We start from the raw sequence: 57,123 nt of genomic DNA on the forward strand, positions 1-57,123 counted from the left end.
CCATGAATGCGCCAAATGCTTCGCGTGCCGCCGGCTCGCGCAGCATGCGGCCGAAGCTCTGGCCTTCCTCGTCCATGCGCTCGAGCACCGCGGCCTGCTGCGATTTCTTGAGCAGGCGCTTGGTCTCGATCAGCGCCGTGAGCGGCTTGGCCGCCAGCTTGCGGGCTTGCGCCTGGGCGATGCCGTTGGCTTCGGTCGGCGGCACCACGCGGTTCACCAGGCCGATCTCGAGCGCGGCCTCGGCCATGAAGGGTTCGCCCAGCAGCAGCGCCTCGGCCGCGCGGTGGTAGCCGAACATCTGCGGCACCAGCAGGCTGGAAGCCGCCTCCGGGCACAGGCCCAGATTGACGAAGGGCATCGAGAAGGCCGCATTGTCGCCCGCGTAGACCAGGTCGCAATGGAACAGCATCGTGGTGCCCACGCCCACGGCCGGACCGCAGACGGCGGCGACGAGGGGTTTGGGGAAGGTCGCGATGCCGCGCAGGAAGCGGAACACCGGCGACTCGGTGGTCGCGGGCGGCGCGTTGAGGAAGTCGCCGATGTCGTTGCCGGCGCTGAAGATGGTCGGGTCGCCCTGGATCAGCACGGCGCGCACGGCCGGGTCCTGCTCGGCAAGGGCCAGCGCGTCGGCCAGCTCGCCGTACATCGCGCCGGTGATCGAGTTCTTCTTGTCGACGCGGTTGAAAGTCAGGGTCATCACGCCGGCTTCGGCGTGGACGAGGATGTCGCTCATGGGGTCATTCCTTGAAATAAACGATCTGGTTGGAGGTGGCGAGCAGCACGCCGGCTTCGCTCCAGAGCTGGGCGCTCTGGTCGAAGAAGCCGTTGCGGAACTGTTGCCCGGCCGCACAGGCCAGAAGATAGCCGCTGCCGACCTCGGCCATCTGCGCCGCGTCGGTGTGGAAGTAGGTGGTGATCGAGACCGTGCCGGCCGGTACCGGCTTGGCGCGGCGCAGCCAGACGCGCGGGAAGAACACGTCGCTCATGGCCGCGAGCGAGGGGAAGTCGAGCGCGCGGGCCTGCGCATCGCGCACCCAGAGCCGGGTCTGGCTGTGGTCGCCGCCGCCGTCCCAGGTCGAGGGCGGCGCGCCGCTGACCGGGCGCATGTCGTACTGCGCGAACCAGGCCACGCCGGCGCGCGCGGCTTCCATGCGCGCCAGGGTGTCGGGCCGCGCGACCTCCGGCATCGCCAGGTCGGTGCCGCCCCAGGTGTCGCGGCGCGCGGCCGTGACCACGGTGGCGGTGGTGGTCATCTGCGGCGCGCCGTCGATGCCCGCCTGCGTGATCTGCACGGTCCAGTGCTGGGTCGAGCGGTTGGTGCGCACCGGCGTGGCCTGCACGTCGAAGGCACCGGCCTCGATCGCGGCCGCGAAGTTCACCGTGAGCGCGATCGGCGCGCCCAGCAGGTCGGGATGCTGGAGCACCGCCTGCAGCGCGATCGCCGCGGTCATGCCGCCGAAGGGCCCGACCATGTTCCAGTAGTCCGGACTGGTCATGCCGGTGAAATGCCCGGCGCGGATGTCGCTGTGCTGGAGCGCGAGCGCCTTGTCGAATACGTGTTCTGTTGTCACTGCCTGTCTCCTGTTCGATCGGTGGCGCCGGACCCCGCGGGGATCAGACCCGCTCGAAGATGCCGGCGGCGCCCTGGCCCATGCCCACGCACATCGTGACCATGCCGTACTTCAGATTCTTGCGCCGCAAGGCATGCACGACTGTCGCGGAGCGGATAGCACCCGTCGCACCCAAGGGGTGGCCCAGCGCGATCGCGCCGCCCATGGGATTGACCTTGGACGGGTCGAGGCCCAGCGTGCGGATCACGGCCAGCGACTGCGCCGCGAAGGCCTCGTTGAGCTCGAACCAGTCGATGTCCTCGTGCTTGAGGCCCGCATAGCGCAGCGCGGCCGGGATCGCCTCGATCGGGCCGATGCCCATGATCTCGGGCGGCACGCCCTTGCTCGCGAAGCTCACGAAGCGCGCCAGCGGCGTCAGGCCGAACTGCTTGACCGCCTTCTCGCTGGCGAGAATCAGCGCGCCCGCGCCGTCGGAGGTCTGCGAGCTGTTGCCCGCCGTGACCGTGCCGCGCGCCGCGAACACGGTGCGCAGCCGGGCCAGGCCTTCGATCGAGGTGTCGGGCCGTGCGCCTTCGTCGAGCGACACGGTGCGGCGCTTGGCGATCGCTTCGCCGGTGGCGAGGTCGGGCGTGCGGTCGGTCACCTCGATCGGCGTGATCTCGTCGGCGAACTCGCCGGCCTGCTGTGCCGCGAGCGCCTTCTGGTGCGAGGCGAGCGCGAATTCGTCCTGCGCCTCGCGGCTCACCTTCCACTGCTGCGCGACCTTCTCGGCCGTCAGGCCCATGCCGTAGGCGATGCCCAAGTCGCCCTCGCGCTCGAAGATCGAGGGCGACAGCGAGGGCGCGTTGCCCATCATCGGCACCATGCTCATGCTCTCGACACCGGCCGCGATCATCACGTCGGCCTCGCCCACGCGGATGCGGTCGGCCGCCATCTGCACGGCCGACAGGCCCGAAGCGCAGAAGCGGTTGACCGTGATGCCGCCGATGCTGTTGGGCAGGCCGGCCAGCACCGCGCCGATGCGCGCGATGTTCAGGCCCTGTTGCGATTCGGGGATCGCGCAGCCGCAGATGATGTCCTCGATGGCCTTGGGGTCGAGGCCCGGCACGGCCGCGAGCGCGGCCTTGAGCGTGGTCGCAAGCAGGTCGTCGGGCCGGTAGTTGCGGAAGTAGCCGCGGTGCGACTTGCCGATGGGGGTGCGGGTGGCGGAGACGATGTAGGCGTCTTGGACTTGTTTCATGGAGAGCTCCTGGATGTGGCTCCTTCCCCCTCTGGGGGAAGGTTGGGATGGGGGCAGGCGGCCGTCAATTCGTCGATGCGATTGACGATCACCTGCAACACCCCTTCAAGATTGACAAAGGGATCGTTCGATCCGAAGCGCAGCACCTCGAAGCCCTGCGCACGCAGGAAGGTGTCGCGTCGTGCGTCGTGGTCCTGCTGCGCTTGATGCTGCGAGCCGTCGAGTTCGACGATCAGCTTCGGACCGAGACAGGCGAAGTCGGCGATGTAGTGGCCCAGCGGATGCTGCCGACGAAACTTCACGCCCAACTGCTCGTTGCGCAGGCCGCTCCAGAGCCTGCGCTCGGCGTCGGTCATCCCGCGGCGCAGGACGCGGGCGTTCTGCTGAGCTTTGGAGGTGGATTGGTTTTGCATCGGCTGCATGCCCCCATCCCTGCCTTCCCCCAGAGGGGGAAGGAGAAACGCGGGATCCGCTCAGTTCCGAACCGGCTTCCCCGTGCCCAGCATCCCCATGATCCGTTCCTGCGTCTTCGGATGCACGATGAGCGAGCAGAAGGCCTTGCGTTCCAGCGCCATGACGTATTCCTCGGTCACGAGCGAGCCCGCGTCCACGTCGCCGCCGGTGACCACGTGCGCGATCAGGCTCGCGATGTGGAAGTCGTGCGCGCTGATGAAGCCGCCGTCGCGCATGTTCACGAGTTGCCCCTTGATGGTCGCGGCGCCGCTGCGGCCCGCCACGCGGAACGTGCGGCGCAGCGGGGCGCGGTAGCCGGCGTCGGCCATGGCCCTGGCCTGCTGCAGCGCCACGTAGAGCAGTTCGTCCTTGTTCGGCACGATCACATCGCTGTCGAGCAGGTAGCCCAGCTTCTTCGAATCGAGCGCGCCGGTGCCGACCTTGGCCATCGCCGCGGCGGTGAAGCCTTCGGTGAGGAAGGGCAGCAGGTCGGTGCCCGTCGAAGCCGCGGCGTTCTCGGCCGCGCGGCGTGCGATGTAGGTCAGGCCGCCCGCGCCGGGGATCAGACCCACGCCGACCTCGACCAGGCCGATGTAGCTCTCCATCGCCGCGACACGCTTCGCCGAGTACACCGCCAGCTCGCAACCACCACCCAGCGCCATGCCGCGCACGGCGGAGATCACCGGCACGCTGGCGTAGCGGATCTTGAGCATGGTGTTCTGCAGCTCTTCTTCCGCGCCCTCGACCGCGCCGATGCCCGCCACCACGAAGGCCGGCAACATGGCCTGCAGGTCGGCGCCGACCGAGAACACCTCGTCGGGCGACCAGATCACCAGGCCCTTGTATTCGGCCTCGGCCAGGTCGACCGCGGCGCCCAGCGCCTCGGCCACGTCGGGGCTGATGGCGTGCATCTTCGACTGGATGCTGGCGATCAGCACTTCGCCGTCGAGCGTCCAGACGCGCACGTCGCCCTCGTCGCTGAGCGTCGTGCCGGCCGTGTTGGCATCGGCCGCGTTGGCGCCGCGCACGCTCTCGGGGAACAGCTGGCGGTCATGCACCGGCAGCTTGCGCTGCGCCACGAATTTGTTCTGCGACGCGCTCCACGAGCCTTCGGGCGTGTGCACGCCACCCGCCTCGGCCACCGGGCCTTCGAACACCCACTTCGGCAGCGGTGCCGTGCTGAGCGCCTTGCCGGCGTCGATGTCTTCCTGCACCCACTTCGCGACCTGCGCCCACCCTGCTTCCTGCCAGAGCTCGAACGGGCCCTGCTTCATGCCGAAGCCCCAGCGCATCGCGAAGTCGATGTCGCGCGCGCTCTCGGCGATCTCGGCCAGGTGCACGGCGGCATAGTGGAAGCCGTCGCGCAGGATGGCCCAGAGGAACTGGCCCTGCGGTCCTTCGCTCTCGCGCAACAGCTTCAGGCGTTCGCCCGCGGGTTTCCTGAGCATGCGGCCGTAGACCTCGTCGGCCTTCTCGCCGGCGGGCACGTAGTCGCCGCTCGCCAGGTCGAAGCGCAGGATGTCGCGGCCGACCTTCTTGAAGAAACCGGCCTTGGTCTTCTGGCCCAGGTTGCCGAGTTCGAGCAGCTTGGCGAGCACCGGCGGCGTCGCGAAGTTGGCATAGAAGGGATCGGTCTCGGCGTTCAGGTTGTCCTGCAGCGTCTTCACGACGTGGGCCATGGTGTCCAGGCCGACCACGTCGGCGGTGCGGAAGGTGCCCGAGCTCGCGCGGCCCAGCTTCTTGCCCGTGAGGTCGTCCACCACGTCGGGCGTGAGGTCGAACTTCTCGACTTCCTTCAAGGTCGCCAGCATGCCGGCGATGCCGACGCGGTTGGCGATGAAGTTGGGCGTGTCGTGCGCACGCACCACGCCCTTGCCCAGCGTGCTGGTGACGAAGGCTTCGAGGTCGTCGAGCACCTGCGGCTGCGTGGTGGGCGTGTTGATCAGCTCCACCAGGAACATGTAGCGCGGCGGGTTGAAGAAGTGGATGCCGCAGAAGCGCGGCTTCAGGGCTTCGGGCAGCGCCTCGCTCAACTTGGTGATGGACAGGCCCGAGGTGTTCGAAGCCAGGATCGAATGCTTGGCGACGTGCGGCGCGATCTTCTTGTAGAGATCGAGCTTCCAGTCCATGCGCTCGGCGATGGCCTCGATGATCAGGTCGCACTCGCCGAGCTTGGCCAGGTCGTCCTCGTAGTTGGCGGGCTCGATCAGCACGGCATCGGCCACATCGCCCAGAGGCGCGGGCTTCTGCTTCTTGAGGTTGTCGATGGCGCGCGTGACGATGCCGTTCTTGGGGCCGTCCTTGGCCGCAAGATCGAACAGCACGACGGGGACGCGCACGTTGACGAGGTGGGCCGCGATCTGCGCACCCATCACGCCGGCGCCGAGCACGGCGACTTTCTTCACTTGAAATCGGGACATAGCGGGGTTTCGAAGTTCTGAGTCAGTTCGGGGAACACCGCGGAACCGGCTGTGCCGGGCCGCTGGTGTTGCCCCCTTGAGGGGGAGGCTGCTACACGAAGTGAGCAGCGACGGGAGTGGGTCAAGGAACACGGTTCCAGGTTTGGGTGCGCCAGAAAGGGCCCAGGTAGCCGCGCACCTCGAGCTTCTTGCCGCCCTCGATGGGCGTGAAGCTCGCGCGGTATTCCTTGCCGTTCTCGGGGTCGAGGATCTTGCCCCCTTCCCAGACGTCCTTGCCTTCGGCCTTCTTGCCGCCACGGATGATCTCGAGGCCGGCCATGGGCTGGCCCTTGCGGTCGTCGCTGCATTCCTCGCAGACCGCGTCGGGCTTGCCGTCCTTCTTCAACGACTTCTCGATGCGCCCGAGCAGCGCACCGTTGGTCTCACCGATGCGGATCTCGGCCTTGGCCTCGCCGGTCTTGTCGTCGACGTTGCGCCACAGCCCCACCGGGCTGCTCTGGGCCATGGCCGACGCCGCGATGGCGCCGAACAGAAGGGTCGCGAGTGTTTTTTTCATGCGTGTCTCCCGGTGCGTTGAAGAAGGATGGGAAGGGTTGGCCTCAGGCCAGTGCGGCGTCGGTGTCCATCAACACCTTGCTGCCGGCACGCGCGGTGCGCATCAGCGTCGCGGTCTCGGGGAACAGCTTGGCGAAGTAGAAGCGAGCCGTCTGCAGCTTGGCGACGTAGAAGGGGTCGGTGTTGCCGGCGGCGATCTCGCGCAGCGCGACCTGGGCCATGCGGGCGAACAGGTAGCCGAACACGAAATGGCCAGCCACGCGCAGGTAGTCCACCGCGGCGGCGCCCACTTCGTCGGGGTTCTGGAAGCCCTTGAAGCCGATCTCGGTGGTGAACTTGGTCAGCTGTTCGCCCAGCACCGCGATCGGCGTGATGAACTCGCTCATCTTCTCGTTCACGCCCTCTTCGGCCACCAGTGCGCCGACCAGCTTGCCGAACTTCTTGAGCGTGGCACCGTTGTTGCCCAGGATCTTGCGGCCCAGCAGGTCCAGCGACTGGATGGTGTTGGTGCCTTCGTAGATCATGTTGATGCGGTTGTCCCGCACGAACTGCTCCATGCCCCATTCCTTGATGAAGCCGTGGCCGCCGAAGACCTGCATGCAGGCGTTGGTCGCGGTGTGGCCGTTGTCGGTGATGAAGGCCTTGACGATGGGCGTGAGCAGCGCGACCAGTTCGCCGCTGTCCTTGCGCACCTTCTCGTCGGGATGGTGGTGTTCCTTGTCGAGCAGCAGCGTGCAGAAGATCTGCAGCGCGCGGCCGCCTTCGGCATAGGCCTTGGCCGTGAGCAGCATCTTGCGCACGTCGGGGTGCACGATGATCGGATCGGCTTCCTTGTCCTTGGCCTTCACGCCCGACAGCGAGCGCATCTGCAGCCGGTCCTTGGCATAGGCCAGCGCGTTCTGGTAGGCCACTTCGGTCAGGCCCAGCGACTGGTTGCCCACGCCCAGGCGGGCGGCGTTCATCATCACGAACATGGCGGCCAGGCCCTTGTTGGGCTCGCCCACCAGCGTGCCGGTGGCGCCTTCGATCACGATCTGCGCGGTGGCGTTGCCGTGGATGCCCATCTTGTGCTCGAGGCCGGCGCAGAAGATCGGGTTGCGCTCGCCCAGCGAGCCGTCGGCCTTGACGTGGAACTTGGGCACCACGAACAGGCTGATCCCCTTGCTGCCCTTGGGCGCGTCGGGCAGGCGGGCCAGCACCAGATGGATGATGTTGTCCGTCATGTCGTGCTCACCGGCCGAGATGAAGATCTTGCTGCCGGTGATGCGGTAGCTGCCGTCGGCCTGCGGTTCGGCCTTGGTGCGCAGCAGGCCCAGGTCGGTGCCGCAATGGGGCTCGGTCAGGCACATGGTGCCGGTCCACTCGCCGCTCACCAGCTTGGGCAGGTAGGTCTTCTTCTGCTCGTCGGTGCCGTGCGCCACCAGCGCCTCGTAGGCGCCGTGCGAGAGGCCCGGGTACATGGTCCAGGCCTGGTTGGCGCTGTTGAGCATTTCGTAGAGGCACTGGTTGACCACGAAGGGCAGGCCCTGGCCGCCGAACTTCGGGTCGCAGGACAGCGCGGCCCAGCCACCTTCGACGAACTTGGCGTAGGCGTCCTTGAAGCCCGTGGGCGTCTTGACCTCGTGCGTGGCCTTGTCGAGCACGCAGCCCTCTTCGTCGCCGCCGATGTTCAGCGGGAAGGTGACTTCGGCCGCGAACTTGCCGGCCTCCTCGATGACCGCGTTGACGGTGTCGATGTCGGTCTCGGCATGGACCGGCAGCGCCTTGAACTCGTCGGTGACCTTGAGGACTTCGTGCAGGACGAACTGCATGTCGCGCAGCGGTGGGGTGTAGAGCGGCATCGATGGACTCCGGAAAAGGAAAGAGGAAAGAGAAAGGGAAAAACGCGAAAAGAACGAAGACGGCGGCGCCTCAGCGCACCGTCTTGAGGCGGCGGCCCGCGGGCGCCGGTGTGGGCGCCTCGGCGGTGGCGCTGCGCGCGAGGATGTTGTCGAAGCCGGTGTTGGCGCGGCCGATGGAGCCGGGCACCTGCAGGAAGCGCGCCTCGTAGTGCAGCGCCAGGATCAGCCCGTGTATCTCGAAGCCGATCTGGCGTTCGTCGGCGTCGGCGCGCAGATGGCCTTCGCCCTGGGCCTGCACGATGGCACGCAGCACCGCGGCCTGCCAGATGCTGACCGACTCGACCAGCGCATCGCGCACCGGGCCCGGGCGGTCGTCGAATTCGGAGGCGCCGCTGATGTAGATGCAGCCCGAATCGATCTCGGTCGAGGTGCGTTTCATCCAGTTGGCGAACATGGCGCGCAGCCGCGGCAGGCCGCGCGGCGCCTTCAGCGCCGGGAAGAACACCTCCTGCTCGAAACGTGCGTGGTACTCGCGCACCACCGAGATCTGCAGTTCCTCGCGCGAGCCGAAGTGGGCGAACACGCCCGACTTGCTCATCTTGGTGATCTCGGCCACCGCGCCGATCGACAGGCCTTCGAGCCCGATCTGCGCGGCCAGCGCGAGCGCGGCGTCGACGATGACGGCCTTGGTCTGCTGGCCCTTCTGGGCAACCCTTGCGGGCTTGGCGGGAACAGCGTTGACAGACATGGTGAAAGCCTCGACATAAAAACGAACGATCGTTCTATTTTGTCGTGGCTTTGGCCTTTTGGCTAAAAGAAGCCCTCAACTGTTGAAGGGCTTCGGCAGAAGCAGCCGGCTCAAAACAGGCGAAGGACGCGTCGCGAACGCCCCGAGCCTGCATGGAGGAGCGGGGCCGCACTCACATGCGGTGGGCACCGCGGATGCGGGATCTGGGTGCGCGGCAGCTTCCCTCGCATGTCCGTTCTCAGAAGTCCTGCGACACCGGCCGCACCACCACCTCGTTGATGTCCACGTCGGCCGGCTGCTCCACCGCATAGACCACGGCGCGCGCCACCGCGTCGGCCGGGATCTGGTTGGCCTCGTAGAAGGCCTTGAGGCCGGCGGTGGCGTCGGCATCGGTGCTGCCGAAGCGCAGTTCCGACTCGACCGCGCCGGGCGACACCACCGTCACGCGCACGCCGCTGTTGCCCATCTCGACGCGCAGGCCCTCGGAGATCGCGCGCACGGCGTGCTTGCTCGCGCTGTACACCGTGCCGATGGGCGTGAACACCTTGAAGCCGGCGATCGACGCCACGTTCAGGATGTGGCCGCTGCCCTGCGCCTGCATGCGCGGCAGCACGGCGGCGATGCCGTAGAGCACGCCCTTGATGTTGACGTCGATGGTGCGGTCCCACTCGTCGACCTTGAGGCGCTCGATGGGCGACAGCGGCATCACGCCCGCGTTGTTGACCAGCACGTCGATGCGGCCGAAGGCCTCGATGGTGGCGGTGGCGAGCTTCTCGAGGTCGGCACGCTTGGACACGTCGGTGGCCACCGCGATGGCCTCGCCGCCGGCTTCGCGGATCTCGGCGACCACCTGCTCGAGCCGCTCGGTGCGGCGCGCCGCGAGCACCACCTTGGCGCCGCGTGCCGCCAGGTGGCGGGCCATCGATTCGCCGATGCCGCTGCTCGCGCCGGTGACGATCGCGACCTTGCCGCGGATGTTGTCTTGAACGGATGTCATGGGAATTCCTTTGAAGGGTGTTGAAGAAGTGCATGCAGTGTGGAAAATCCAGGCATTCCCGTAAATGAAGGCTTAGCGCCTTCAGAATTCCCTGAATAGGAACGCCCATGTCCAACCGTCTCGAAGCCCTGCGCGTGTTCTGCACCGCGGCCGACGCCGCCAACTTCCGCGAGGCCGCGGTGCGCCTGTCGGTCTCGCCCCAGGTGGTGACGCGTGCGGTGCGCGAACTGGAGGACGAACTGGGCGAGCCGCTGTTCCATCGCAGCACGCGCGGCGTGCAGCTCACCGACTTCGGTCGCCAGCTCGCGGAGCGCGCACGGGTGGCGGTAGGCGGGGTCGACGAACTCTTCCACCGCATCGACCGGCGCGCGCTGTCGCAGCACAGCGGCACGGTACGCGTCACGGCGCCGCAGGTGTATGCGCACGCGATCCCCCGGGCGCTGGCGCCGCTGCTGGCGACGCACCCGGGGTTGGTGCTCGACCTGCGGCTGTCGGAGCAGCATGCCGACGTGGTCGACCAGCAGATCGACATCGGCGTGCGCGTGGGTCCGCTGCGCGATGCACGCTTCGTCTCGCGGACCGTGGGCAAGATGCCATTGCGCGTGGTGGGCGCACCGGCGCTGATCGCGCGCGTCGGCACGCCGCGCGACATCGAGGCGCTGTCGGCGCTGCCGCTGACGGCGCTGATCGACCGGAGTTCGGGCCGTCCCTGGCCCTGGGCTTTCAGCCGCAAGCGGCTGTTCACCGTGTCGTCGCCCGCCTTCGTGACGGACCACATCGATGCCGAATGCGCGGCCGTGCTGGCGGGCCTGGGTTTCGGTCAGCTGATCGCACCCCTGGCCGAACCGTGGCTGGCATCGGGCGCGCTGGTGGAGGTGCTGGAGGCCGAGGCGCCGGTGCCCTGGCCTATCAATGTCTATCGACCGCAGCGCGCGCCGGTGCCGGCGCGCGTGCGGCTGGTGTTCGACGAACTGGTGCGCGTGCTGCGCTGAACGCGTCGAATGACACCTGGCGGGCGCATGGCGCGCCCGCCCTCACCGCCTTCAGAGCTTGAAGGGGACCACTTCCTGGCGCTGGTCGCCCAGGCCTTCGATGCCCAGGGTCATGACGTCGCCCTTCTTCAGGTAGAGCGGCGGCTTCATGCCCAGGCCCACGCCGGGGGGCGTGCCGGTGGTGATGACGTCGCCGGGCATCAGCGTCATGAACTGGCTGACGTAGCTCACCAGCTTGGCCACCGAGAAGATCATGGTCTTGGTGCTGCCGGTCTGCACGCGCTTGCCGTTGAGGTCGAGCCACATGGCGAGCTTCTGCGGGTTGGGCACGTCGTCGCGCGTCACCAGCCAGGGGCCGATCGGGCCGAAGGTGTCGCAACCCTTGCCCTTGTCCCAGGTGCCGCCGCGCTCGATCTGGTACTCGCGTTCGCTGATGTCGTTGATGGTGCAGTAGCCGGCCACGAAGTTGAGCGCGTCCTTTTGCGAGACATAGCGTGCGCGCGTGCCGATGACCACGCCGAGTTCGACTTCCCAGTCGGACTTGACCGAGCCCTTGGGCAGCATCACCGGGTCGTTGGGGCCCTGGATGCAGCTCGTGGCCTTCATGAACACGATCGGTTCCTTGGGAATCGGCAGGTTCGATTCCGCGGCGTGGTCCGCATAGTTCAGGCCGATGGCGATGAACTTGCCGACGTTGGCCACCGGGCTGCCCAGGCGGGGCTTGCCCTTGACCAGCGGCAGCTTGTCGGTCTTGAGCTTGCGCAGCTTGGCCAGCGCGGCATCGCCCAGCTGGTCCGGCCCCAGGTCCTTGACCACCGCGCTCAGGTCACGCAGTTGTCCGTTGTCATCGATGAGGCCTGGCTTTTCCTTGCCGGGGTTGCCGTAACGCACGAGTTTCATTCAGAGATTCCTTTCAAAGGTGGTGAGGAGTGTATTCAGTGGTGCCGGCCGCTGCCGGCGTGCTTCAGATCGTGATGCCGCCGTCGACGGAGAAGGCCTGACCGGTGGCGAAGATGGCTTCGTCGCTGGCCAGGAACACCACGACCGGCGCGATCTCGTGCGCCTGCGCGAGCCGGCCCATGGGCTGGCGCGCGATGAAGGCCTTGCGCGCCTCGACCGGATCGGCGTTGGCGTTGATGCGTTCGCCCAGCGAGGGCGTGTCGACCGTGCCCGGGCACACCGCATTGCAGCGCACGCCCTGCAGCACGTAGTCGGCCGCCACGCTCTTGGTCAGGCCCAGCACCGCGGCCTTGGTGGTGCCGTAGACGTTGCGGTTGGGCAGGCCCTTGATGCTCGAGCAGACGCTGGCCATGTTGATGATGCTGCCGCCGCCCGCGGCCAGCATGCGCGGCAGCACCGCCTGGATGGCCCAGAACTGGGCCCGCACATTGAGTCGGAAGGCGAAGTCGAGGTCGTCGTCGGTGGCGTCGAGGATGGTGCCGTTGTGCACCACGCCCGCGCAGTTGAACAGCACGTCGACGGCCGGCATGCGCGCCACCAGCGCCTGGATGGCGGCCTTGTCGAGCACGTCGAGCACCGCGGTCTGCACGTTGGGCGTGCCGGCGTAGCTCTCGAGCAGCGCGGCGTTGACGTCGGTGGCCCAGACCTGGGCGCCTTCGGCGGCCATGGCGAGGGCGGTGGCGCGGCCGATGCCCTGGCCGGCGGCCGTGATGAGGGCAGTCTTTCCCTGGAGTCTCATGCGATGTCCTGGTGAGTGGGGGATGGATGTGTGGCTTTTCAGGGTTTCGCCCGATGGCGAGCACCCGGCGGCGCCCGTATTCTGAATTGGTCTGACCACTTGTCCAATTCAGGACAACCCTTAACCCCCCCCCTTTTTCTTCTTTCCTGCCCGTGCCCCTGCAGTCCATCGCGCCCCAGCGCCTCTACCGCCAGATCGCCGACCAGCTGCGCACGCTGATCGGCGACGGCGAATTCGCCACCGGCGCACGGCTACCGGCCGAGCGCGACCTGGCGCGCCAGCTGGGCGTGAGCCGGCCTTCGGTGCGCGAGGCGCTGATCGCGCTCGAGGTCGAGGGCTGGGTCGAGGTGCGCACCGGCTCGGGCGTGTACGTGCAGGACCGCTCGCAACGCCAGGCAGCGCCGGTCGCTGCCCTCGAATGGGGGCCGCTGGAGCTGATCCGCGCGCGCCGCGTGGTCGAGGGCGAGACCGCCGCACTGGCCGCGGCCCAGGGCCGGCGCAAGGACGTGGACGCGATGACGCGCGCCATCGCGCTGATGCAGGAACTGGCCGGCCGCAACGTGATGCCGCTCGAAGGCGACCGCGCCTTCCACCTGGCCATCGTCGGCGCCTGCGGCAACGTGGTGCTGCAGGAGACGGTCGAAGGCTTCTGGGATTCGCGCAACGGCCCGATCTTCACGCGGCTGGGTGGCTACTTCGAGACCCTGCCCTCCTGGCGCTCGGCCATTGCGGAACACGAGCAGATCCTCGATGCCATCGCCGCGCGCGACGCCGATGCGGCGCGCACGGCGATGCACGAACACATGGACAAGTCCCACCAGAGATTCAGCGCGAGCTGGCGCCGCGCGAAGAAAGCTGCCTGATCGACGCGCCAGCAGAGTTTCTCGTTTCTCATCAGACAACAACGGAGACAAGCCACATGAATCGCACGAACGACAAGAGCAAGCGTTGGGTCCTCAAGGCCGTGGCGCTGGGCGCCCTGGCCGCCACCACCTTCGGGGTGGCGGGCACCGCGGGCGCACAGACCAAGCTCAAGTGGGCCCATGTGTACGAGACCTCGGAGCCCTTCCACAAGTACTCGGTCTGGGCCGCGGAAGAGATCAAGAAGCGCACCAACGGCCGCTACGACATCCAGGTGTTCCCGGCCTCCAGCCTGGGCAAGGAAGCCGACATCAACCAGGGCCTGACGCTGGGCACGGTCGACATGGTGCTCACGGGCGCCAGCTTCGCCGGGCGCAGCTACACGCCACTGGCGATCTCCTACTTCCCTTTTATCTTCCGTGATGCCGAGCACCAGCTGAAGTACGCCAAGAGCGACGTCTTCAAGGAACTGGCCAAGGGCTACGACGACAAGACCGGCAACCACATCACCGCGCTCAACTACTACGGCGCGCGCCACGTGACCTCGAGCGCGGCACGGCCGGTGGCCAAGCCCGAGGACATGAAGGGCCTGAAGATCCGCGTGCCCGACGCGCCGGCCTACCTGGCCTTCCCCAAGGCACTGGGCGCCAACGCCACGCCGATCGCCTTCGCCGAGGTGTATCTCGCGCTGCAGAGCGGCACCGTCGACGCGCAGGAGAACCCGCTGCCCACCATCGAGGCCAAGAAGTTCTTCGAGGTGCAGAAGAACATCTCGCTGACCGGCCACATCGTCGACTCGCTGCTGACCGTGGTCTCGGGCCAGCTCTGGGGCAAGCTCAGTGCCGACGACAAGAAGGTCTTCACCGAGGTCACGCAGGAAGCGGCCGAGAAGACCGGCCGCGAGATCATCGCGGCGGAAGCCCGCCTGGTCGAGGAGTTCAGGAAGCGCGGCAACAACATCATCACGGTCGACAAGAACGCCTTCCGCGACGCGGTGCTGAAGAACACCAAGCCGACGGATCATGGCTACCGCCAACAAGACTACGACCGCATCCTCGCTATCCGTTGATGGGGCGCAGGAAGCTGCTGCGCCCCGCGATCTTGCACCTGCGATGCTCGACGTACAAAAGTACGTCTGCGCTTCTCGGTACAAGCTGGCGGGGCTCGCGACGCTTCCTGCATCCCCCTTGAGGCTGTCGAGAAAAAACCAAAACACAACACGATGGAGATGCGATGAGCGAGAAATTGCTGGGGGATGACGGGGAGTTTCATGTGACCGACGAGGCGGTCGACCTGTCGGGCACGACGGTCGAGGCCTGGGCCGCACTGGGGATCTTCTGGGCACTGGGGCTGACGGTGCTCTACCAGTTCGTCACGCGCTACGTGCTCAACGACTCGGCCGCCTGGACGGAGGAGATCGCACGCTACCTGCTGATCGGCGTGGTGTTCATCGGCGCCTCGATCGGGGTGGCGAAGAACAACCACATCCAGGTCGACTTCTTCTACCGCCACATGCCCGCGCGCATGGGCAAGGTGCTGGGCATCGCGGTCGACGTGCTGCGCACGCTGTTCTTCGTGGCGGCGGTGGTGATGACGGTGCAGATGATGGTCAAGATCGGCAACAACGCCGCCATGACCATCGTCGACCTGCCGATGAACCTGGTCTACGGCGTCTGCCTGCTGGGCTTCGTCGCGATGCTGGCGCGCTCGCTGCAGGTGAGCTGGGTGCACTGGCAGCGCGGCTACTGCGTGCTCGAGCGCCCCGAGTCCACGATCCAGGACCGCTGAGCGGAACACGCCATGCTCAAGATCGCCTTCCTTCTCTTCATGAGCGCCGGCCTGCCGGTCGCCGTGGCCATGGCCGGCGCCTCGCTGGTCTACATCTACTGGTCGGGCAACCTGCCGCCCTTCGTCGTGATCCACCGCATGGTGAGCGGCATCGACAGCTTCCCGCTGCTGGCCGTGCCCTTCTTCATCCTGGCCGGCAACCTGATGAACAACGCGGGCATCACCAACCGCATCTACAACTTCGCGCTCGCGCTGGTGGGCTGGATGCGCGGCGGGCTGGGCCACGTCAACATCCTGGGCTCGGTGATCTTCTCGGGCATGAGCGGCACGGCCATCGCCGATGCGGCCGGACTGGGCACGATCGAGATCAAGGCCATGAAGGAGCACGGCTACTCGACCGAGTTCGCGGTCGGCGTGACCGCTGCCTCGGCCACGCTGGGCCCGATCATTCCGCCCAGCCTGCCCTTCGTGATCTACGGGATGATGGCCAATGTCTCGGTGGGCGCGCTGTTCATCGCGGGGCTGATGCCCGGCGCGATCATGACCCTCCTGATGATGCTCACGGTCGCCTACTACGCGCACAAGAACGGCTGGGGCGCCGACGTCAAGCTGGTCTGGCCGCGCGTGATCAAGGCACTGATCGAACTGCTGGTGGTCTGCGTCTGGCCGATGGCGCTGTGGTTCGCGGTCGACACGCTGGGCGTGCCCGCGCAGCCGGCCGTGCTGGTCGCGCTGGTGATCCTGTTCGTGGCCGACAAGGTCTTCAAGTTCGAGGCGGTGCTGCCGATCATGACGCCGGTGCTGCTGATCGGCGGCATGGCGACCGGCCTGTTCACCGCCACCGAAGGCGCGATCGCGGCCTGCGTCTGGGCCATGGTGCTGGGCTTCTTCTGGTACCGCACGCTCAAGTGGAAGATGTTCGTGCGCGTGTGCCTCGACACGGTGGAGTCCACCGCGACGGTGCTGTTCATCGTGGCCGCCGCCTCGATCTTCGGCTGGATGCTGACGGCCACCGGCGTGACCGCGGACATCGCGACCTGGGTGCTGAACTTCACCAAGGAGCCCTGGCTGTTCCTGCTGCTGGCCAACCTGCTGATGCTCTTCGTCGGCTGCTTCCTCGAGACCACCGCCGCCATCACGATCCTGGTGCCCATCCTGCTGCCGATCTCGACCCAGCTGGGCATCGACCCGGTGCACTTCGGCGTGGTGATGGTGCTGAACCTGATGATCGGCGTGCTGCACCCGCCCATGGGCATGGTGCTGTTCGTGCTGGCCCGCATAGCCAACCTCAGCATCGAACGCACGACCATGGCGATCCTGCCCTGGCTGGTGCCGCTGCTGCTGAGCCTGGCGCTGATCACCTACTGGCCGGCCACCGTCCTGTGGCTGCCCAAGCTCATGCAATGAGTTCCTTCTTTTCCTTCTCTCTCCAAAACACGAGCCCCCGATGACCCCTTTCATTCGCCTCCACCCATCCGATGACGTGGTGATCGCCCGCAGCCAGCTGGTGGGCGGCACCGCGGTGGAGAACTTCACCGTGCGCGGCCTGGTGCCGGCCGGCCACAAGGTGGCGGCCCACGCCATCGAGGCCGGCGCGCCGGTGCGCCGCTACAACCAGATCATCGGCTTCGCCAGCAAACCCATCGGCGCGGGCGAGCATGTGCACACGCACAACCTCGACATGGGCCCGGACAAGGGCGACTTCGCGCGCGACTACGCCTACGGCGCCGACGTCAAGCCCGCGCCCGCACGGCGCGAAGCGACCTTCATGGGCATCAAGCGCGCCGACGGCCGCGTGGCCACGCGCAACTACATCGGCGTGCTGACCAGCGTGAACTGCTCGGCCACCGCCGCGCGCGCCATCGCCGACCACTTCTCGCGCAAGACCAATCCGCAGGCACTGGCCGACTACCCGAACGTCGACGGCATCGTCGCGCTCACCCACGGCACCGGCTGCGGCATGGACACGCAGGGCATGGGCATGCAGATCCTCGAGCGCACGCTGACCGGCTACGCCACGCACCCGAACTTCGCCGCGGTGCTGGTGGTGGGCCTGGGCTGCGAGGCCAACCAGATCAAGGCCTGGCTCGACACCGGCCACCTGGCCGAGGGCGAGAACTTCCGCACCTTCAACATCCAGGACACCGGCGGCACGCGCAAGACGGTGGAGAAAGGCGTGGCGCAGATCCAGGAGATGCTGCCGCGCGCCAACGCCGTGAAGCGCGAACCCTGCAGCGCCTCGCACATCACGATCGGCCTGCAGTGCGGCGGCTCCGACGGCTACTCGGGCATCAGCGCCAACCCGGCGCTGGGCGCGGCGGTCGACCTGCTGGTGGCGCATGGCGGCACGGCCATCCTCAGCGAGACGCCCGAGGTCTACGGCGCCGAGCACCTGCTCACGCGGCGCGCGGTCAAGCGCGAAGTCGGCGAGAAGCTGGTGCAGCGCATCAAGTGGTGGGAGCACTACACCGAGATCAACCAGGGCGAGATGAACAACAACCCCTCGCCGGGCAACAAGGCGGGCGGGCTCACGACCATCCTGGAGAAGTCGCTGGGCGCGGTGGCCAAGGGCGGCACCAGCAACCTCGAGGCGGTGTACGAGTACGCCGAGTCGGTGACGGCGCACGGCTTCGTCTACATGGACACGCCGGGCTACGACCCGGTGAGCGCGACCGGCCAGGTCGCGGGCGGCGCCAACCTGATCTGCTTCACCACCGGCCGCGGCTCGGCCTACGGCTGCGCGCCCTCGCCCTCGCTCAAGCTCGCCACCAACTCGGCGCTGTGGAAGCGCCAGGAAGAGGACATGGACATCAACTGCGGCGAGATCGTCGAGGGCACGGTGTCGATCCAGGAGATGGGGCAGCGCATCTTCGAGATGGTGCTGGCCACCGCCTCGGGCGAGCCGTCGAAGAGCGAGAAGCATGGCTATGGGCAGAACGAGTTCGTGCCGTGGCAGGTCGGCGCGGTCATGTAATTCGCCGCCCTTTCTTGCTCCCTCTCCCTCCGGGAGAGGGCGGGGGTGAGGGCCCGCGGCTTCCCAAGCCTTGCGCCCGCTTCGACGCAGCCCCCATCCCAGCCTTCCCCCAGAGGGGGAAGGAGCCAAACACCCAGGAGCTTTCGAATGTCCAGAACCGTTTCCGCCGCCCTCCTTCGCCAACAGGTGGCCCAAATCCTCACCGCCGCCGGCAGCGCCCCCGCCGAAGCCGAACAGGTCGCGGCCAACCTCGTGCTGGCCAATCTCAGCGGCCATGACTCGCACGGCGTCGGCATGGTGCCGCGCTATGTCGACGCGGTGGCCGAGGGCGGGTTGAAGCCCAACACATCCGTCGCGGTCACCGCGGACATCGGCACGCTGCTGGCGCTCGACGGCCAGGGCGGCTATGGGCAGGTGGTGGGCGTGCAGGCCATGGAGATGGGCATCGCGCGCGCCAAGCAGCACGGCAGCTGCATCTTCACGCTCGCCCATGCGCACCACCTGGGCCGCATCGGGCATTTCGCGGAGATGGCGACGGCGCAGGGTCTGGTGGCGATGCACTTCGTCAACGTGCTGTCACGGCCCGTGGTCGCGCCCTGGGGCGGCGGCGACGGGCGCTTCGGCACCAACCCCTGCTGCATCGGCGTGCCGCTGGCCGGCGCCGAGCCCTTTGTCCTCGACTTCGCGACCAGCCGCGTCGCGCAAGGCAAGATGCGCGTGGCCCACAACAAGGGCGAGCGCATCGCGCCCGGCTACCTGATCGACGAACAGGGCCGGCCCACCGACGACCCGGGCGTGGTGGTGGTGCCGCAAGCAGGCAGCGGAGGGCCCGCGGGCGGGCCAGGTTTGTTCGGCGCGCTCATGACCTTCGGCGAGCACAAGGGCTATGGCATGGCCGTGGCCTGCGAACTGCTGGGCGGTGCGCTCAGCGGTGGCGGCACCTGGCACCGGCCCGCGGACACCGCGCGCTCGGTCTTCAACGGCATGCTGACGGTGCTGATCGATCCCGCCAGACTGGGCACGCAGGCCAGCTTCGAACAGGAAGCCCGCGGCTTCGTCGACTGGCTGCGCCAGAGCCCGCCGGGCGCGGGCTTCGACGCCGTGCAGATCGCGGGCGAGCCCGAGCGCGCGGCACGCCTGGCGCGCGAGCGCGACGGCGTGGTGGTCGACGACGCGACCTGGGCCGAGATCGTGGCGGCGGGCGCCAGCCTGGGTGTTGCCGCGATGGCCTGAGCCCCGCGTCGCGAGGCGGCCATCGCGCCGGGCCCGTGCGGCGCCTGCCTATGATGGGCTTCGGAAAATCCAATGGCAGTCGCATTGCGCAGTCGATAGCTCCGAACCACAATCGGTACGCACTCGATAGTTCGATGCTATTTTTCTAGAAGGAAGCCCTCCCGATGTCCAAACTCACCACCGCCTTCGGCGCCCCCGTCGTCGACAACCAGAACAGCCTGACCGCGGGCCCGCGCGGGCCCCTGCTCTCGCAGGATGTCTGGCTGTTCGAGAAGCTGGCCAACCTCAACCGCGAGGTGATCCCCGAACGGCGCATGCACGCGAAGGGATCGGGCGCCTTCGGCACCTTCACGGTCACGCACGACATCACGCAGTACACGCGCGCCAAGCTGTTCAGCGCGGTCGGCAAGAAAACCGAGATGTTCGCCCGCTTCACCACCGTGGCCGGCGAACGCGGCGCGGCCGATGCCGAGCGCGACATCCGCGGCTTCGCGCTCAAGTTCTACACCGAGGAAGGCAACTGGGACCTGGTGGGCAACAACACGCCGGTGTTCTTCCTGCGCGATCCGCGCAAGTTCCCCGACCTCAACAAGGCGGTCAAGCGCGACCCGCGCACCAACCTGCGCAGTGCCACCAACAATTGGGACTTCTGGACCAGCCTGCCCGAGGCGCTGCACCAGGTCACCATCGTGATGAGCGACCGCGGCATCCCGTCCAGCTACCGCCACATGCACGGCTTCGGCTCGCACACCTACAGCTTCATCAGTGCCAGCAACGAGCGCTTCTGGGTCAAGTTCCACATGAAGACGCAGCAGGGCATCCAGAACCTGACGGATGCCGAAGCGGCCGCGCTCGTGGGCTCCGACCGCGAGAGCCACCAGCGCGACCTGTTCGACGCGATCGAACGCAAGGACTTCCCCAAGTGGACCGTGTTCGTGCAGGTCATGCCCGAGGCCGATGCCGACACCGTGCCCTACCACCCCTTCGACCTGACCAAGGTCTGGCCCAAGAAGGACTACCCGCTGATCGAGGTCGGCGTGATCGAGTTGAACAAGAATTCGGAGAACTTCTTCGCCGACGTCGAGCAGAGCGCCTTCGCGCCCAACAACCTGGTGCCCGGCATCAGCGTGTCGCCCGACAAGATGCTGCAGGCGCGGCTGTTCGCCTACTCGGACGCGCAGCGCTACCGCCTGGGCGTGAACCACCACCAGATCCCGGTGAACGCCGCGCGCTGCCCGGTGCACAGCAACCACCGCGACGGCGCGATGCGTGTCGACGGCAACTACGGCGGCACGCCGCACTACGAGCCGAACAGCTTCGGCCACTGGCAGGAGCAGCCCGACTACCGCGAGCCGCCGCTGAAGATCAAGGGCGATACCGACTTCTGGAATTTCCGCGAGGACGATGCCGACTACTACAAGCAGCCCGGCGACCTGTTCCGCCTGATGAGCCCGGCCCAGCAGCAGGTGCTGTTCGAGAACACGGCGCGCGCCATGGGCGATGCGCCGGACTTCATCAAGCAGCGCCACATCGACAACTGCACGAAGGCCGACCCGGCCTACGGTGCCGGCGTGGCGCAGGCGCTCAAGCAGCTGCAGGGCTGAGCACGCCCGACGCCGCGTTCGTTCTTCAGAGCATCAGTTGGACGGCGGCGTCCAGGTGCTCCGAAGGCAGGCGGCGGAAGCCCGAACGCACGAAGCGCTGCAGGCGCCCGACCACGAAGGCGGTGAGCGCGCCCGCGCGCACCTGCGCATCGACCGTGGGCGTCGCGGAGCCCTCGGCCACCGTGACGTCGCGCAGCACCTGGCGCAGCGTAGCCTCGATCTTGTCGAAGAACTGGTTCATGCGGCTCTGCAGCCGCTCGTTCTCGTAGACCAGCGCATCGCCCACCATGACCCGCGTCATGCCCGGATTCTTCTCGGCGAACTGCACCACCATCGTCACGATGCGCGCGGCCTGCTCGCGGCCGGCGCCGTCGCGCTCGGCGATCTGGTTGACCAGCGTGAACACGCTCTGCTCGATGAAATCGATCAGCCCCTCGAACATCTGCGCCTTGCTGGCGAAGTGCCGATAGAGCGCGGCCTCGCTGACGTCGAGCTGCGCTGCCAGCGCGGCGGTAGTCACGCGCTCGGCCCCTGGCCGCTCCAGCATGGCCGCCAGGGTCTGCAGGATCTGCACGCGGCGCTCGCCGGGCTTCGGCCGCTTGCGGACGGACGGCGGCGTATCGGACAGCGGAGCAGAGTCGCGGGACGGAGGAGCGCTGGTCTCTTCGTTTTGCATGGGCGGCGCGCGCATATGTAAAAAAATGATTCTCGCACAGCGCGGTGAGTGCGTGCCTACTGCGCGAGCGGCAATGAGGCGCTTGTGCGTCGCGCAGAATAGCCCTTTTGACCACGGACCGAACAAGCGATGCCCAAGAACATTCTGGTGACAGGCGGTGCCGGCTTTATCGGAAGCCACACCTGCGTGGCCTTGATCGAAGCCGGCTATGCGCCGGTGATCCTGGACAACCTCGGCAACAGCGATGTTCGTGTGCTCGAACGGCTGGCACGCATCACCGGCACCGCGCCGGCCTTCATCGAAGGCGATGTGCGCGACCGCGCCCTGCTCGACCAGGTGTTCCGCACGCACGAGATCTCGGGGGTCATCCACTTCGCGGGCCTCAAGGCGGTCGGCGATTCGGTGGCCGACCCGATCGGCTACTACGACAACAACGTGCACGGCACCTGGGTGCTGGCAGCCGCGATGCAGGCCGCGGGCGTCCGGACACTGATCTTTTCATCGTCCGCCACGGTCTACGGCGAGCCCGAGCGCTCGCCCATTCCCGAAGATGCGCCCTGCCGTCCGGCCAACCCCTACGGCCGCTCCAAGCGCATGGTCGAAGAGGCCCTGATCGACCTGCAGCTCGCACAGCCGGACTGGCGCATCGCACTGCTGCGCTATTTCAACCCGGTCGGTGCGCACGAGAGCGGGCTGATCGGCGAGCACCCGCAGGGCAAGCCCAACAACCTCATGCCCTTCGTCTGCCAGGTGGCGGTGGGCCTGCGCGACAAGCTGTCGGTGCATGGCGGCGACTACCCCACGCCCGACGGCACGGGCGTGCGCGACTACGTGCACGTGATGGACCTGGCCGAAGGCCATGTGGCGGCGCTGCGCCATGCCGAGAAGGCCGCGGGGCTGGTCACGCTCAACCTGGGCACGGGCACCGGCGCGTCGGTGCTGGAGGTCGTCAAGGCCTTCGAACGCGCCAGCGGACGACAGATCGCCTGCGAGATCGGCCCCCGCCGGCCGGGCGACGTGCCGGCCTACTGGGGCGATCCGACGCTCGCACAGGCCACGCTGGGCTGGCGCGCACGGCGCGGGCTCGATGCGATGTGCGCCGACAGCTGGCGCTGGCAGCAAGCCAACCCCCGCGGCTACGCGCCCTGAATATTTTGAGCGTGAGACACCGCGGAACCGGCTTCGCCGGGCCGCTGGTGTCGGCCCCGGAAGGGGAAGGCGAGGCGACACGCAGTGCGCGAGCCCTCGGGGGAGAGCCCAGTGATATCGTGGAACCGGCTTTGCCGGGCCACCGGTATCGCCCCCGGACGGGGGGAAGGCGAAGCGACACGAAGTGCGCAAGCCCTCGGGGGCGAGCCTACCGTGCCCGGATCATCGTGCCGTAGGCCTGGTCCGTGAGGATTTCCAGCAGCATCGCGTGCGGCACGCGCCCGTCGATGATGTGCACCGCGTTCACGCCGCTCTTGGCGGCATCGAGTGCGCCCTCGATCTTTGGCAGCATGCCGCCGGAGATCGTGCCGTCGGCGAACAGCTCGTCGATCTCGCGCGCGCTCAGGTTGGTCAGCAGCTTGCCGGACTTGTCGAGCACGCCCGGCGTGTTGGTCAGCAGCATCAGCTTCTCAGCCTTGAGCACCGTGGCCAACTTGCCGGCCACCACGTCGGCGTTGATGTTGTAGCTCTCGTTCTCCTCGCCGAAGCCGATCGGGCTGATGACGGGGATGAAGGCATCGTCCTGCAGCGCCTTCACCACGCTCGGGTCGATCGACACGATCTCGCCCACCTGCCCCACGTCGTGCTGCACGCTGGGATCGTTGCGGTCGGCCAGCTTGAGCTTCTGCGCGCGGATCAATCCGCCGTCACGCCCGGTCAAACCCACGGCCTTGCCGCCGGCCTGGTTGATCAGGCCCACGATGTCCTGCTGCACCTCTCCGGCCAGCACCCATTCGACGACTTCCATGGTCTCGGAGTCGGTGACCCGCATGCCCTGGATGAAGTGGCCCTTCTTGCCGAGCTTGTTGAGCGCAGCCTCGATCTGCGGCCCGCCGCCATGCACCACCACCGGGTTCATGCCGACCAGCTTGAGCAGCACCACGTCTTCGGCGAAGTCGGCCTGCAGGGCCGGATCGGTCATGGCGTTGCCGCCGTACTTGATGACGATGGTCTTGCCGTGGAACTTGCGGATGTAGGGCAGCGCCTGGGCCAGGATCTCGGCCTTGTCGCGGGGGGGGATGTTGAGGACGGGGTCTGTCATGAGCGTTCCGTTTCGGAGGTTGCCAAATTGTGCCGCAAGGGCGGCGTGAGCCCGCGTGCGAAGACCTGCCGCTGCGCTACCAAGAGCAGCAACACCAGATCGACGCCGACGCGGCCGGTCCAGGCCAGGGCTGCGCCCACGAGGCCGAACTGGTACAGGCCCGCGAGCAGCATGGGAAAGTAGAAGGCGGCCTCGACCAGGTGCAGTTGCGCGGTCAGCCGTGCCAGGCCGGCGGCCTGCACCGCGGCGAAAGGCACGAAGGCCACGCCATTGAGCAGCAGGCCCAGCGCGAAGATCGCCACCACCGGCGCGGAGTGGTCGGCGAAATCGGCACCGAGCCAGAGCGTCAGGCCTGCGTGGGCGCCCCAGGCGATCACGGCGCACAGCGGCAGCAGTGTCAGCGCCACCCACCCCACGCACCGGTGATACAGGCGCCGGGCCGCATCGAGGTCGCGGGCCATCAGCGAAGCCAGGCGCGGGAACAGCGCACCGGTGAGCGCACCGGGCAGGATCAGCACGCGTGCCAGCACCTCGGAGGGCACCGTGTAATAGGCGACGACGGCGGCCCCCAGCACCCCGGAGATCATGAAGCGGTCGGCCGTGACCATCAGCGGACTGATCACGTTGGAGACGGTCATCCACAGGCCGAAGGACATCAGATGCCGCAGGTGGCGGCGCTCGAGCGGCACGCCACGGAAACCGCCGCCCAGCCTCCTGCGCACCAGCACCCAATGCGCCGTACCGAACACGGCGCGCGCCAAGATCAGCGCCGCCACGATCGGCACCAGGGACGGGCCGAAGAGCAGGACGCTCAGGGCCGGCAGCCCGAAGTTGGCCACGCCGAGCAGCATGCGCAGCAGGTTGACGTCGCGAAAGTCTTCATAGGCCTCGAGCACGCCGCGCAGCCCGACGGTCGCCGTCGTCAAGGGCACGCCCACCGCCGCGATGAGCAGCGCGTGGAAGACATCGACGTGCAGCGCCTCCGACACCTTCAGCACATGGACCGCCAGCGGTTCGGCGGCAAAGGCCAGCGCGACGCCGCCCAGCGCACCGGTTGCCGACGCCAGCATGAGCCCGCTGCGCACCAGCGAGGGAATCCCGGCGCGCCGATCGTCGGCCAGCTGTTGTGCCACCTGCTGCGTGAGCGCGCGCCCCAGTCCCAGGTCGAACAGGCTGAAATAGCCCACCAGGGCCCACACCAGCGTGAGGATGCCGAAGACTTCGACGCCGAGGCTGCGCACCAGGTACGGAATGAGCGCGGCGCCCGCCAGCAATGGCAGGCCCGCGCCTGCGAGGTTCCACCCGACATTGCGCCGCAAGGACATCTTCGCGCTCAGCGTGACGCGCGGGTCACGGCTTCAACCAGGGTGGGACCTTGAAGCGCACGATCATCAGGTAGGCCGCCACGTAAGTCGCCACGAACAGCAGCGTGCACAGCATCAGCACCAGGGTGTTGTTCCAGAACAGCACCGCCGGCACGACCGACAGGGCGGCGAACATCCAGAGGTAAGGCGAGGTGCGGTTGTTGCGCGCCAGCAGCTGCCGTGCCTCGTCGTCGGAAAAGGCCACCCGGACGATGCGCCGGAAGATCAGCTGGTGGAAATGCAGCGCATCGGCCGTGCCCGGCGACTGGCCGCGCGCGAGCTTGCGGTAGATGGAGAACAGCGTCTCCCACACCGGGTAGATCAGCAGCAGCATCGGGAACCACGGCGAGACGTTCGGATGGCGCTGCACCAGCATCACGCAGGCCACCGCGATCACGATGCCCCAGACATAGGCCCCGCCGTCGCCGGCGAAGATGCGGCCGCTGGGGTAGTTCCACATCAGGAAACCGAGCGTGGCCCCGAACAGGCAGATCACCATGACCGCCAGCTGCCGATCACCCACCTGCAGCGCCACATGCGAGATCGCCAGGCACACCAGCACCGCGACCGTGCCCGCGAGCCCGTTGTAGCCGTCGATGATGTTGAAGGCATGGGGCAGGCCGCCGATGGCCAGCACCGCGATCAGCATCGCGCCCCAGGGCACCAGCGCCACCCAGCCGTCCACGGTGTCGAAGCCGGTGCGGTGCACGCCCAGGTCCAGCAGCCAGCACAGCAGCAAGGCCGATCCGAGGGTCAAGCCCAGGCGGTAGCGCACCGGCACCCGCTGCGTCATGTCTTCCGTGATGCCCCCCAACACCGCAGGCGCGATGCACAACAACATCAGCGCCGAGGCCATCAATGGCCAGCCGACATTGAAGGGATCGCCGAACAGGCCGGCGAACAGCCATGCCACGCCGGTGCCGAGAAAGATGCCTGCGCCGCCAAGACGCGGCACATGACCCTTGTGGAAGCGCTGGGGCATGTCGGCCGCGTAGAGGCGCGCGTGGCGGCGCGCCCGCCGCATGAACACCAGCACGGCGAACGCGGAGACGACGAAACTGACAACGATCAGGGCAATCATGTGGGGAGTGTGCGGGACCTAGAATTCCCGAGCGAAATTAGACCATGCCGACACCTTCCCTCCCGCACAAGCCCATCACGGTCTCGATCGTCAGCCATGGCCAGTTGAGCCTGATCCAACCCTTGCTGGGACAGCTCGATCGCTGGTGCACCGACTCGATCGAGAAGGTGGTGCTCACGATCAACATCCCCGAAACCGACCTGCTGGGAGGAATGCGCTGGAGCTTTCCTGTCGAGCGCATCGAGAACCCGGCGCCCAAGGGCTTCGGCGCCAACCACAACGCGGCGTTCACCCGTTGCGCCACGCCCTGGTTCCTGGTGCTGAATCCGGACATCCGCCTCGATGGCGACGTGCTCGCGCCGCTGATCCTGCAAGCCGGCGCCGACAGCGGCCTGCTGACGCCGCGCATCCTGGAGCCGGGCAAATCAGCGCCGGAGGCGCACCGCGCGCTCATCACGCCGGTCGAGATCCTCACGCGGAATCGGCCGGGCTATGCGGCCCCCTCGGTGCCCAGCTGGATCCCGGGGCTGTTCATGCTGTTCAGGAGCGCTACGTACGCGCAGATCCACGGCTTCGACGAACGTTTCTTCATGTATGGCGAGGACTTCGACATCTGCGCCCGCACGCAGCTGGCCGGCTGGAAGCTGGAGGTGGCGGAGAAGCTGCTGGCAAGGCACGAGGCCCAGCGGGCCAGCCATGCCAGCCGCCGGCACCTTTACTGGCATGTGACCAGCCTGCTGAAGGTCTGGACGTCGCGGGCGTTCTGGCGCTACGTCCTGCAACATGGGGGCCGGTAAAATCAGCGCTCTCTCTTTCGCGCCCGCCCGAAGCACGCCCTCCATTCATTTCCTACTGCGCATCCTGCCGGCCTCCCACGCGCCCAGCGTGCCCCCCAAAAATGACACCCCTCTCTGACATCGCGCATTCACGGGCGCATCGGTCCACCGCGCCATGAGCCAGGCACACTCCAACCTGCATCGCAGCGCCTGGGCCGACTGGTGGGAAGGCACCCGCCGCACCGACATCTGGTGGACGCTCGCCTGGTTCGACATCGTGCTGCGCTACCGCCGCTCGATGCTCGGCCCCCTGTGGCTGACGCTCAGCATGGGCGCGATGATCGCCGGCATGGGCCCGCTCTACAGCTCGCTGTTCGGCACCAACCTGTCCAAGTTCTTCCCCCACCTGACGCTGGGCCTGATCTTCTGGGGCCTGTTCTCGGCCATGGTGACCGAAGGCTGCAACGCCTTCATCGGCTCGGCCCACTACCTGAAGCAGGGCTACTTCCCGATCAGCCTTTTCGTGTGGCGCAGCATGTCGCGCAACCTGATCCAGTTCCTGCACCAGATCGTGCTCTACGTCCCGGTGGCACTCTGGGCCGGTATCTCGCTGTCGTGGTCCGCGCTGCTCGTGATCCCGGCCTTCGTGCTGCTGCTGATCAACGCGCACGCGATCGGCCTGGTGCTGGGGCTGGTGTGCACGCGCTTCCGAGACGTGACGCAGATCGTGACCAGCCTGATGCAGATGCTGATGTTCCTTACCCCCGTGTTCTGGATGCCCGAAGGCTTGCCAGGACGCGCCCGGTACATCCTCTGGAACCCCTTCGCGCAGATGCTGGATCTGCTGCGCACCCCGTTGATGGGCGGCACGGCCACGCTGCACAGCTGGCTCGGCATTCTCGGCTGGACGGCGGGCGGCCTCGTCGTCGCCACCCTCCTCTTCGCGAAGTACCGTCGTCGCGTCGTCTACTGGCTCTGAACATGGCGCTCATCTCCCTCAAAAACGTCTCGGTCAGCTTCCCCATCTACGGTGCGGGCTCCGCGTCACTGAAGAAGACGCTGGCGGCTTCGGTCACCGGCGGCCGCTTCGGCAAGGAAACCGGCGTGAACGTGGTGCAGGCCCTGCACGACATCAACCTGGAACTGAGGAGCGGCGACCGCCTGGGCCTGCTGGGCCACAACGGCGCCGGCAAGTCGACGCTGCTGCGCACACTCGCGGGCGTCTACGAGCCCTCGGCCGGCGACTTCGTCCGCCAGGGCACCGTGGCCAGCCTGATCGACCCCTCGCTGGGGATCGAGCCCGATGCCAGCGGCATCGAGAACATCATGCTGCGCGGCCTGGTCATGGGCATGAGCCGCAAGCAGGTCGAGGGCCTGACTGCCGAGATCTGCGAGTTCAGCGGCCTGGGCGAATACGTCAACATGCCGGTGCGCACCTACTCGACCGGCATGCTGATGCGCCTGGCGTTCTCGATCTCGACCAGCGTGCAGGCGGACATCCTGCTGATGGACGAATGGCTGTCCGTGGGCGATGCGGAGTTCACCGAGAAGGCTGAGAAGCGGATGAAGGACGTGGTGTCGAAATCCGGCATCCTGGTGCTGGCCTCGCATTCGCCGGAACTGATTGCCCGCGAGTGCAATCGGGTGGTCCAACTGGAACACGGCAGGCTCGTCGAACGCTGAGCGCTTGACGGTCGCCAGCACGACCTTCGCCTGGCCCCTCTGCGGGACCGCCGGTTCGACGGCAGGCCGCATCCGACCGCAACCAGGCCCGCCGGCCCTCGAACAGCGACCGTGGCTGGCCCCCCGTCGCGCCCGGCCCGGCCGACGTCAAGGGCTCACCGAAAAAACGCCTATCCTTGTTCTGCGCCCGCTCGCCTCCTCCAGCACGAGCGCGTACTGACCGGCCTTTCCAATGACTTCCGGCGGGATGTCGACCGTTAGTACCTTGTCGCCCACGCTCGCCACTCGCTTGAGACCTTGCTCGCCAAAATACACGAGCACCTCGCCGAAGCGGCTGACATTCTCCACCTGCATCCAGAGGACGGAGGCCCCGTTCGGCTGCACGTTGGCACCTCGCCCGACACGCGTGTCTCTCGGTCCCCAGTTCTTCACCGAGACCGCTTCCAGTGGCGGCACCTCGCGCCGATCGCTGCGCAGCGACTGATTCAACTGCCCGCCGACCAATGTCGCGCCGTAGTCAGAAATGTGATCGGTGACCTGGTAGACAAATCGCCCATTTTTCGTCGGCATGCAGACGCCGTCATCGCAAAGCACATCCAAGCTGTCGACGATGCGAACCCGCCCCGGATGCGCACGTGCCACCGCACCGAGCAATTCCAGGTATTGCGCCGAGAGTTCCCTCTGCCGGAGAACAGTGACGCGGCAGTCGGGACTTGAAGGCTTGGCCAGCCACCGATTCACCCAGGCCGAACTGGTCGCTCGGTCGATGCAGTTTTCCATATGAGGCAACGTCGGGTTGTCGACGAGAAGCACGACCTGCTTCCCCTTGGCCACGAGCCGTGACACGGCCGCGTCGAGTCCTTCAAAAGCCACCGCGTAATTCTTGCTCGCGGGCAGATCCGAGATCGAGAAGTCGTTCTGGAGTTGAAACAGCGCACGCGCGGCGGTGGCGACGACCACCGTATGCACGCTGTCCATGTCATTGATCTGCTGAATGGCCGAGGCCACGGCGTTCTTCTTGACATAGGCATACCTGCGGTCATCGGTGAGGATAGGAACAAGCGGGCCGCTGTCGCCCGAACCCAGGACGAGCCAAGTCCCGCCGGGCTGGGATGTCCGAAAAAGGCCTGAAAAAAGGGCCAGCGCCTTGCTGTCGCCCAGCAAGGCGAATCTGGGCGTCTCCCTTGTATCCACAGCGCAGTAGAAGAGTGGGATTTGCTCCGATTTGAGAAATGCGCAAGGGCCAGCATACGTTGGGTAACCGCCATCGAGACCCGTGGCGAGTGTCCTGTTCATCCGCACCACCGGCCGCTCCGGGGCGCCCTGCTGAAAATAGGTGCCCAAACCGACCCCTCCGATCGCAACCATCGCCAAGGACAGCGACATGGTCGTGACGCGCCGGTCCGAAACCTTTTTCAAAGGCCTCTCCACAAGCCGATAGGTCGCCCAGGCCAGCAAGACACTTGCGCCCAGCACGCCCGCGCGCATGGCAGGCGCGACTTCGCCCTGAATGATCGTCACGTACGAAATCAGTGGCCAATGCCACAGATAGAGCGGATAACTGATCAAGCCGATGCCGACCATCGTGCGGCTGGAAAGAATCCGCCTGTTCACAAATGCATCCGGGCCGGCTGCGATCAACAGCAGCGTACCCAGTGTCGGCACCAGTGCCTGCCAGCCGGGAAAATTCTTCTCCCTGACGAAAAGAATGCTCAGCACCAGCATGCCGATGCCGATGAGCGACAACAAAGACGCCCGAAGATGAAGTGGACCGGTCGGCTGCCGAACACCGCCTGCCGGCGCCATCGATCGATGCGTGATCACATAAGCCAGCATGGCCCCGGCCATCAACTCCCAGAAGCGCGTGAATGGAAAGTAGAAAACCGTCGAAGGATAGGCTCCGATGAAGAGAAGATTCGCGCCAAAAGACAAAAGCGCGACCACCCCCGTCATCAAAAGAAAATTGGAGGAATACCGCCAGGCGACCCAGAGAAACAGGGGCCAGAAAATATAGAACTGCTCCTCCACGCCCAATGACCAGAGGTGCAACAATGGCTTCGCCATCGCAGTGGCATCAAAATAGCCACTTTCCTGCCAAAGAACAAAATTGGAAACAAATGCGGCACCAGATGCCACATGCTTCCCGAGTCGCTCGTATTCCCCGGCAAAAAGCGTGATCCAACCGAACGCCATGGTCGCAGTCAATACCAGCAGTAGCGCCGGGTAGATCCGTTTGATGCGTCTCGCGTAAAAATCCAAAAACTTGAATGTCCCCTTCTCGAGGCTGCTGAAGATAATCCTCGATATGAGAAATCCGGAGATCACGAAGAAGATGTCAACCCCAACGAACCCTCCGGGCAAGGCGGCTGGAAATGCATGAAACACCAGAACAGCGCCCACGGCAATCGCTCGCAATCCGTCGATATCCGGGCGGTAGGTTTGGTTGGTGGTCTGGTTCATCGAGGGGTAATAGGCAAACATTGAATCGGGCGGCGGCTGTCAGCAAGTTTGAGCGCAAACCGGTCGAGAAAAATACTTCCAAAATTCGCTCTGAGACAGCCTTCGGTCCAAGCCCGGTCAGGAATCTCTTCCCCGCTTCGGTAGATCGCGTGGTCCTCATGCCACACGGGAGTCACTGGATAGTGGCCTCGATTCAGACGACTGGAGAGACGGTATCAGGAAAGGCGTTGCATCGCCCGTTGACGGCGCTGCAGCCGGATCACTTGTTTATCGCCGCGCCCGCATGCGCCCCTGCGACGGACGTGTCGGCGGTCAGTCCCGACGGAGTCGCCGCCAGGTCCTTGAAAACCTTTCGCTTCTTGAGGCCGTCAATTCGCCGGTCGACGAATACCACCACCAGCCATGAAACGGCCAAGGTCACACCGAACGAAAGAGCTAAGAAAAGGAGGGAGCGCTCCTGCGGAACCACCAGCCAGACGAAGGCGCCGGCCACGGTGTGAAAAAGGTAGATAGGATAGGAAAGATCGCCGAGAAAGCCGTCCACGCGACCGGGTCTGCGGGTCGCCAATGACAAGACAACCCAGGCCGAAAGCAGCACGGAACAATAAAGGCCATAGGTCCATGGCCACGCGTCATTCCACAACCATACAAGCGAGTTTGCAAGCCAGAAAATGACGCTTAGCCTCGGTGCTTCCAGGCGACGAAGATGCCCCTGGTAGTGCGAGATCAATGCCCCGAACGCAAAAACCCAGAACGCCGTCAAGAACGATGAATACCTTAAAGCGAACGTGTCGGGCTGAAAGCCGTGAACGGCATTGAGCAAAAGGCTCAAGATCAATCCCAGCCAAGCAGCCGGCCGATTGAAAGCCATCAACGGCATCAACATGTACGCTCCGACTTCCACGGCCAGAGCGCCCGAGACGGGCACCAGAAGATTGCCGACAGGCAAGGGAAGCAGCGTGATATTTCCAAACCAACCGACCAGGCCCTGCGGCCATGCAAACTGCGGGTTCAATGTCGACAGGGCAACGCCGATTTTGGGCAGGATCAGAATGGCGATGCCACCCAGAATGCAGGAGATCCAATAGGCCGGAAAAATTCTGAGAATCCGGTTGAATGCAAAATCGCGAAGGCCGGCGGCTGAATCACCGTACTTGTGGCGTAGCACGTGGGTCATCAAAAACCCGCTCAGCACAAAAAATCCCCATACAGCATAGGCGGCCGGCCCATGAATCATTCCGCCCCACAGGTGCGAAATGACGACCAAGAAGGCCAACAAGAAACGCCAACTTCCGAGACCAAGGGTCATGATGAGTGCACCTGTACGGCAAAACAAGAAAATCGATCAGCTTCGATCACCGCTTGAAGACGATGCAACTTTCATTGAACCCATAAGGAGCAGCAGCTGCTCCCCCCTGTGCTCGGTCAAGAATTTCAAAGTGGACAGGATAGTAGTTCCCGATCTGTTCCCGTCCTGTTGTCAATCGATGGAGAATATGGCCCGGGGCGCCTTCGTCGACGGAAATCTGCATGCGCTCCGGGCGCCCACCGGAAAGGTAAGCACTCTCGAGCGAGACAGAGGCCGAGTTCATGCAGGAGCCCAGACTATAAATGAAATTTTGGCTCACAAAGGCATGGATGGATGCCCCGGCAAAAAGGCAAATAACGAGTAGATTCCCCCACATTTTTTTCCGTTGAGGAGACAGCACAAAGATGGCGGCAAGGGCCACGCTTTGCGCAATGCCTGAACCATAAAGGTAATGAGCACCTCGCGTGGGAATCAACAACACAGGCGCCAGAAAGCTGTAATAACAGACCACATACAGAATCGCAACTCTGATCGAGAAGGATCGCCAGAGCAAGCCGACGACCAAAAAGTGAGCTACGGCCGCAGCCACCATTTCCCAGACCGGCTGGAACTGCCATATTCCGGCCTCCGTCAGCGAAGGAAGGAAAGGATAAATACCGTACACCAGCACGCCATCGAGCAAGTGCGAGAGTGATGCCGCATAGGGACTGGATTCCTTAGCGGCAAATGATCCGATCAGCGCGGTGGCCCGATACGCCAGAAACATCAAGACCGGCAGACTCCATACCACGAAGGCCTTGATCAGTCGCTTGAAATCCATTCCTGCCGCGGGCGGAAAAAACAAGAATAGAAGCAAAGATCCCGGCAGAACGGCGGCTGTTTCCTTGGAAAACATTGCCAGCGTCGACGCGAGGAAAACCCCTGCGAGCGCAATTGGCCCCGATCGCAGGCTGACATAGCGCGCCGATGCGATAAATGCTAGAAGGCCGAACAGAACGTAGAACCGATCCATCAATGCAGCAGACCATCCGACGGAAAAAGTCGCCAGTGGGCTGCACACGAAAACGATGGCGGCGATCCACGCGAATTGTCGATTTCTATACGTATCGGTCAATGCACCGAAGAGCAGCATCGCAATGACAGCATGCGTCAGGACGTCCACAAAATGGACAATGAACGGATAGCTTGGAATGAAGTACGAGACCAGCCCCTGAACGAGGAAGCTGAATGGCCTCACCGGCTGACCAAACTCAGTCCCCTGGTAAAGCTTGACGTGATTCCTCAAATAGTCCGAGAAACCAAATCGCCGGATGTGATCAATTTTCTGCAGTTCATCGTGATTGAAAAATCCCGGATTCGCGATCAGCATCAGGCACCAGAGTGTCGCAATGCAAAGTAGGCCGACGGCGACGGTTCTGTTCCGCTCCGGACATTTCAACAAAGATGAAAAATATTGCTTCATGCATGCACTCTCTTCGCGACTCTTTTTCGAAACAACTTTTTAAGCTGCAACGATGGCTTTTCGACAATATTCCAGGAAAGAAACCCCATACCGAGCGCAACAATTACAGCAGCCATCGTGTTTTGCAGCGTCGTCATCGAGGGGAAAGAGGCCGCGATGCACTGCTGCACTGGCCATCCATAAAGATACACACCATAGGAGTAATCTCCCACTCGATTGAACCAAAAAAATCCGGGAGAAAAGGCGATGCACCAGAGAGCGTAAGGTAACAGGATGACGTACGCATAACCAAAATTTGGAGTGCCATGCACCACCCCGGCGAAAAGCAGCATCATCAAGAGCACCCAGGGATTGATGAAGACAGACCCTCTATTGACCCAATAAAACATTCCAAGCGCGAACATGCCTACCACATGAAGATGAGAAGGATGCAACAGCGAAGGATTGAAAATGCTCGGCCTGAAAAACGCGAGCAATGCACAAACGAAGAACAACAAATTGAAAATGGATTTTCGCTCCAGGCACCCCACAAAATGAAGGAGCAGCACCACGAAATACATTCGCAGTTCGACGGGAATCGACCAGAGCGAACCATTGATCGCCTTGTCCGGCCTTCCGTCGAACACACCGGGAAGAAAATACTCCGTATTCAGGGCCGAGCTGTTCACCCAAAGATACCGCCATGTCGATACCGAGAAGAAATCGAATGAATCCCCGGAGTAGAAAACGCCCAATACCAGGATCGACAAGCACACGCAAACTATGAGGGCCGGATAAATCCGGAGGACACGTGATGCAATATAGTAAATTGCGCCCTGCCCGCTTTGGGCGCTCGCAGAAATCAGGAATCCACTCAGTACAAAGAAGACATCGACAGCCACGCCACCGATGAATTTGTACCCCATCAACCGCAGAAGAATATCGGGCTCTCCTCCGCCGGTGACGACACCGGCATGTCCATAAATAACGGACAACGCGGCAAACAGACGGATCAAATTGAAATTGTTCGACCTGTTCGCAAAAAGTGCGCCCAATGAGTTGCTGGGCATCGCATTACTCTGCATCGCTGACAATCCTTGCACGAGAGTACTGCTTGACCAGGTACAGTGGCCGCGCCTTGGTTTCTCCAAAGATTCGCCCCAGATACTCGCCAAGGACGCCGATGCAGAAAAGTTGCACGCCCCCGAGGAAAAGGATCGTGACCATCAGCGTGGGATAGCCACGGACTGCTTCGCCCCACCATAGCGTCCGGAACACGATCCATGATCCGAAGACGAATGATAAGAGAGCGATCGCGGTCCCCAGATAGGTCGCGAGCTTGAGCGGCGCGGTCGTGAACGAGGTGATGCCTTCGAGCGCGAAGTTCCAGAGCTTCCAATAATTAAATTTACCGGTCCCGGCTGCCCTGGGGTCGCGTCGGTACTCGACCGCCTTCGACGGATAACCGATCCAGGCAAAAAGTCCCTTCATGAAACGATGGTGTTCCCGAAGTTGAGAGAGCGCATCCACGGCACGACGACTCATCAATCGATAGTCGCCTGTATCCTGGGGAATCTGCACTTTGGAAAGCTTCGCCATGAGTCGGTAGAAACCACTCGCAGTGGCCTTTTTCAGCCAGGTTTCGCCGTCACGATGTGTTCTTTTGGCATAAACGACGTCGTAGCCGCCTGCCCACTCCTTGACAAATTCATGTATGAGTTCGGGAGGATCCTGAAGGTCGGCATCGATAACGACCACCGCGTCACCCGAAGCGTGATCCAGGCCGGCGGTCATTGCTATTTCTTTTCCAAAATTCCTCGACAAATCGATCGACGTCACATAGCCGCATTGCGCCGCAATGTCTTCGATGATCTTCTGGGTTGCATCGGTACTGCCATCGTTGACGAATATGACTTCGCAACGGAATTCCGTCAGCGACTGAAAAACGAGATTGAGTCTCGAGTAAAACTCCCACAACACCGCCTCTTCGTTGTAGGCAGGAACAACGACAGAGATCAATTTTTTCAAGACTTGTCTCCGAAAACAAATATTCTACTTACCAAGAAATTCCAGACCAGGCATGTCATCGTGGCCAGTGCCTGTGCAAGCCAAGCGTTCATCTCCAGGCGGCCTGTCATAAACGCCATCAATGCCGTGTTAAGCAACCATCCCGACAGCACCATCAGGTAGAACTTCGGCACGACGCGCCGGTGGGGCTGCTCGCTGGCGAAGGTGAAGGTGTAGTTCAGCGCGTAGCTGACGATGGACCCAAGCAGATATGCAACGCTTGAAACCACCGTCGCGGAACCATCCGTGATCCGCAGCCCCAGCCCGAAGGCGAGGTACTGCACCAAGGTGGCGCCACCGCCCACGATCAGAAAACGGACGAATTGCGTGAAGGCCCCTTGAGGCCTTTCGGATTCAAGCATTCGAGCCGAGATCCAGATCGAAAACGGCCCTGACAGCCTCCTGCGAGAAACGCGCATGCACGAAGGCGCTGCCCGCTTCTGCGGTGCGCATCCATCGAACAGGGTCGGTCATGATGTCCCCCAGCGCCTGCGCCATCGCCCCGGCATCGTCGAGCACGGGAACAGCTTCCTCCAGCCCATCGAGCCCCTGTGCACCGACCGAGGTCGTCACGATCGGCAATGCATGGTGGAGGGCCTCCAGCACCTTGCCTTTGACGCCCGCGCCAAAGCGCAGCGGAACGACAGCGGCACCCGAATGTCTATAGAAATCGGCCAGCTGCGCGTCGGTGACGTAGCCGGTCACGGTGATCACGTCGTTGGCCAGCACCTTCACCTCCGCGGTCGGGTTCGAGCCGACGAGGATCAGCCTGGCGGCGGGCACGCGTTGCTGCAGCTTCGGAAAGATCTCCGAGACCAGCCATTTGGCCGCATCAACATTGGGTGGGTGACCGAATCCGGCGACGAACAGCAAATCCTCGCCACGACGCCCTTCGGCGGTGATCTCGATCTCCCGCGCATCGAAGAAGAAGAGCGGCACTGTGCGCGCCTTGGCATCAGGCAGCAGTTTTCGCACTGCGGCAGTCTCAGAGGCCGAAGGGTAATAGATCACGTCGACCTTGCGCCAGATCGCCTCCTCCAGCCGACGGCTTTCCTGCGACTGCTTGAGCAGCCGTGCATCACCGGTCTTCTCATACTCCCCGAGCAGGCGGGCGTAGTGGAGGTCATGACCGTAGAACAGCACCTTCGCCTGGGTGTGCGCGCGAACCGCGTCCAGATGCTCCTCGGCCACATGGGGCCGGCTCAGCAGCACATAGTCGACGTGGGCGGCGTTCGCCTTGACCCAATCCTCGAAGCCACCGACGTATTCGTTCCCGTAGTAGACCTCGATGCCCTCCTGCTGGAGCAACGACGAATACTGTGGGTCATGCCAGAGATTGGCGGGCCAGAACTTGACGTTGAGCCCCATGGCCTTGAACTCGCGCAGGAAGCACCACATGCTGCGCGAGCCCGCGTCGCGATCAGGCTGCGGCACGTAGTGATCGACGACCAGGATCGTCTTCTTCTGCACCGAACGATCGCGTGCGACGAAGGGGCTGAGCGCATTCGGCAAATGTCGGCGCTCCAGTTCCTCCGTCCAACGGCGATAGAACTTCTTCTGGTTCTCTACCTGATGCGCCTTGACACCGCTCCCGGTGTCGGTCCCATGGGAGATGCCCTCGTAGTGGATCACGACGGACTCGGGTTGGTAGTACACCTTCTTGCCCGCAGCGCGCACGCGGAAGGCGAGGTCGGTGTCTTCGTAGTAGGCCGGCAGGTAGTGCTCGTCGAAGCCGCCGAGTTCGTCCCATAAGGTTCTGGGCAGCAACAGTGAGGCACCCGAACAGTAGTCGGTTTCCTTGACGTAGTTGTAGACGCTGCGCGAAGGATCGTCGAGCCGGCCGTAGTTCCACGCCGAGCCGTCGCGCCAGAGGATGCCCCCGGCCTCCTGCAGCCGGCCGTCGGGATACACCAGCTTGGAACCCACCATGCCGCAGTCGGGCATCGTGTCGAACAGGCGCAGCATGCTGTCGAGCCAGTCCGGCGTCACCTCCGTGTCGTTGTTGAGCAGGTAGACATAGCGTCCGCGCGAAGCCTTCACGGCCGCATTGCAGGAACGCAGGAAGCCGAGATTGACCGGGTTCTCGAGGAAGCGCAGGCCGGGCACGGGCTTGAGACGCTGGATTTCGGCGTCGCCGGAGGTGTCCTCCGCCACGATCACCTCGATCGAAGCCGCGGGCAGATGCCGCGCGATGGACCGCAGGCAGGACAAGGTATGCCGCAGGTTGCCGTAGGTCGGGATGATGACTGAGACCTCCGGGGTCTCGACCACGTCGAAGCGCAGCGAGGCCAGCACCTCGTCGTAGCGCTCTTTCGGCACAGGGCCCTCACCGACTGGCTTGGGCGGTGCGTTGTCACGTTGACGGCGCCACACCTCGTAGTGCACCACGCCTTCAAACAACGGCCCCGCGACCCGGTATGCGAACTGGACCAGACGGTCCTTGGCGCTGCGGGACAGCGGAAGGCTGCCGTACACGCGTTTGCCCCAGCGCACGGCATGCGGCGCGAGCATGACACGCAAGGTCGACCATTCACCGCGCACGACGCGCGAGGCCATCCGCAGCGGCATGGTCACGCGCCAACTGAGCGAGGACTGCATGCCAAGCACGACGGTCCGCGCCGCATCCAGTTCGGTCTGCAGGCCAGCCTGCTGCTGCTTGTAGAGCGCGCCGACGCGGTGATGCTCTCGCTCATTCTCGGCCGCGGTACGCTCTGCCAGGCGAAAGGCCTTTTCCATCTCTTCGTGCTCGGACTGCTGCCGCGCAAGCGTCGCATGCGACGCCTCGACCTCCATGCGCAGCTTTCGGATGGTCGTTTTCAGCGCTTCAAGTGCAGCGGCATCCTGCATATTTGGCAGAGGCGCCTGTGTGTCGGGCACCGGGCCGGGCGAATGCACGATCGATGACGCAGCATGCGGCCTGAGCGTGCCCGCACGCTCGTAGTCGGCCTCGAGTTCACGGCACACGCGCTGAAAAGCCGCTTCGCCGTCGACGCCTTCTTCCTGCTCCCAGGTCTTGAGCCGGTCGATCAGGTCGTAGGTGCTGCGCAGCAGGCCCACCGCGACCGGGTACCCCGATGCCGCCGTCGTGGTATCCGGCTGGTAGCGATCGACGCGATCGTGCGCGAACGCGCGCAGATCGTTCCCGGAGTGATCCGGCCGCGCACGATCAGGGTTCGAGGTGTAGCGGTTGGCCTTCTCGATCCACTGCGCCACGTTCTTGTGCGATAAGTGATGCAGGCAGGCGCCGCTCTCGGGCGGAATCCTGAAGGCGCTTGCCTCGTCGTACTGGGCGCCGTCGTGGACGGTGGACCGGAACTGCACGGCCTCGCGCCGGAAGAAGCGCATCTGGTACTCGGGCCAGTAATAGGCACGCTCGTCGTGTTGTCCCAGGATGTAGTGGCGTTGCGGTATCAGGTACACGCTGGCGCGAGGCGCCGCCAACTCCTGCTCGATGAAACGAATGCCGTCGACGCTCAGGCACTCGTCGTCGTCGAGGCAGACGATCCAGTCGTGCGTGCACTGCGCCACCGCGAAGGCACGCGTCTGCTCGACCACGGGGCTCCAGGGCACGGAAATGACCCGGTCGGCGAAACGCGCCGCCAGCTCGGCTGTGCCATCGGTCGAGGACTTGTCGATGACGATCAGCTCGTCGACGAAGGACAAGCCCTTGAGGCACGTGCCGATCAGGTCGGCCCGATTGAACGAGATCACGACACCGCTGACTTTTTCCCTACCTTGACCGATTGCCACTGAGTGCTCCCTTCCCATCATTCATTGCTGCCGCCTGCGCTCGCGCAGGACCCTGCAAACAAGCCCCGCGCCACTGCACTCAAGAAAAGACCTCCGCGTCCTGAAGCAAACGCCCTTGGCGGTCCTTCTCGGAAAGAGCCGGCGTCAACCCTTGCACAGGCCACACGATGCCGATCTGTTCATCGTTCCAGGCGATGCACCTCTCGTAAGCCGGTGCGTAGTAGTCGGTCGTCTTGTACAGGAAATCGGCCGTCTCGCTGAGCACCAGGAAGCCGTGCGCAAAGCCCGCGGGCACCCAGAGCTGGCGCTGGTTCTCCTCCGTGAGTTCGACGCCAACCCATTGACCAAAGGTCGGCGATGCCTTGCGGATGTCGACGGCCACGTCGAAGACGGCGCCGGAGACGACCCGCACCAGCTTGCCCTGCGGCTGCTGCAGCTGGTAATGCAGCCCGCGCAACACCCCCTTGCGCGAGCGCGAATGATTGTCCTGGACGAAGTCGACATGGTGGCCGACCGCTTCGTCGAAGGCCTTCTGGTTGAAGCTCTCGAAGAAGAAGCCGCGCGCGTCGCCGAAGACCTTGGGTTCGATGATCAGTACGTCCGCAATGGCCGTGGGGGTTGCCTTCATGCGCGCACTCTTTCCGCCAGCAGGTGGCTCAGGTATTTGCCGTAGCCGCTCTTGTGCAGCGGCGCGGCCAGTCTGGCCAGCTGCTCGCTGTCGATGAAGCCGCCGCGCCAGGCGATCTCCTCGGGGCAGGCGATCTTCAGGCCCTGGCGGTGCTCCAGCGTGGCGATGAACTGTCCGGCTTCCAGCAGGCTCTCGTGGGTGCCGGTGTCCAGCCACGCGTAGCCGCGCTGCATGATCTGCACGTTCAGCTGGCCGCGCTCCAGGTAGGCCTGGTTAACGGCCGTGATCTCGAGCTCGCCGCGCGCACTCGGCTTCACGGCCTTGGCGATGTCCACCACCTGCTTGTCGTAGAAGTACAGGCCGGTCACCGCGTAGTTGCTCTTGGGCTGCTTGGGCTTCTCCTCGATGCTGCGGGCCTTGCCCTGCGGATCGAAGTCGACGACGCCGTAGCGTTCCGGGTCCTGCACGTGGTAGGCGAAGACGGTCGCGCCCGCGGCTTGCGCATCGGCACCGCCGAGCAGTTGCGCGAAGTCATGGCCATAGAAGATGTTGTCGCCCAGCACCAGCGCGCTGGGCGCGTTGCCGATGAACTGCTCGCCGATCAGGAAGGCCTGGGCCAGGCCGTCGGGACTGGGCTGCACCGCGTACTGCAGGTTCATGCCCCACTGGCTGCCGTCGCCGAGCAGCTGCTGGAAGCGCGGCGTGTCCTGCGGCGTGCTGATGATCAGCACGTCGCGGATGCCCCCGAGCATCAAGGTGCTCAGCGGGTAATAGATCATGGGCTTGTCGTAGACGGGCAGCAGTTGCTTGCTCATCGCCAGCGTGGCGGGATGCAGCCGGGTGCCGGAGCCCCCGGCCAGGATGATTCCCTTGCGATTGGTCATGTTCTGGGGTCTCGTTGTCAGAGCGTTTCGCGCAGCATGCGCGCCACGCCGACCTGCCAGTGCGGCAGTGTCAGGCCGAAGGTCGACTGCAGCCTGGTGGTGTCCAGCCGCGAGTTGTGCGGCCGCGTCGCAGGCGTCGGGAAGGCGCTGGTGGGCACGGCGTCGACCGCTTCGGGCCCGGCCTTGATTTCGACGCCGGCCGCCTGCGCCTGTTCGATGACGAAACGCGCATAGCCGTGCCACGTCGTTTCGCCACCGGCCACCAGGTGGTAGAGGCCCGCCTTCTGCGGGTCCAGCAGCGTCGCCCGGATCGCGTGGGCCGTGACGTCGGCCAGCAGCTCGGCACCGGTGGGGGCGCCGAACTGGTCATCAATGACGGTCAGCCGCTCGCGCTCCTTCGCCAGGCGCAGCATGGTCTTGGCGAAGTTGCCGCCGCGTGCGGCGTACACCCAGCTGGTGCGGAAGATCAGGTGCCTGGCGCAGTTGTTCGCGACCAGCTGCTCGCCCTCGAGCTTGGTGCGACCGTAGACACTCAGCGGGCCGGTGGGGTCGTCTTCCTTCCACGGCGCGCTGCCGCTGCCGTCGAAGACGTAGTCGGTGGAGTAGTGCACCATCAGCGCGCCGACCTGCTGCGCGGCCTCGGCGACCACGCCGGGCGAAGTCGCGTTGAGGGTGCGCGCGAAGTCTGCCTCGCCCTCGGCCTTGTCGACCGCCGTGTGCGCGGCGGCATTGACGACGACGTCGGGGCGCACTTTCAGCACGGTCTCGGCCAGTTGCTCGGGGCGGCTGAAGTCGGCATGGAAATCCGTGCTGTCGAAGTCCAGCGCCACCAGCTCACCGAGCGGCGCCAGGCTGCGCTGCAACTCCCATCCGACCTGGCCGCCCTTGCCCAGCAGCAGCACCTTCATGCGACGGCCTTGGTCGACGCGCTGTCGTATTGCTTCTCGACCCATTCGCGGTACGCGCCACTCTGCACGTTGCGCACCCAGTCGCCGTGGGCCAGGTACCACGCCACGGTCTTGCGGATGCCGCTGTCGAAGGTCTCGGCGGGCTTCCAGCCCAGCTCGCGTTCGAGCTTGCGCGCATCGATCGCGTAACGGCGGTCGTGGCCCGGGCGATCGGTCACATAGCTGATCTGCGCCTTGTAGGGCTGGCCGTCGGCACGCGGGCTCAGTTCGTCGAGCAGCGCGCAGACGGTGTGCACGATCTCGATGTTGGGCTTCTCGTTCCAGCCGCCCACGTTGTAGGTCTCGCCCAGCCGGCCGGCCTCGAGCACGCGGCGGATGGCGCTGCAGTGGTCCTTCACATAGAGCCAGTCGCGCACCTGCATGCCGTCGCCGTACACCGGCAGCGGCTTCCCGGCCAGCGCGTTCACGATCATCAGCGGGATCAGCTTCTCGGGGAAATGGAAGGGGCCGTAGTTGTTCGAGCAGTTGGTGGTCACTACCGGCAGGCCGTAGGTGTGGTGCCAGGCCCGCACCAAATGGTCGCTGGCGGCCTTGCTGGCCGAGTACGGGCTGTTGGGCTCGTACTTGTTGTCTTCGGTGAAGGCCGGGTCGGTGGCCGACAGCGAGCCGTACACCTCGTCGGTGGACACATGCAGGAAACGGAAGGCGGCCTTCTGGTCGGCGGGCAGCGCGCTCCAGTAACCGCGCACCGACTCGAGCAGGCGGAAGGTGCCCAGCACGTTGGTCTGGACGAAGTCCTCGGGCCCATGGATGGAACGGTCGACGTGCGACTCGGCCGCGAAGTTCAGCACCGCGCGCGGGCGGTGCTCGGCCAGCAGCCGATCGATCAGGGCGCTGTCGCCGATGTCGCCCTGCACGAAAATGTGGCGTGCATCATCCTTGAGCGATGCCAGCGTCTCCGGATTGCCCGCATAGGTGAGCTTGTCGAGATTGACAACGGGCTCGTCGCCTTGGGCCAGCCAGTCGAGTACGAAGTTGGCGCCGATGAATCCGGCGCCGCCGGTGACAAGGATCATGTGGGAAGCTTCTTGGTCTGGTGAGTCGGCCGCCGGACGGTCCTTGCGAGGGATTATCCATGGCACATTGCGGGCGAATGACGTTTCAGGACGCGGCATGTCAGGGTTGTTGCAACGGTCGAATCCATGTGTAGAAGCCGCTGACAGGAATACACAGGCGCAACGGCCCACAAAATAGGGGAATACGCCAAATGAAGCACACGATTAGAAACAATCTACCGCTAAAGTAAGCAATCTTTAGTTTTACATCTTCGGACAACTGAATCCAGCGCTGTGCGCGACGTTGCCACATCAACCCCATCGTTCTCCAGTCCACGAAATACCATGACAAATTCCATACATCCGGTCGTTCTGTGCGGTGGCAGCGGTACGCGGCTGTGGCCACTCTCGCGCAAGTCGCTGCCCAAGCAGTTCGCGCCGCTGATCGACGGCAAGAGCCTGTTGCAGTTGACCCTGGAACGCCTGCAGGTGCTCAACCCGCGCATCACCTGCGTCGCGGCCGATGACCACCGCTTCCTGGTGCAGGAGGCGATGGAGGCCGCCGGCGTCGGCGGCACCCAGCTGCTCGAGCCCATGGGCCGCAACACCGCCGCGGCAATGGCCGTGGCCGCCCTGCTGGCCGCCCCCGACGACCTGCTGCTCTTCGCGCCGGCCGACCACCACATCCCCGATGCGGCGCTGTTCGCCCAGACGGTGCGCGCCGGCATCGACGCCGCGCTGGCCGGCAACATCGTGACCTTCGGCGTGGTGCCGAGCTTCCCCAGCACCGCCTACGGCTACATCGAATCCGGCGCGGCGCTGGCCACGGCGCCGGGCAGCCAGGCCGTGGTGCGCTTCGTCGAGAAGCCCAACGCCGAGGTCGCCCAGTCGCTGCTGCTCAAGGGCGGCTACTTCTGGAACGCCGGCATCTTCCTGGTCCAGGCCTCCACGCTGATCGCGGCACTGCGCGCGCACGCGCCGGACATCCTCGCGGCCTGCCAGCAGGCCACCCAGACCCCGGCCACCGACGGCAGCTTCGTGCGCCTGAACCGCGAGGCCTTCGAGGCCTGCCGCAGCGAGAGCATCGACTACGCAGTGCTCGAAAAACACAAGCAGATCGCCGTCGTGCCCTTCGCTGGCGCCTGGAGCGACGTGGGCAGCTGGAACGCCGTGGCGGGGCTCTACCCCGCCGACGACGACGGCAACCGCCTGAGCGGCATGGCCAGTGCGCTGAATGCACGCAACACCTTCGTACACGCCCCGCTGCGCCCCGTGGTGGCGCTGGGCACCGAGGACCTGATCATCGTGGACACGCAGGATGCGGTGCTGGTGGCCAGCGCCGCCTGCGCCGAGCAGGTCAAGGACGTGGTCGCGATGCTCAACCGCGAAGGCCGCAACGAAGCCACCGAGCACCGACGCGTGGCGCGCCCCTGGGGCGCCTACGACAGCGTGGACAACGGCGAGCGCTTCCAGGTCAAGCGCCTGACGGTCAAGCCCGGCGCCAAGCTGTCGCTGCAGATGCACTACCACCGCGCCGAACACTGGGTGGTGGTCAAGGGCACGGCCAAGGTCACGCGCGACGAGGAGACCCTCCTGGTGCGCGAGAACGAGTCGGTCTACATCCCGCTGGGCACGGTGCACCGGCTGGAAAACCCCGGCAAGACGATGCTCGAAGTGATCGAGGTCCAGTCCGGCAGCTACCTCGGCGAAGACGACATCGTGCGCTTCGACGACACCTACGGCCGCGTCGCGCTGGTCGCACAAACCAAATGAACACCATGAGCACGCCCACCATGACCTCCAAGAAAGCACTCATCACCGGCATCACCGGCCAGGACGGCTCCTACCTGGCGGAATTCCTGCTGGAAAAAGGCTACGAGGTGCACGGCATCAAGCGCCGCGCGTCGTCGTTCAACACCACTCGCATCGACCACCTCTACCAGGATCCGCACGAGAAGAACCGCAAGCTGCACCTGCACTACGGCGACCTCACGGACACCAGCAACCTGACGCGCATCGTGCAGCAGGTGCAACCCGACGAGATCTACAACCTCGGCGCGCAGAGCCATGTGGCCGTGAGCTTCGAGGCTCCCGAGTACACGGCCGACGTCGATGCGATCGGTACGCTGCGGCTGCTCGAGGCCGTTCGTCTGCTGGGCTTGCAGGACAAGACGCGCTTCTACCAGGCCAGCACCAGCGAGCTGTACGGCCTGGTGCAGGAGATCCCGCAGCGCGAGAGCACGCCTTTCTACCCGCGCAGTCCTTACGGCGTGGCCAAGCTCTACGCCTACTGGATCACCAAGAACTACCGCGAGGCCTACGGCATGTACGCCTGCAACGGCGTGCTGTTCAACCACGAGAGCCCGCGCCGCGGCGAGACCTTCGTCACGCGCAAGATCACGCGCGGCCTGTGCAACATCGCGCAGGGCCTGGAAGCCTGCCTGTTCGTCGGCAACCTGGACGCGCTGCGCGACTGGGGCCATGCCAAGGACTACGTGCGCATGCAGTGGATGATGCTGCAGCAGGACCACGCCAAGGACTACGTGATCGCCACCGGCGTGCAGTACAGCGTGCGCGACTTCGTGCGCAAGACAGCGGCCGAACTGGGCATCACGCTCGACTTCGTCGGCACCGGCGTGGAAGAGAAGGCCATCGTGCGCAGCATCGAGGGCGATTCGGCACCGGGCGTGAAGCCGGGCGACGTGATCGTCTCGGTCGATCCGCGCTACTTCCGCCCTGCCGAGGTCGAGACCCTGCTGGGCGACCCCTCGCTGGCCAAGAAGGACCTGGGCTGGATCCCCGAGATCACGCTCGATGAGATGATCAGCGAGATGGTCGCCAACGACCTCGAGGCTTCGCGCCAGCATTCGCTGCTCAAGACCCACGGGTACCGCGTCGCCGTCAGCAAGGAAGACTGAGGAACACGCCATGGCAACGAAGGACGACGACAGGAAGGCCGACCCGATCAAGGACTCCGCCCAGCAGATCTGGCTGGCCGGCCTGGGCGCCTTCGCCAAGATGCAGCAGGAAGGCAGCAAGGCCTTCGAGGCGCTGGTCAAGGACGGCACCGGCATGCAGAAGAAGACCCAGCAGGCCGCCGAAGAGACACTGGCCCAGGCGCAGAGCCGCATGGCGGGCCTGGCCAGCGAGCTCGGCACCAAGACCGCCGCCGGTTGGGGCAAGCTGGAGAACATCTTCGAGGAGCGGGTCGCGCGCGCACTGACCAACCTCGGCTACCCTTCGCTCGAGGAACTCGACGCCCTGCGTGCACGGGTCGAGGCCCTGGAAGCCCAACTCAAGGCGAGCGCCCCGCAGGCGGAGCCGGCCGAGACGCCCCGCCGCCGCCGCACACCGCGCAGCGAAGGCTGAGAAACCCCGCGCCGCGGCCTTCTCCCGATCGACGTCACCCCGGTGGCACTCACTTGCGCTAGAGTGGGGCCAGAGACAAAACAAGGCTGACATCACAAGGCGGACATATGGCCAAGAAGGCGCCGCGCCGCACTGCCGAGCGCATCCTCGAAGCAGCGCTCGACCTGTTCAATCGTTTCGGTGAACCGAACGTGTCGACGACGCTCGTGGCCGGCGAACTGAACATCAGTCCCGGCAACCTCTACTACCACTACCCGGCCAAGGACGAGCTGATCAACCGGCTCTACAGCCAGTACGAGGCCGAACTCGACGAGCTGCTGCACGCCAGCGAAGGCGTCGGCGACGTGGAAGATGCCTGGTTCTTCATGCACAGCCTGTTCGAGCTGCTGTGGCGCTACCGCTTCCTGTACCGCGACCTGAACGACCTGCTGAGCAAGAACCGGCACCTGGAAACGCAATTCCAGCTGGTGCTGCGAAACAAGGCGAAGGCCATCCGCGCACTGCTGTCCGGCCTGGATGGCGCCGGGCATCTCGACATCGATCCCCGGGAGGTCGACACCCTGGCCCAGAGCATGGTGGTGGTGCTGACCTATTGGCTGAGCTACGAGTACGTGCGCAACCCGCGCGAGGCGCTGGAGCCGGCCCACGCACAAGGCGCGCTGTTGCGTGGCGCCCACCACACGCTGCACCTGCTCACCCCTTACCTGGCGCCCGAACAGCGTCGGCATTTGCTGACATTGAGCCGGGCCTACGAAGGCGAAGATGCGGCCCTGACCACTTAGCAGCGACAGAACAAGAACAGCCAGCGCACGAGACAACGACGCAGCCAGCACGCGAGACACACCATGGCCACGCAGGATTTCCAGCCCCTTTCCCTGTTGCCCCCGGGCTGTCATGGCCCAGGAACCGACGCCACGGCCACCACGCATTGGGTGCCCTTTCCTTACGACGACGTGCCGCGCCTCGACCGGCAGAATCTGCTGGCGCACTGGGTCCGGCTGCACGCGGGCCAGACCGGGCCGGCACCTGAGAGTGCCACGCTCGCCGAAGGCTGGACGATGTACCACAACGGCGAATTCGGGCAGGCGGTCGCGCTCGGGCTGCAACTCGGCGCCGAAGGCCTCGCGCTGGCCAACCAGGCCACCGCGGTCTATGCCAACTACCTGGAGCCGCGCGAACGGGTCCGGCTCGCGCTGTTCCTGCAGGTGGCCGAACGGGCCGCAGGCCAGGCCGCAGTCGAACCGGACAACTGCCATGCGCTCTACTGGGAGGCCTATGCGCTCGGGCGCTACGCTCAGGGCATCAGCGTGGCGCGCGCACTGGCCCAGGGGCTGGGCAGCAAGGTCAAGCTGGTGCTCGAACGCGTGATCGCGCTCCAGCCCCGGCATGCCGATGCCCACCTGGCGCTCGGCGCCTTCCATGCCGAGGTGATCGACAAGGTCGGCCCGCTGGTCGGGCGCATGACCTATGGCGTGCGCGCCGAGACGGCACGTGCGCTGTTCGAGCGCGGCCTGGCGCTCAACCCGGCATCGGCCAGCGGCTGGATGGAATACGGCCGCGCCCTGCTGATGCTCGAGGGCGATGCCCGTCTGTCCGAGGCCACGCAGCTGTACGAGAAGGCCGCGGCCGTGGTGCCGGTCGATGCGCGCGAGCGCCTCGATGTGGAACTGGCGCGGGCCGGCCTGAGGGACTGAGGCTCCCTTAAGATGCCCTTCCCTGTTTTCCCGAGTGCGTTCTCATGTCCGACCTGCAATCCCTCTTCGAAGCCGCCCAGGCCAACTCCAAGCTGCTGGCCGAACGCCCCGACAACCCGACGCTGCTGAAGATCTACGGGCTCTTCAAGCAAGCCACCGAAGGCGACAACACGGCCAAACGGCCCAGCTTCAGCGACATCGTCGCGCGCGCCAAGTGGGATGCCTGGACCGCGCAGAAGGGCCTGTCGGCGGACGAGGCCAGGCAGAAGTACATCGACCTGATCGAATCCCTGCGCTGAGAACGTGGAATGAACCTGCGGCGCGCCACGATCCCGCATCCGCACCGAACGCAAGTGCGGCTCCGGTCTTCGATGCCGGCTCAGGGCGCTCGCGACGGTTCCTTCTCACGTTCTGAACGCTGCGCCGTGAGCGGCAATCCCGCCTGCAGCGCCGCATGCCGCTCGGCCTTGGGCAGGGCCGCGAGGCGCTTGACCTCGGCGTAGAAGCGCGGCCAGTCGCGGCCCTCGTGCTCGAACAGCGCCTCGAAGCCCGGCACCAGGTCGTCGTAGGCAGCCTGCGCCCCAAAGGCCGCATTGTTGGCGCGCGCCACCCAGCCGTCGTAAGCCACTTGCTGCCGCGGCGGCCAGCCGCTGCGCAGCGTGGCGAACTCGGCGCGGAAGCCGTCCATCACCGCCCGCTTCTGCGCCTCGACGGCGGTCCAGTCCTTGGCCATCGCCTGCGGCGAGGTGTAGACCACCTGCAATCGCTGCCGCGTGGCCAGCGTGAGCGCGCGGAACTGCTGGCGCCGCGCATCGAACTGCGCGTACTCCGCGCGCGCCGCCTCGCTCGATTGCGTGGCGAGCCAACGCGCACCGCCGATGCGCTCGACCGTGGTGGCAAAGGACTCGTTGAACGAGGTGTCGCCCGACGCGTAGACCAGCTGGTGCGAGAGCTCGTGGAAGATCAGCCGCGCGAGTTCGCCTTCCGGGTAACCGATGAAGGTGCTCAGCAGCGGATCGCCGCCGGCCCAGTTGAGCCAGCCCAGCGTCGAGTAGGCCGGCACCGGGTACACCGCGGCCTCCAGCCCCTTGGCGCGCTGGCTCTGCGCCTCGGTCTGCGCCAGCGCTTCGTCGTAGTAGCCGCGATAGCCGACACAGCCCGCCACCGGGAAGCACCAGGTCTGCAGCGTCAGCGAGTACGGGGGCGCGGCCACCACGTTCCACACCGCGGCACCGCGGTGCAGGTCGGCATAGCCGGTGTAGCTGGGGTTGTCGGGCAGCCCGAGGTCGGTGACCGCGAAACGCCGGATGCGCTGCGTGAGTTCGAGCTTGGCCTTGAGCGCCGCCGATGTCGAGGGGTCGTCGAGCCACTGGGGCACGGGCCGGGCTGCGCGCATCACGTGGATGTGGCCGCTGGCCGACTGCCAGTAGTAGCCGAGGTCGGCGCAGCCCGAGAGCCCGACCAGCGCGACCGCGCCGGCCGCGACGATCGCTCGCCGCACACGGCTCATGGCAGGCGCTCCACCTGCACCAGGCAGTCGTAGAAGGTCGGGCCGCGGCCGATGTCGGTGAGCCGCTGGCTGGTGAGCTCGTTGACGTTGGTGCCGTCGTGGCCCAGCTTGCGCCACCAGATGCCCAGGCCGTGCACCACGCCCACCCGTGCGCGGCGCGACACCTCGGCGCGGCAGCGGTGCTCGCCGCGCCCGTTGAACACCCGCACCATGGCGCCGCTCTCGATGCCGCGCGCCGCGGCGTCGTCGGCATGGATCTCCAGCAGCGGCTCACCTTCGATGGCGCGCAGGCTGGTCACGTTGACGAAGGTCGAGTTCAGGAAGTTGCGTGCGGGCGGCGAGATCATCGCCAGCGGGAATTCGGTCGAGCTGCCGGCCGGCTCGTGGTTGGGCAGGTAGTCGGGCAGGCCGTCGACGCCCTGCGCCGCGAGGCGTTCGCTGAAGAACTCGCAGCGGCCCGAGGGCGTGGGGAAGTGACCCTCGGCGAAGGGCGCATCGGGCAGCCGCAGCGTGGTGAAGCCTTGCGCGTGCAACTGTTCGACGTCGATCACGCCCGGCGCGAAGGCGGCGCGGCACAACGCCTCGTCGTCGTCGGCGAAGCAGGGTTCGTCGAAGCCCATGCGCCGCGCCAGTTCGCGAAACACCCAGGCGTTGCTGCGCGCCTCGCCGCGCGGCGCCACCGCAGGGCGGTTGAGCAGCACGTCGGTGTGGCCGTAGCTGGTGTGGATGTCCCAGTGTTCGATCTGCACGCTGGCGGGCAGCAGGTAGTCGGCGTAATCGGCGGTGTCGGTCTGGAACTGCTCGAGCACCACGGTGAACAGGTCTTCGCGCGCGAAGCCGGTCGCCACCTTGGCCGATTCGGGCGCCACCGCCACCGGGTTGCTGTTGTAGACCACCACCGCCTTCACGGGCGCACCGCCCGACAGCGCCTGCGCGTCGCCCGCGAGCGCATCGCCGATGCAGCTCATGTTGATGGTGCGCGGCCGGCGGCCGGCCAGCAGGTCGGGCCGGTGCAACGCCGCGCGGTCGATCGGGTAGGCGCCCGAACTGCTCAGCAGCACGCCGCCGGCCCGGTGCCGCCAGGCACCGGTCAGCGCGGGCAGGCAGGCCACGGCGCGCACCGCGTTGCCGCCGCCGCGCACGCGCTGCATGCCGTAGTTCAGCCGGATGGCGGCGGGTTTCGTCTGGCCGTAGTCGCGGGCCAGCGCGACGATCTGCGCCTCGGGCACGCCGCACACCGCCGCGGCGCGGGACGGCGGCCACTGCAGCGCGCGTTGGCGCAACGCCTCCCAGCCCAGGGCGTAGCGTGCGATGTAGTCGTGGTCGAGCCAGTCGTGCACGATCAGCTCGTGCATCAGCGCCAGGGCCAGCGCGCCGTCGGTGCCGGGCAGCAGTGCGATGTGCTCGTCGCACTTGTCGGCCGTCTCGGTCTTGCGCGGGTCGATGCACACCAGCCGCGCGCCGGCGCGTTTGGCGGCCTGGGCGTGGCGCCAGAAATGCAGGTTGCTGCCGATCGAGTTGCTGCCCCAGATCAGGATCAGCTTCGCCTCGGCGAAGAACTCGACCCGCATGCCCACCTTGCCGCCCAGCGTCAGCGCTATCGCCTCGCCGCCCGCGGTCGAGCAGATGGTGCGGTCGAGCAGCGAGGCGCCCAGCTTGTGGAAGAAGCGGCGGTCCATCGACTCGCCCTGCACCAGGCCCATGGTGCCGGCATAGCTGTAGGGCAGGATGGTGCTCGGGTCGTTGCCCGCCAGCTGGCCCAGACGGCCCGCGATGGCGTCCAGCGCCTCGTCCCACGAGATGCGCTCGAATTGGCCCGAACCCTTGGGCCCGCTGCGCTTCATCGGATACAGCAGCCGCTCGGGGTGCACGCTGCGCTCGAGGTAGCGCGAAACCTTGGTGCACAGCACGCCGCCGGTGTGCGGATGCGCGGGATTGCCCTGCAGCTTGACCGCCACGCCGTCCTGTACGGTGGTGACCAGCGCGCAGGTGTCGGGGCAGTCGTGGGGGCAGGCGCCGTGGACGGTCACGGCGGGGGAAAGCGTCGGGGGGGAAGCCGGGGTGGCGAGCATCGGGCGAGTCTAAGTTCTAACGTCGCGCGCTGCTCGGGCCAGGGCGCCGCGCCCTGCTCCCAGGCTCAGCCTTGCGCGTCGACCACGCAGCGGAACCCGACCATGCCCGACCGATCGCGCCCTGGCGCCATCAGCAGGTACTTGCCGTGCTGGTCGAGGCGATGGGCCTGCGGGAAATACCAGTGCGAGCTTTGCGGCTGGTAGGCGCTGCCGCCGCGCAGCACGGCGGCGCGCGTGTGCGCGTCGTGGAACTCGTCGGTCCACTGCCAGACCGTGCCGACCAGGTCCTGTACGCCGAAGGGGCTCGCGCCCTCGGGATGCATGCCCACGTCGTCCAGCGGCTGCAGCCCGCGGCCGGTGTTGGCGGCCGGCACGGCGTCCGCGCGCCAGGTGTCGCCCCATGGGTAGCGGCGGCCGTCGTTGCCCTGGGCCGCGTATTGCCACTCCCACTCGTGCGGCAGGCGCTTGCCGGCCCAGGCCGCATAGGCTCGCGCATCCTCGATCGACACCCAGGTGACGGGTTTTTCGGCCCAACCCTGCGGCGGCTTTCCGTCGGTCCAGTCGCGCAGGAAGTTCTGCGCGTCGGCGGGCCGGTAGCCGGTCGCGGCGATGAAGCCCTCGAAGGCGCCGTGCGTGACCGGATGCCGGTCGATGTGGAAGGGCCGCATCGCCATGCGGTGCCGGTGGCTGCGGCGCGCGCCCGGCTCCCACGGGTACTGCACGTCGAGGCCGGCCCAGGTCGCACCCTCGATCTCGATGCCCGCGACCTGGAACAAAAAGTCGCCGCCGGGGATGGCGACCATGCCCTCGGGCGCCTCGGCGCGCGCCGCTGTGGCCGGCACCTCGACCATCTGCTGCGCGAGCGGCGTCCACTGCTTCGACAGTGCGGACAGCGGCACCTGCGCCAGCACCTTCATCTGGTCGAGGAAGGGCTGCACGGCCTCGAGCGAGGCCGACGCACCCAGCGCCAGCACGCAGCCGAAGCCGCGCGTTTCCAGGTCCAGCGAGAGGATCGCCGTGCCGTCCTGCAGGTGCGGCTCGAGCGGCACGCCGTTCCACAGGTCGAAATAGCGCGCGCCCGCCTCATGCGGCACCGCCAGCTGCTCGCCCTGCATCGCGTACTCGTTGCGGTTCACGACCGTCCAGAGCGCCTGGTCCTCGCCGGGGAACAGCGAGGCGAACACGCCCTGCTGCAGCGTGGTCGCGTAGGGGGCCCAGTCGGCGCTGGTGATCAGGTGCGCGAAGCGCCGCTCGATGGCCGCGATGCGGCGCAGCGCCGCGCCGTCGCGCGCGGTGAGGCCGTTCCAGATGCCCCAAACGTTCTCCCATGCCACGTAGCCGATGCCGTTGAAGAAGATGTAGTGCAGGTCGTCGGTGCGGTCGCGCGACCAGCGGTTCTCGACGCTCACGGTGTGGCGCGGCTCCAGCCACTTGAGCTTGCTCACCGCCGGGATGATCTCGGCCGAGGGCTTGCCCCAGCTCTGCAGGTTCCAGCGCAGCGCCTCTTCCACCGTGGTCGACACCTCCGGCTGCAGCACCAGCGGATGGCCCAGCCGCTCGGCCACTTCGGCGTAGATGCGCGGCACGCTGCCGTAGGTGTCGCCGTTGATGCCGTCGGCGCCGACCTCGACCGCCAGCCGCACGATGGCTTCGCAGCCCGACAGGCCGTCGTCGCGCGTGCCGTGGTCCCAGGGCATGGTGGGCAGGAAGACCTTGACGCCGCGTCGGTGGAAGTCGGCCACCGCCTGCTTCAGGCCCGCCACGCCGCCGGGCAGCGCGTGCGCCATGTCGAGCTGGTTGCGGTCGTCGATGCCGATGTTGGGGTAGACCCACCAGATCAGCACGCTGTCGAGCCCGCCGAAGCGCTGCTCGAGGTCGTCGAGGTAGCGGTCCACCGTGTAGCGGCCCTGCACCGGGTCGTAGAAGTAGCGGTCCTCCACCATCATCTGGGTGTGGACGAAGTTGCGCTGCGACCAGGCCAGCTCGGGCCGCCGGTACTCGGCGTCGTCGTAGCCGATGCGCGACATGTGCTCGCGGCGCCAGACGCGGTGCGCCTCCAGCCAGCCCGCGGCCTCGCCGACCGGGTCGAGGCGCCACTGGCCGAACAGCGACTTGGGCCATCCCGGCACCTTGCCGGGCAGCGGCAGGTGCAGCCCGATGGCGTGCGGCAGGCCCTCGTCGTAGGACTGCGGATGGCGCACGGCGGCATGGACGCGCCAGGGGTTCGTGGAAGTGTCGGTGTCCGCGGGCGGCGAAGAGGGACGAAGGGTCATTTGCGCTTGGGGTTCTGGTGCAGCAGCGGGTTTTCCGCGGCCGTCATGGTTCGGTCGTAGGCGGCGTTGATCAGGCGCAGCGCCTCGGTGGTCGCGGCGAAGGCGGCCTCGTCGTCGACCAGTTCCTTGAGGTCGACGGCCGCCTGGCCCACGGTGATGTCGACGGCTTCGTCGATGCGCTGCATGCCGAGCGCGGTGAGCTGGACCATCATGCTGCGCCGGTCCTCGGGGTCGGGGATGCGGCGCACCACGCCCATCTTCTCCAGCCGGTCGACGCGGTAGGTGACCGTGCCCGAGGTGACCTTGAGCAGCTTGAGGATGTCGGTCGGGCGCAGCACGTAGGGCTCGCCCTCGCGGCGCAGCGCATGCAGCAGCAGCATCTCGCTGTAGCGCAGCCCGAGCCGCTTGGCCACCTTCTCACCGAACTGGCCGATCAGCATGGCCAGGCCGGTGATGCGCAAGGTCAGGCCGAAGGCCCGCATGTCGAGGTCGGGTCGCTCGCGCTTCCATTGGTTGACCAAGAGGTCGGTCGAGATCTCCGTGTCGGGGGACACGGCGGCTTTCTTGCGCTTCGTCGCGGTCGGCTTCACCATGGGTGGGGTCTCCGGCGGAGTGTCGTGGGGAACTGCGGCCTTCTTTCGCGCCGCAGGCGGAGCCTTCGACTGTGCCATCAGGCGGCGGCCGTGCTTCGGCCCACGCCCAGGTAGGCCTGGATCACGCGCTCGTTGGCGGCCACCTCGGCGGCCTCGCCTTCGAGCGTGAGCCGGCCCATCTCCAGCACGTAGGCATAGTCGGAGATCTGCAGCGCGGCGCGCGCGTTCTGCTCGATCAGCAGGATCGACACGCCGGTCGAGCGCAGCGCGCTCACCACCGCGAAGATCTCGCGGCACACACGCGGCGCCAGGCCCAGGCTGGGCTCGTCGAGCATCAGCAGCGCGGGCCTGGACATCAGTGCGCGGCCCAGCGCCAGCATCTGGCGCTCGCCGCCCGACAGCGTGGCCGCCATCTGCTCGCGGCGCTCGCGCAGGCGCGGGAAGATGTCGTAGACCGTGTCGAGCTGGTCCATCCAGCCGGCCTGGCCGCTGGCGCGGCGCGGGATCGCGCCGAGGATCAGGTTGTCGAGCACGCTCATGGTGCCGAACAGCTCGCGCTTCTCGGGCACCAGGCTGATGCCCAGGCCGACGCGCGCCGCCACGTCGCTGCGGCTCATGTCGGCGCCGTTGAAGACGAAGCGGCCGTCGACGCGCGAGTACGGCGGCAGGATGCCCATCACCGTGTTGAGCAGCGTCGACTTGCCGGCCCCGTTGGGCCCGATCACGCTGACGATCTGGCCGGGCCGCATGCGCAGCGACACGCCCTCGATGGCCTGCGCGTTGCCGTAGGCCACATGCACGTCGTGCAGCGACAGGATGTCTTGTGGCGCGGTGGTGGCGTTCATAGCTCTTCTCCTCCCAGGTAGGCCTGCAGCACCGCCGGGTCCTGCTGCACGTGCGCGGGTGTGCCCTGCGCGATCTTCGAGCCGAAGTCCATCACGACGATGTCGTCGGCCAGGCCCATCACGAACTCCATGTCGTGCTCGACCAGCAGCACCGTCACGCCCTCGCTGCGCAGCTGGCGCAGCAGCGCGGCCAGCGCCTGCTTCTCGAGGTGGCGCAGGCCGGCCGCGGGTTCGTCCAGCATCAGCAGCACCGGGTCGGCGCACAGTGCGCGCGCGATCTCGATCAGCCGCTGCTGGCCCAGCGACAGCGAACCGGCGTTGGCATAGAGGAAATCGCCCAGGCCCACGCGCTCCAGCTGCCGCGCGGCTTCGCCCAGCAGTTCGCGCTCCTCGCGGCCATTGAGCCGCAGGATGCTGCGCAGCACGCCGCGGCGCGCGTCGCCGGCCGGGCGCAGGTGCGCGCCGATGGCGGTGTTCTCCAGCACCGACATCTCGGGCAGCAGGCGCACGTGCTGGAAGGTGCGGCAGATGCCGCCCTTGACGATCTGGCGCGAGCTCAGGCCCGAGATCGGCTGGCCCCGGTACTCGATGCGCCCGCCGCTCACCGGCAGCACGCCCGTGACCAGGTTGAAGGTGGTCGACTTGCCCGCGCCGTTGGGCCCGATCAGCGCCACGATCTGGCGCGCCTTGACTTCGAAGGACACCTTGTTGACCGCCACCAGCCCGCCGAAGACGCGCATCACGCCTTCGAGCTTGAGCAGCAGCGTGCCGGCCGCCGGCTTCTCCGAGCGCGGCAGGAAGGCCGCATCGGCCGGCGCCACGGCCACCGGCGCGACCTTGAACTTGCGCTGGATGTAGGGCCACAGGCCCTGACGCGTCTTGATCAGGATGACCACGATCAGCACGCCGAACAGGATGCTCTCGAAGTTGCCTTCGAGAGGCAGCAGGCGCGGCACGTAGCTCTGCAGCAGGTCCTTGAGGATGGTCAGCACGCCGGCGCCGATCAGCGCGCCCCAGAGCTGGCCCACGCCGCCGACCACCGCCATGAAGACGAACTCCACGCTGTAGTTGAAGCCGAAGGCGCTCGGGCTCACGGCACGCACCATGTGCGCATAGAGCCAGCCCGCCGTCGACGCGAGCAGCGCGGCGTAGACGAACACCAGCGTCTTCAGGTGCACCGCGTCGATGCCCATGGCCTCGGGCATCACGGTGCCGCTGAGCAGCGCGCGCGTGGCCCGGCCCAGCCGCGAGTTCAGGTAGTTGCGCAGGCCCAGCAGCGCCAGCACCACCGCCAGCCAGATCAGGCCGTACATCGCGGTCTGCCCTTCGAGCGACCAGCCGCCCAGCCCGATGGCCGGGATGCCGCTGATGCCGTCGTTGCGGCCCAGCACGTCGAGGTTGGCGAAGGTGAAGAACAGCGCCAGTCCCCACAGCATGGTGGTGATCGGCAGGTAGGGC

Annotated in this window: 50 protein-coding genes (1 of these 50 cut by a window edge); 18 read left to right on the plus strand and 32 right to left on the minus strand. The window is 66.0% G+C overall.

Going from position 1 to position 57,123, the window contains the following annotated elements; all coding sequences use genetic code 11:
* The 9 genes from K0H49_RS07545 to K0H49_RS07585 form a co-directional block, all read right to left on the minus strand.
* A partial coding sequence (locus K0H49_RS07545) for an enoyl-CoA hydratase (RefSeq protein ID WP_219210800.1) occupies positions 1-733 on the minus strand: 733 nt, incomplete at its 3' end.
* A 4-nt stretch (positions 734-737) separates the two neighbouring features.
* Positions 738-1,571 carry an acyl-CoA thioesterase gene (locus K0H49_RS07550; RefSeq protein ID WP_374122314.1) on the minus strand — a complete coding sequence of 278 codons (834 nt, stop codon included), beginning with the start codon at positions 1,569-1,571 and terminating at the stop codon, positions 738-740.
* 43 nt (positions 1,572-1,614) lie between these two features.
* On the minus strand, positions 1,615-2,811 hold the full coding sequence (locus K0H49_RS07555) for an acetyl-CoA C-acyltransferase (protein ID WP_219210802.1): 1,197 nt from the start codon (positions 2,809-2,811) through the stop codon (positions 1,615-1,617).
* On the minus strand, positions 2,808-3,233 hold the full coding sequence (locus tag K0H49_RS07560) for an endonuclease domain-containing protein (RefSeq protein ID WP_257624617.1): 426 nt from the start codon (positions 3,231-3,233) through the stop codon (positions 2,808-2,810). The genes K0H49_RS07555 and K0H49_RS07560 overlap by 4 nt, the downstream gene beginning before the upstream one ends.
* A 51-nt stretch (positions 3,234-3,284) precedes the next feature.
* Positions 3,285-5,684, minus strand: a complete 2,400-nt coding sequence (locus K0H49_RS07565) for a 3-hydroxyacyl-CoA dehydrogenase/enoyl-CoA hydratase family protein (RefSeq protein WP_219210804.1) — start codon at positions 5,682-5,684, stop codon at positions 3,285-3,287.
* Between the two features lie 121 nt (positions 5,685-5,805).
* Positions 5,806-6,240 (minus strand): DUF2147 domain-containing protein, encoded by a 435-nt coding sequence (locus tag K0H49_RS07570; protein WP_219210807.1) that lies wholly within the window; start codon positions 6,238-6,240, stop codon positions 5,806-5,808.
* Between the two features lie 43 nt (positions 6,241-6,283).
* Positions 6,284-8,080 (minus strand): acyl-CoA dehydrogenase C-terminal domain-containing protein, encoded by a 1,797-nt coding sequence (locus tag K0H49_RS07575; RefSeq protein WP_219210809.1) that lies wholly within the window; start codon positions 8,078-8,080, stop codon positions 6,284-6,286.
* A gap of 70 nt (positions 8,081-8,150) precedes the next feature.
* On the minus strand, positions 8,151-8,828 hold the full coding sequence (locus K0H49_RS07580; protein ID WP_219210811.1) for a TetR/AcrR family transcriptional regulator: 678 nt from the start codon (positions 8,826-8,828) through the stop codon (positions 8,151-8,153).
* Between the two features lie 238 nt (positions 8,829-9,066).
* Entirely contained in the window at positions 9,067-9,825 is a 759-nt protein-coding gene (locus K0H49_RS07585) for an SDR family oxidoreductase (protein ID WP_219210812.1), read from the minus strand.
* 107 nt (positions 9,826-9,932) lie between these two features.
* Here K0H49_RS07585 and K0H49_RS07590 point away from each other — a divergent pair, with 107 nt between their 5' ends.
* Positions 9,933-10,817, plus strand: a complete 885-nt coding sequence (locus tag K0H49_RS07590) for a LysR family transcriptional regulator (RefSeq protein ID WP_219210814.1) — start codon at positions 9,933-9,935, stop codon at positions 10,815-10,817.
* Positions 10,818-10,868: 51 nt separating this feature from the next.
* On the opposite strand, the gene K0H49_RS07595 is transcribed toward K0H49_RS07590, so the two are convergent.
* Both K0H49_RS07595 and K0H49_RS07600 read right to left on the minus strand, forming a co-directional pair.
* Positions 10,869-11,717 carry a fumarylacetoacetate hydrolase family protein gene (locus K0H49_RS07595; RefSeq protein ID WP_219210816.1) on the minus strand — a complete coding sequence of 283 codons (849 nt, stop codon included), beginning with the start codon at positions 11,715-11,717 and terminating at the stop codon, positions 10,869-10,871.
* Positions 11,718-11,781: 64 nt separating this feature from the next.
* Positions 11,782-12,516: an SDR family oxidoreductase gene (locus K0H49_RS07600; protein ID WP_219210819.1), complete on the minus strand. Its 735-nt coding sequence runs from the start codon at positions 12,514-12,516 to the stop codon at positions 11,782-11,784.
* Between the two features lie 152 nt (positions 12,517-12,668).
* Between K0H49_RS07600 and K0H49_RS07605 the strand changes: the two genes are divergently transcribed.
* The 7 genes from K0H49_RS07605 to K0H49_RS07635 all read left to right on the plus strand — a co-directional run bounded on the left by K0H49_RS07605 (position 12,669) and on the right by K0H49_RS07635 (position 20,976).
* Positions 12,669-13,379 carry a FadR/GntR family transcriptional regulator gene (locus tag K0H49_RS07605; protein WP_219210821.1) on the plus strand — a complete coding sequence of 237 codons (711 nt, stop codon included), beginning with the start codon at positions 12,669-12,671 and terminating at the stop codon, positions 13,377-13,379.
* 56 nt (positions 13,380-13,435) lie between these two features.
* The gene (locus K0H49_RS07610; protein WP_219210823.1) at positions 13,436-14,446 is read left to right on the plus strand and encodes a sialic acid TRAP transporter substrate-binding protein SiaP; all 1,011 of its coding nucleotides are present in this window, start codon (positions 13,436-13,438) and stop codon (positions 14,444-14,446) included.
* A gap of 164 nt (positions 14,447-14,610) precedes the next feature.
* Complete coding sequence (locus K0H49_RS07615; RefSeq protein ID WP_219210824.1) at positions 14,611-15,165, plus strand: TRAP transporter small permease; 555 nt, start codon at positions 14,611-14,613, stop codon at positions 15,163-15,165.
* A 12-nt stretch (positions 15,166-15,177) separates the two neighbouring features.
* A complete protein-coding gene (locus tag K0H49_RS07620; RefSeq protein WP_219210826.1) occupies positions 15,178-16,572 on the plus strand; it encodes a TRAP transporter large permease in 1,395 nt (464 codons plus the stop codon).
* 40 nt (positions 16,573-16,612) lie between these two features.
* The gene (locus K0H49_RS07625) at positions 16,613-18,139 is read left to right on the plus strand and encodes a UxaA family hydrolase (RefSeq protein WP_219210828.1); all 1,527 of its coding nucleotides are present in this window, start codon (positions 16,613-16,615) and stop codon (positions 18,137-18,139) included.
* A gap of 147 nt (positions 18,140-18,286) precedes the next feature.
* Positions 18,287-19,372, plus strand: a complete 1,086-nt coding sequence (locus K0H49_RS07630; protein ID WP_219210830.1) for a malate/lactate/ureidoglycolate dehydrogenase — start codon at positions 18,287-18,289, stop codon at positions 19,370-19,372.
* A gap of 164 nt (positions 19,373-19,536) precedes the next feature.
* The gene (locus K0H49_RS07635) at positions 19,537-20,976 is read left to right on the plus strand and encodes a catalase (protein ID WP_219210832.1); all 1,440 of its coding nucleotides are present in this window, start codon (positions 19,537-19,539) and stop codon (positions 20,974-20,976) included.
* Positions 20,977-21,001: 25 nt separating this feature from the next.
* Here the strand turns inward: K0H49_RS07635 and slmA are convergent, their stop codons facing one another.
* Positions 21,002-21,652 (minus strand): nucleoid occlusion factor SlmA, encoded by a 651-nt coding sequence (slmA, locus tag K0H49_RS07640; protein ID WP_219210834.1) that lies wholly within the window; start codon positions 21,650-21,652, stop codon positions 21,002-21,004.
* 129 nt (positions 21,653-21,781) lie between these two features.
* Here slmA and galE point away from each other — a divergent pair, with 129 nt between their 5' ends.
* Complete coding sequence (galE, locus tag K0H49_RS07645; RefSeq protein WP_219210835.1) at positions 21,782-22,801, plus strand: UDP-glucose 4-epimerase GalE; 1,020 nt, start codon at positions 21,782-21,784, stop codon at positions 22,799-22,801.
* A gap of 208 nt (positions 22,802-23,009) precedes the next feature.
* Here the strand turns inward: galE and argB are convergent, their stop codons facing one another.
* Genes argB through K0H49_RS07660 form a run of 3 tightly spaced genes read right to left on the minus strand, consistent with a single transcriptional unit; the run spans position 23,010 to position 26,348 of the window.
* Positions 23,010-23,903 (minus strand): acetylglutamate kinase, encoded by an 894-nt coding sequence (gene argB, locus K0H49_RS07650; RefSeq protein ID WP_219210837.1) that lies wholly within the window; start codon positions 23,901-23,903, stop codon positions 23,010-23,012.
* Positions 23,900-25,228, minus strand: a complete 1,329-nt coding sequence (locus tag K0H49_RS07655; protein ID WP_219210838.1) for a flippase — start codon at positions 25,226-25,228, stop codon at positions 23,900-23,902. The genes argB and K0H49_RS07655 overlap by 4 nt, the downstream gene beginning before the upstream one ends.
* Positions 25,229-25,253: 25 nt before the next feature.
* Positions 25,254-26,348, minus strand: coding sequence for a glycosyltransferase family 4 protein (locus K0H49_RS07660; RefSeq protein ID WP_219210839.1), 1,095 nt, complete (start codon positions 26,346-26,348; stop codon positions 25,254-25,256).
* A 44-nt stretch (positions 26,349-26,392) separates the two neighbouring features.
* On the opposite strand from K0H49_RS07660, the gene K0H49_RS07665 reads away from it, so the two are divergent.
* The 3 genes from K0H49_RS07665 (at position 26,393) to K0H49_RS07675 (ending at position 28,807) form a co-directional block, all read left to right on the plus strand.
* Positions 26,393-27,145, plus strand: coding sequence for a glycosyltransferase family 2 protein (locus K0H49_RS07665; protein WP_219210840.1), 753 nt, complete (start codon positions 26,393-26,395; stop codon positions 27,143-27,145).
* A 154-nt stretch (positions 27,146-27,299) separates the two neighbouring features.
* A complete protein-coding gene (locus K0H49_RS07670; RefSeq protein ID WP_219210841.1) occupies positions 27,300-28,103 on the plus strand; it encodes an ABC transporter permease in 804 nt (267 codons plus the stop codon).
* Between the two features lie 2 nt (positions 28,104-28,105).
* Positions 28,106-28,807, plus strand: a complete 702-nt coding sequence (locus K0H49_RS07675; RefSeq protein WP_219210846.1) for an ABC transporter ATP-binding protein — start codon at positions 28,106-28,108, stop codon at positions 28,805-28,807.
* Between the two features lie 147 nt (positions 28,808-28,954).
* Here K0H49_RS07675 and K0H49_RS07680 read toward each other — a convergent pair whose 3' ends face one another.
* From K0H49_RS07680 to rfbB, 11 genes are all read right to left on the minus strand, one after another.
* Complete coding sequence (locus tag K0H49_RS07680; RefSeq protein WP_219210848.1) at positions 28,955-31,267, minus strand: acyltransferase family protein; 2,313 nt, start codon at positions 31,265-31,267, stop codon at positions 28,955-28,957.
* A 259-nt stretch (positions 31,268-31,526) separates the two neighbouring features.
* On the minus strand, positions 31,527-32,576 hold the full coding sequence (locus tag K0H49_RS07685) for an acyltransferase family protein (protein ID WP_219210850.1): 1,050 nt from the start codon (positions 32,574-32,576) through the stop codon (positions 31,527-31,529).
* Positions 32,577-32,622: 46 nt separating this feature from the next.
* Entirely contained in the window at positions 32,623-34,038 is a 1,416-nt protein-coding gene (locus K0H49_RS07690) for a hypothetical protein (protein WP_219210852.1), read from the minus strand.
* Positions 34,035-35,087, minus strand: coding sequence for an acyltransferase family protein (locus K0H49_RS07695; protein ID WP_219210854.1), 1,053 nt, complete (start codon positions 35,085-35,087; stop codon positions 34,035-34,037). The genes K0H49_RS07690 and K0H49_RS07695 overlap by 4 nt, the downstream gene beginning before the upstream one ends.
* Before the next feature lie 4 nt (positions 35,088-35,091).
* A complete protein-coding gene (locus K0H49_RS07700; RefSeq protein ID WP_219210855.1) occupies positions 35,092-36,045 on the minus strand; it encodes a glycosyltransferase family 2 protein in 954 nt (317 codons plus the stop codon).
* Positions 36,042-36,446, minus strand: coding sequence for a GtrA family protein (locus K0H49_RS07705; protein ID WP_219210859.1), 405 nt, complete (start codon positions 36,444-36,446; stop codon positions 36,042-36,044). The genes K0H49_RS07700 and K0H49_RS07705 overlap by 4 nt, the downstream gene beginning before the upstream one ends.
* A complete protein-coding gene (locus K0H49_RS07710; protein ID WP_219210861.1) occupies positions 36,439-39,834 on the minus strand; it encodes a glycosyltransferase in 3,396 nt (1,131 codons plus the stop codon). Before K0H49_RS07710 ends, K0H49_RS07705 begins: the two co-directional genes overlap by 8 nt.
* A 79-nt stretch (positions 39,835-39,913) precedes the next feature.
* Positions 39,914-40,462 carry a dTDP-4-dehydrorhamnose 3,5-epimerase gene (gene rfbC, locus K0H49_RS07715; protein WP_219210863.1) on the minus strand — a complete coding sequence of 183 codons (549 nt, stop codon included), beginning with the start codon at positions 40,460-40,462 and terminating at the stop codon, positions 39,914-39,916.
* Positions 40,459-41,346 (minus strand): glucose-1-phosphate thymidylyltransferase RfbA, encoded by an 888-nt coding sequence (rfbA, locus tag K0H49_RS07720; protein ID WP_219210865.1) that lies wholly within the window; start codon positions 41,344-41,346, stop codon positions 40,459-40,461. The genes rfbC and rfbA overlap by 4 nt, the downstream gene beginning before the upstream one ends.
* Positions 41,347-41,363: 17 nt before the next feature.
* Complete coding sequence (rfbD, locus tag K0H49_RS07725) at positions 41,364-42,254, minus strand: dTDP-4-dehydrorhamnose reductase (RefSeq protein ID WP_219210867.1); 891 nt, start codon at positions 42,252-42,254, stop codon at positions 41,364-41,366.
* The gene (rfbB, locus tag K0H49_RS07730; RefSeq protein WP_219210869.1) at positions 42,251-43,330 is read right to left on the minus strand and encodes a dTDP-glucose 4,6-dehydratase; all 1,080 of its coding nucleotides are present in this window, start codon (positions 43,328-43,330) and stop codon (positions 42,251-42,253) included. Before rfbB ends, rfbD begins: the two co-directional genes overlap by 4 nt.
* Positions 43,331-43,654: 324 nt before the next feature.
* Between rfbB and K0H49_RS07735 the strand changes: the two genes are divergently transcribed.
* The 6 genes from K0H49_RS07735 (at position 43,655) to K0H49_RS07760 (ending at position 48,671) form a co-directional block, all read left to right on the plus strand.
* On the plus strand, positions 43,655-45,082 hold the full coding sequence (locus K0H49_RS07735; protein ID WP_219210871.1) for a mannose-1-phosphate guanylyltransferase/mannose-6-phosphate isomerase: 1,428 nt from the start codon (positions 43,655-43,657) through the stop codon (positions 45,080-45,082).
* The gene (gene gmd, locus K0H49_RS07740; RefSeq protein WP_374122315.1) at positions 45,079-46,227 is read left to right on the plus strand and encodes a GDP-mannose 4,6-dehydratase; all 1,149 of its coding nucleotides are present in this window, start codon (positions 45,079-45,081) and stop codon (positions 46,225-46,227) included. Before K0H49_RS07735 ends, gmd begins: the two co-directional genes overlap by 4 nt.
* A gap of 10 nt (positions 46,228-46,237) precedes the next feature.
* Positions 46,238-46,678 carry a phasin family protein gene (locus K0H49_RS07745; RefSeq protein WP_219210873.1) on the plus strand — a complete coding sequence of 147 codons (441 nt, stop codon included), beginning with the start codon at positions 46,238-46,240 and terminating at the stop codon, positions 46,676-46,678.
* Between the two features lie 107 nt (positions 46,679-46,785).
* Entirely contained in the window at positions 46,786-47,460 is a 675-nt protein-coding gene (locus K0H49_RS07750; RefSeq protein ID WP_219210875.1) for a TetR/AcrR family transcriptional regulator, read from the plus strand.
* Positions 47,461-47,523: 63 nt separating this feature from the next.
* Positions 47,524-48,372, plus strand: coding sequence for a hypothetical protein (locus tag K0H49_RS07755; RefSeq protein ID WP_219210878.1), 849 nt, complete (start codon positions 47,524-47,526; stop codon positions 48,370-48,372).
* A gap of 44 nt (positions 48,373-48,416) precedes the next feature.
* On the plus strand, positions 48,417-48,671 hold the full coding sequence (locus K0H49_RS07760; protein WP_219210880.1) for an acyl-CoA-binding protein: 255 nt from the start codon (positions 48,417-48,419) through the stop codon (positions 48,669-48,671).
* 80 nt (positions 48,672-48,751) lie between these two features.
* On the opposite strand, the gene K0H49_RS07765 is transcribed toward K0H49_RS07760, so the two are convergent.
* From K0H49_RS07765 to K0H49_RS07790, 6 genes are all read right to left on the minus strand, one after another.
* Positions 48,752-49,882, minus strand: a complete 1,131-nt coding sequence (locus tag K0H49_RS07765) for an aminopeptidase (protein ID WP_219210888.1) — start codon at positions 49,880-49,882, stop codon at positions 48,752-48,754.
* Positions 49,879-51,954: a molybdopterin-containing oxidoreductase family protein gene (locus K0H49_RS07770; protein ID WP_219210889.1), complete on the minus strand. Its 2,076-nt coding sequence runs from the start codon at positions 51,952-51,954 to the stop codon at positions 49,879-49,881. Before K0H49_RS07770 ends, K0H49_RS07765 begins: the two co-directional genes overlap by 4 nt.
* 65 nt (positions 51,955-52,019) lie before the next feature.
* The gene (locus K0H49_RS07775; RefSeq protein ID WP_257624621.1) at positions 52,020-54,227 is read right to left on the minus strand and encodes a formylglycine-generating enzyme family protein; all 2,208 of its coding nucleotides are present in this window, start codon (positions 54,225-54,227) and stop codon (positions 52,020-52,022) included.
* Entirely contained in the window at positions 54,224-54,781 is a 558-nt protein-coding gene (locus K0H49_RS07780; RefSeq protein ID WP_219210891.1) for a MarR family transcriptional regulator, read from the minus strand. The genes K0H49_RS07775 and K0H49_RS07780 overlap by 4 nt, the downstream gene beginning before the upstream one ends.
* A gap of 116 nt (positions 54,782-54,897) precedes the next feature.
* On the minus strand, positions 54,898-55,665 hold the full coding sequence (locus tag K0H49_RS07785; RefSeq protein WP_219210893.1) for an ABC transporter ATP-binding protein: 768 nt from the start codon (positions 55,663-55,665) through the stop codon (positions 54,898-54,900).
* A protein-coding gene (locus K0H49_RS07790) for a branched-chain amino acid ABC transporter ATP-binding protein/permease (protein WP_219210895.1) crosses the window boundary here: on the minus strand, positions 55,662-57,123 show its 3' portion. It continues 335 nt past the right edge of the window; the window shows 1,462 of its 1,797 coding nt (coding positions 336-1,797); its start codon lies off the right edge, out of view; the stop codon is at positions 55,662-55,664. The genes K0H49_RS07785 and K0H49_RS07790 overlap by 4 nt, the downstream gene beginning before the upstream one ends.

Source organism: Variovorax boronicumulans, assembly GCF_019352895.1.
In the GTDB taxonomy this organism is placed as follows: domain Bacteria; phylum Pseudomonadota; class Gammaproteobacteria; order Burkholderiales; family Burkholderiaceae_C; genus Variovorax; species Variovorax boronicumulans_A.

What these genes read in the sequence shown, in the direction of transcription:
- rfbC (WP_219210863.1), bottom strand. Translation starts at nt 40,462, where the DNA reads ATGAAGGCAACCCCCACGGCCATTGCGGACGTACTGATCATCGAACCC.
- K0H49_RS07565 (WP_219210804.1), bottom strand. Translation starts at nt 5,684, where the DNA reads ATGTCCCGATTTCAAGTGAAGAAAGTCGCCGTGCTCGGCGCCGGCGTG.
- K0H49_RS07755 (WP_219210878.1), top strand. Translation starts at nt 47,524, where the DNA reads ATGGCCACGCAGGATTTCCAGCCCCTTTCCCTGTTGCCCCCGGGCTGT.
- K0H49_RS07670 (WP_219210841.1), top strand. Translation starts at nt 27,300, where the DNA reads ATGAGCCAGGCACACTCCAACCTGCATCGCAGCGCCTGGGCCGACTGG.
- K0H49_RS07600 (WP_219210819.1), bottom strand. Translation starts at nt 12,516, where the DNA reads ATGAGACTCCAGGGAAAGACTGCCCTCATCACGGCCGCCGGCCAGGGC.
- K0H49_RS07580 (WP_219210811.1), bottom strand. Translation starts at nt 8,828, where the DNA reads ATGTCTGTCAACGCTGTTCCCGCCAAGCCCGCAAGGGTTGCCCAGAAG.
- K0H49_RS07655 (WP_219210838.1), bottom strand. Translation starts at nt 25,228, where the DNA reads ATGTCCTTGCGGCGCAATGTCGGGTGGAACCTCGCAGGCGCGGGCCTG.
- K0H49_RS07625 (WP_219210828.1), top strand. Translation starts at nt 16,613, where the DNA reads ATGACCCCTTTCATTCGCCTCCACCCATCCGATGACGTGGTGATCGCC.
- K0H49_RS07595 (WP_219210816.1), bottom strand. Translation starts at nt 11,717, where the DNA reads ATGAAACTCGTGCGTTACGGCAACCCCGGCAAGGAAAAGCCAGGCCTC.
- K0H49_RS07635 (WP_219210832.1), top strand. Translation starts at nt 19,537, where the DNA reads ATGTCCAAACTCACCACCGCCTTCGGCGCCCCCGTCGTCGACAACCAG.
- rfbA (WP_219210865.1), bottom strand. Translation starts at nt 41,346, where the DNA reads ATGACCAATCGCAAGGGAATCATCCTGGCCGGGGGCTCCGGCACCCGG.
- K0H49_RS07610 (WP_219210823.1), top strand. Translation starts at nt 13,436, where the DNA reads ATGAATCGCACGAACGACAAGAGCAAGCGTTGGGTCCTCAAGGCCGTG.
- K0H49_RS07705 (WP_219210859.1), bottom strand. Translation starts at nt 36,446, where the DNA reads ATGCTTGAATCCGAAAGGCCTCAAGGGGCCTTCACGCAATTCGTCCGT.
- K0H49_RS07760 (WP_219210880.1), top strand. Translation starts at nt 48,417, where the DNA reads ATGTCCGACCTGCAATCCCTCTTCGAAGCCGCCCAGGCCAACTCCAAG.
- K0H49_RS07575 (WP_219210809.1), bottom strand. Translation starts at nt 8,080, where the DNA reads ATGCCGCTCTACACCCCACCGCTGCGCGACATGCAGTTCGTCCTGCAC.
- K0H49_RS07570 (WP_219210807.1), bottom strand. Translation starts at nt 6,240, where the DNA reads ATGAAAAAAACACTCGCGACCCTTCTGTTCGGCGCCATCGCGGCGTCG.
- K0H49_RS07785 (WP_219210893.1), bottom strand. Translation starts at nt 55,665, where the DNA reads ATGAACGCCACCACCGCGCCACAAGACATCCTGTCGCTGCACGACGTG.
- K0H49_RS07735 (WP_219210871.1), top strand. Translation starts at nt 43,655, where the DNA reads ATGACAAATTCCATACATCCGGTCGTTCTGTGCGGTGGCAGCGGTACG.
- K0H49_RS07660 (WP_219210839.1), bottom strand. Translation starts at nt 26,348, where the DNA reads ATGATTGCCCTGATCGTTGTCAGTTTCGTCGTCTCCGCGTTCGCCGTG.
- K0H49_RS07770 (WP_219210889.1), bottom strand. Translation starts at nt 51,954, where the DNA reads ATGCTCGCCACCCCGGCTTCCCCCCCGACGCTTTCCCCCGCCGTGACC.
- K0H49_RS07630 (WP_219210830.1), top strand. Translation starts at nt 18,287, where the DNA reads ATGTCCAGAACCGTTTCCGCCGCCCTCCTTCGCCAACAGGTGGCCCAA.
- K0H49_RS07775 (WP_257624621.1), bottom strand. Translation starts at nt 54,227, where the DNA reads ATGACCCTTCGTCCCTCTTCGCCGCCCGCGGACACCGACACTTCCACG.
- galE (WP_219210835.1), top strand. Translation starts at nt 21,782, where the DNA reads ATGCCCAAGAACATTCTGGTGACAGGCGGTGCCGGCTTTATCGGAAGC.
- K0H49_RS07750 (WP_219210875.1), top strand. Translation starts at nt 46,786, where the DNA reads ATGGCCAAGAAGGCGCCGCGCCGCACTGCCGAGCGCATCCTCGAAGCA.
- rfbD (WP_219210867.1), bottom strand. Translation starts at nt 42,254, where the DNA reads ATGAAGGTGCTGCTGCTGGGCAAGGGCGGCCAGGTCGGATGGGAGTTG.
- gmd (WP_374122315.1), top strand. Translation starts at nt 45,079, where the DNA reads ATGAACACCATGAGCACGCCCACCATGACCTCCAAGAAAGCACTCATC.
- K0H49_RS07665 (WP_219210840.1), top strand. Translation starts at nt 26,393, where the DNA reads ATGCCGACACCTTCCCTCCCGCACAAGCCCATCACGGTCTCGATCGTC.
- K0H49_RS07745 (WP_219210873.1), top strand. Translation starts at nt 46,238, where the DNA reads ATGGCAACGAAGGACGACGACAGGAAGGCCGACCCGATCAAGGACTCC.
- rfbB (WP_219210869.1), bottom strand. Translation starts at nt 43,330, where the DNA reads ATGATCCTTGTCACCGGCGGCGCCGGATTCATCGGCGCCAACTTCGTA.
- K0H49_RS07620 (WP_219210826.1), top strand. Translation starts at nt 15,178, where the DNA reads ATGCTCAAGATCGCCTTCCTTCTCTTCATGAGCGCCGGCCTGCCGGTC.
- K0H49_RS07555 (WP_219210802.1), bottom strand. Translation starts at nt 2,811, where the DNA reads ATGAAACAAGTCCAAGACGCCTACATCGTCTCCGCCACCCGCACCCCC.
- K0H49_RS07585 (WP_219210812.1), bottom strand. Translation starts at nt 9,825, where the DNA reads ATGACATCCGTTCAAGACAACATCCGCGGCAAGGTCGCGATCGTCACC.
- K0H49_RS07675 (WP_219210846.1), top strand. Translation starts at nt 28,106, where the DNA reads ATGGCGCTCATCTCCCTCAAAAACGTCTCGGTCAGCTTCCCCATCTAC.
- argB (WP_219210837.1), bottom strand. Translation starts at nt 23,903, where the DNA reads ATGACAGACCCCGTCCTCAACATCCCCCCCCGCGACAAGGCCGAGATC.
- K0H49_RS07690 (WP_219210852.1), bottom strand. Translation starts at nt 34,038, where the DNA reads ATGAAGCAATATTTTTCATCTTTGTTGAAATGTCCGGAGCGGAACAGA.
- K0H49_RS07615 (WP_219210824.1), top strand. Translation starts at nt 14,611, where the DNA reads ATGAGCGAGAAATTGCTGGGGGATGACGGGGAGTTTCATGTGACCGAC.
- K0H49_RS07590 (WP_219210814.1), top strand. Translation starts at nt 9,933, where the DNA reads ATGTCCAACCGTCTCGAAGCCCTGCGCGTGTTCTGCACCGCGGCCGAC.
- K0H49_RS07765 (WP_219210888.1), bottom strand. Translation starts at nt 49,882, where the DNA reads ATGAGCCGTGTGCGGCGAGCGATCGTCGCGGCCGGCGCGGTCGCGCTG.
- K0H49_RS07560 (WP_257624617.1), bottom strand. Translation starts at nt 3,233, where the DNA reads ATGCAGCCGATGCAAAACCAATCCACCTCCAAAGCTCAGCAGAACGCC.
- K0H49_RS07695 (WP_219210854.1), bottom strand. Translation starts at nt 35,087, where the DNA reads ATGCCCAGCAACTCATTGGGCGCACTTTTTGCGAACAGGTCGAACAAT.
- slmA (WP_219210834.1), bottom strand. Translation starts at nt 21,652, where the DNA reads ATGCAAAACGAAGAGACCAGCGCTCCTCCGTCCCGCGACTCTGCTCCG.
- K0H49_RS07680 (WP_219210848.1), bottom strand. Translation starts at nt 31,267, where the DNA reads ATGAACCAGACCACCAACCAAACCTACCGCCCGGATATCGACGGATTG.
- K0H49_RS07685 (WP_219210850.1), bottom strand. Translation starts at nt 32,576, where the DNA reads ATGACCCTTGGTCTCGGAAGTTGGCGTTTCTTGTTGGCCTTCTTGGTC.